This window comes from Providencia manganoxydans (assembly GCF_016618195.1).
Classification (GTDB): domain Bacteria; phylum Pseudomonadota; class Gammaproteobacteria; order Enterobacterales; family Enterobacteriaceae; genus Providencia; species Providencia manganoxydans.
This window is the reverse complement of record NZ_CP067099.1, coordinates 2,652,887-2,710,557: the sequence shown is the minus strand read 5'-3', so window position 1 is coordinate 2,710,557 and position 57,671 is coordinate 2,652,887. Positions and strand designations below refer to the sequence as shown.

Annotated in this window: 59 protein-coding genes, 1 riboswitch and 1 other annotated feature (2 of these 61 running past the window's edge); of the genes, 35 read left to right on the top strand and 24 right to left on the bottom strand. The window is 38.4% G+C overall.

Annotation, left to right across the window (positions count from 1 at the left end):
* The 3 genes from JI723_RS12175 to JI723_RS12165 form a co-directional block, all read left to right on the top strand.
* Nucleotides 1-637, top strand: partial view of an iron-containing alcohol dehydrogenase gene (locus JI723_RS12175; RefSeq protein ID WP_272579682.1) — the 3' portion only. 527 nt of this gene lie to the left of the window's left edge; only the last 637 of its 1,164 coding nucleotides appear in the window; its start codon lies beyond the left edge, outside the window; its stop codon occupies nucleotides 635-637.
* Nucleotides 638-1,017: 380 nt separating this feature from the next.
* Nucleotides 1,018-1,278, top strand: a complete 261-nt coding sequence (locus JI723_RS19935; RefSeq protein WP_476445221.1) for a GNAT family N-acetyltransferase — start codon at nucleotides 1,018-1,020, stop codon at nucleotides 1,276-1,278.
* Nucleotides 1,279-1,458: 180 nt separating this feature from the next.
* A complete protein-coding gene (locus JI723_RS12165; RefSeq protein WP_272579683.1) occupies nucleotides 1,459-2,274 on the top strand; it encodes a bestrophin-like domain in 816 nt (271 codons plus the stop codon).
* Between the two features lie 35 nt (nucleotides 2,275-2,309).
* On the opposite strand, the gene JI723_RS12160 is transcribed toward JI723_RS12165, so the two are convergent.
* The 3 genes from JI723_RS12160 to JI723_RS12150 are packed head-to-tail and all read right to left on the bottom strand — an operon-like array spanning nucleotide 2,310 to nucleotide 4,328.
* A complete protein-coding gene (locus JI723_RS12160) occupies nucleotides 2,310-3,566 on the bottom strand; it encodes a PTS ascorbate transporter subunit IIC (protein ID WP_070925496.1) in 1,257 nt (418 codons plus the stop codon).
* A gap of 11 nt (nucleotides 3,567-3,577) precedes the next feature.
* The gene (locus tag JI723_RS12155; protein ID WP_272579685.1) at nucleotides 3,578-3,865 is read right to left on the bottom strand and encodes a PTS sugar transporter subunit IIB; all 288 of its coding nucleotides are present in this window, start codon (nucleotides 3,863-3,865) and stop codon (nucleotides 3,578-3,580) included.
* 19 nt (nucleotides 3,866-3,884) lie between these two features.
* A complete protein-coding gene (locus tag JI723_RS12150; protein WP_070925494.1) occupies nucleotides 3,885-4,328 on the bottom strand; it encodes a PTS sugar transporter subunit IIA in 444 nt (147 codons plus the stop codon).
* A gap of 243 nt (nucleotides 4,329-4,571) precedes the next feature.
* On the opposite strand from JI723_RS12150, the gene JI723_RS12145 reads away from it, so the two are divergent.
* A complete protein-coding gene (locus tag JI723_RS12145; RefSeq protein WP_272579686.1) occupies nucleotides 4,572-5,606 on the top strand; it encodes a LacI family DNA-binding transcriptional regulator in 1,035 nt (344 codons plus the stop codon).
* Nucleotides 5,607-5,866: 260 nt separating this feature from the next.
* Nucleotides 5,867-6,766, top strand: a complete 900-nt coding sequence (locus tag JI723_RS12140; RefSeq protein WP_070925492.1) for an endonuclease/exonuclease/phosphatase family protein — start codon at nucleotides 5,867-5,869, stop codon at nucleotides 6,764-6,766.
* A 104-nt stretch (nucleotides 6,767-6,870) separates the two neighbouring features.
* Here JI723_RS12140 and JI723_RS12135 read toward each other — a convergent pair whose 3' ends face one another.
* Nucleotides 6,871-7,161 (bottom strand): hypothetical protein, encoded by a 291-nt coding sequence (locus JI723_RS12135; protein ID WP_070925491.1) that lies wholly within the window; start codon nucleotides 7,159-7,161, stop codon nucleotides 6,871-6,873.
* A 1,043-nt stretch (nucleotides 7,162-8,204) separates the two neighbouring features.
* On the opposite strand from JI723_RS12135, the gene JI723_RS12130 reads away from it, so the two are divergent.
* On the top strand, nucleotides 8,205-8,594 hold the full coding sequence (locus tag JI723_RS12130; RefSeq protein WP_070925490.1) for a hypothetical protein: 390 nt from the start codon (nucleotides 8,205-8,207) through the stop codon (nucleotides 8,592-8,594).
* 216 nt (nucleotides 8,595-8,810) lie between these two features.
* Here the strand turns inward: JI723_RS12130 and fetB are convergent, their stop codons facing one another.
* From fetB to JI723_RS12115, 3 genes are all read right to left on the bottom strand, one after another.
* Nucleotides 8,811-9,587, bottom strand: a complete 777-nt coding sequence (gene fetB / locus JI723_RS12125; RefSeq protein ID WP_070925489.1) for an iron efflux ABC transporter permease subunit FetB — start codon at nucleotides 9,585-9,587, stop codon at nucleotides 8,811-8,813.
* 2 nt (nucleotides 9,588-9,589) lie between these two features.
* Nucleotides 9,590-10,249 (bottom strand): iron efflux ABC transporter ATP-binding subunit FetA, encoded by a 660-nt coding sequence (fetA, locus tag JI723_RS12120; protein WP_272579688.1) that lies wholly within the window; start codon nucleotides 10,247-10,249, stop codon nucleotides 9,590-9,592.
* Between the two features lie 222 nt (nucleotides 10,250-10,471).
* Nucleotides 10,472-11,350, bottom strand: coding sequence for a LysR family transcriptional regulator (locus tag JI723_RS12115; RefSeq protein ID WP_070925487.1), 879 nt, complete (start codon nucleotides 11,348-11,350; stop codon nucleotides 10,472-10,474).
* A gap of 116 nt (nucleotides 11,351-11,466) precedes the next feature.
* Between JI723_RS12115 and JI723_RS12110 the strand changes: the two genes are divergently transcribed.
* The 9 genes from JI723_RS12110 to JI723_RS12070 all read left to right on the top strand — a co-directional run bounded on the left by JI723_RS12110 (nucleotide 11,467) and on the right by JI723_RS12070 (nucleotide 24,856).
* Nucleotides 11,467-12,342 carry an HpcH/HpaI aldolase/citrate lyase family protein gene (locus tag JI723_RS12110; RefSeq protein ID WP_272579689.1) on the top strand — a complete coding sequence of 292 codons (876 nt, stop codon included), beginning with the start codon at nucleotides 11,467-11,469 and terminating at the stop codon, nucleotides 12,340-12,342.
* Nucleotides 12,335-13,561 carry a CaiB/BaiF CoA transferase family protein gene (locus tag JI723_RS12105; protein ID WP_272579690.1) on the top strand — a complete coding sequence of 409 codons (1,227 nt, stop codon included), beginning with the start codon at nucleotides 12,335-12,337 and terminating at the stop codon, nucleotides 13,559-13,561. Before JI723_RS12110 ends, JI723_RS12105 begins: the two co-directional genes overlap by 8 nt.
* 62 nt (nucleotides 13,562-13,623) lie before the next feature.
* Complete coding sequence (locus JI723_RS12100; protein WP_140181353.1) at nucleotides 13,624-14,940, top strand: 2-hydroxycarboxylate transporter family protein; 1,317 nt, start codon at nucleotides 13,624-13,626, stop codon at nucleotides 14,938-14,940.
* Nucleotides 14,941-15,038: 98 nt separating this feature from the next.
* Nucleotides 15,039-15,107: riboswitch (Fluoride riboswitch) on the top strand.
* Nucleotides 15,108-15,215: 108 nt separating this feature from the next.
* Complete coding sequence (gene crcB / locus JI723_RS12095; RefSeq protein ID WP_272579885.1) at nucleotides 15,216-15,596, top strand: fluoride efflux transporter CrcB; 381 nt, start codon at nucleotides 15,216-15,218, stop codon at nucleotides 15,594-15,596.
* A 754-nt stretch (nucleotides 15,597-16,350) separates the two neighbouring features.
* Nucleotides 16,351-17,574 (top strand): hypothetical protein, encoded by a 1,224-nt coding sequence (locus tag JI723_RS12090; RefSeq protein ID WP_070925483.1) that lies wholly within the window; start codon nucleotides 16,351-16,353, stop codon nucleotides 17,572-17,574.
* Between the two features lie 4 nt (nucleotides 17,575-17,578).
* Nucleotides 17,579-18,814, top strand: coding sequence for a Zn-dependent hydrolase (locus JI723_RS12085; RefSeq protein ID WP_337979398.1), 1,236 nt, complete (start codon nucleotides 17,579-17,581; stop codon nucleotides 18,812-18,814).
* Between the two features lie 35 nt (nucleotides 18,815-18,849).
* Nucleotides 18,850-20,034 (top strand): M20 family metallopeptidase, encoded by a 1,185-nt coding sequence (locus JI723_RS12080; RefSeq protein WP_272579692.1) that lies wholly within the window; start codon nucleotides 18,850-18,852, stop codon nucleotides 20,032-20,034.
* Nucleotides 20,035-20,969: 935 nt separating this feature from the next.
* A complete protein-coding gene (locus JI723_RS12075) occupies nucleotides 20,970-23,120 on the top strand; it encodes a filamentous hemagglutinin N-terminal domain-containing protein (RefSeq protein ID WP_070925480.1) in 2,151 nt (716 codons plus the stop codon).
* A 59-nt stretch (nucleotides 23,121-23,179) separates the two neighbouring features.
* Complete coding sequence (locus JI723_RS12070; protein ID WP_337979397.1) at nucleotides 23,180-24,856, top strand: ShlB/FhaC/HecB family hemolysin secretion/activation protein; 1,677 nt, start codon at nucleotides 23,180-23,182, stop codon at nucleotides 24,854-24,856.
* Between the two features lie 257 nt (nucleotides 24,857-25,113).
* Here the strand turns inward: JI723_RS12070 and JI723_RS12065 are convergent, their stop codons facing one another.
* The gene (locus JI723_RS12065) at nucleotides 25,114-25,290 is read right to left on the bottom strand and encodes a DUF2526 family protein (RefSeq protein WP_140181341.1); all 177 of its coding nucleotides are present in this window, start codon (nucleotides 25,288-25,290) and stop codon (nucleotides 25,114-25,116) included.
* Between the two features lie 107 nt (nucleotides 25,291-25,397).
* Between JI723_RS12065 and JI723_RS12060 the strand changes: the two genes are divergently transcribed.
* Nucleotides 25,398-25,751 (top strand): hypothetical protein, encoded by a 354-nt coding sequence (locus tag JI723_RS12060; RefSeq protein ID WP_233445700.1) that lies wholly within the window; start codon nucleotides 25,398-25,400, stop codon nucleotides 25,749-25,751.
* A 75-nt stretch (nucleotides 25,752-25,826) separates the two neighbouring features.
* Here JI723_RS12060 and JI723_RS12055 read toward each other — a convergent pair whose 3' ends face one another.
* Nucleotides 25,827-26,387 (bottom strand): helix-turn-helix domain-containing protein, encoded by a 561-nt coding sequence (locus tag JI723_RS12055; protein WP_070925477.1) that lies wholly within the window; start codon nucleotides 26,385-26,387, stop codon nucleotides 25,827-25,829.
* An 80-nt stretch (nucleotides 26,388-26,467) separates the two neighbouring features.
* Here JI723_RS12055 and JI723_RS12050 point away from each other — a divergent pair, with 80 nt between their 5' ends.
* Complete coding sequence (locus JI723_RS12050) at nucleotides 26,468-27,124, top strand: AzlC family ABC transporter permease (protein WP_140181427.1); 657 nt, start codon at nucleotides 26,468-26,470, stop codon at nucleotides 27,122-27,124.
* Nucleotides 27,125-27,126: 2 nt separating this feature from the next.
* Nucleotides 27,127-27,447: an AzlD domain-containing protein gene (locus JI723_RS12045; protein ID WP_175442455.1), complete on the top strand. Its 321-nt coding sequence runs from the start codon at nucleotides 27,127-27,129 to the stop codon at nucleotides 27,445-27,447.
* An 86-nt stretch (nucleotides 27,448-27,533) separates the two neighbouring features.
* Here the strand turns inward: JI723_RS12045 and JI723_RS12040 are convergent, their stop codons facing one another.
* Entirely contained in the window at nucleotides 27,534-27,722 is a 189-nt protein-coding gene (locus JI723_RS12040) for a YegP family protein (protein ID WP_070925476.1), read from the bottom strand.
* Between the two features lie 390 nt (nucleotides 27,723-28,112).
* Nucleotides 28,113-28,439, bottom strand: a complete 327-nt coding sequence (locus JI723_RS12035) for a hypothetical protein (protein ID WP_070925475.1) — start codon at nucleotides 28,437-28,439, stop codon at nucleotides 28,113-28,115.
* 255 nt (nucleotides 28,440-28,694) lie between these two features.
* On the opposite strand from JI723_RS12035, the gene JI723_RS12030 reads away from it, so the two are divergent.
* Complete coding sequence (locus JI723_RS12030) at nucleotides 28,695-29,699, top strand: luciferase-like monooxygenase (RefSeq protein ID WP_070925474.1); 1,005 nt, start codon at nucleotides 28,695-28,697, stop codon at nucleotides 29,697-29,699.
* 606 nt (nucleotides 29,700-30,305) lie between these two features.
* On the opposite strand, the gene JI723_RS12025 is transcribed toward JI723_RS12030, so the two are convergent.
* The 4 genes from JI723_RS12025 to hxpB form a co-directional block, all read right to left on the bottom strand.
* Nucleotides 30,306-30,692, bottom strand: coding sequence for a YkgJ family cysteine cluster protein (locus tag JI723_RS12025; RefSeq protein WP_070925473.1), 387 nt, complete (start codon nucleotides 30,690-30,692; stop codon nucleotides 30,306-30,308).
* A 249-nt stretch (nucleotides 30,693-30,941) separates the two neighbouring features.
* Nucleotides 30,942-32,333 (bottom strand): L-cystine transporter, encoded by a 1,392-nt coding sequence (locus tag JI723_RS12020; protein WP_070925472.1) that lies wholly within the window; start codon nucleotides 32,331-32,333, stop codon nucleotides 30,942-30,944.
* A gap of 178 nt (nucleotides 32,334-32,511) precedes the next feature.
* Nucleotides 32,512-33,087 (bottom strand): metal-dependent hydrolase, encoded by a 576-nt coding sequence (locus JI723_RS12015; RefSeq protein WP_070925471.1) that lies wholly within the window; start codon nucleotides 33,085-33,087, stop codon nucleotides 32,512-32,514.
* Nucleotides 33,088-33,277: 190 nt separating this feature from the next.
* Complete coding sequence (gene hxpB / locus JI723_RS12010; RefSeq protein ID WP_070925470.1) at nucleotides 33,278-33,943, bottom strand: hexitol phosphatase HxpB; 666 nt, start codon at nucleotides 33,941-33,943, stop codon at nucleotides 33,278-33,280.
* 248 nt (nucleotides 33,944-34,191) lie between these two features.
* On the opposite strand from hxpB, the gene JI723_RS12005 reads away from it, so the two are divergent.
* Nucleotides 34,192-34,731, top strand: coding sequence for a YniB family protein (locus tag JI723_RS12005; protein ID WP_070925469.1), 540 nt, complete (start codon nucleotides 34,192-34,194; stop codon nucleotides 34,729-34,731).
* Between the two features lie 46 nt (nucleotides 34,732-34,777).
* On the opposite strand, the gene JI723_RS12000 is transcribed toward JI723_RS12005, so the two are convergent.
* Nucleotides 34,778-35,647 carry a fructosamine kinase family protein gene (locus JI723_RS12000; RefSeq protein ID WP_140179082.1) on the bottom strand — a complete coding sequence of 290 codons (870 nt, stop codon included), beginning with the start codon at nucleotides 35,645-35,647 and terminating at the stop codon, nucleotides 34,778-34,780.
* 482 nt (nucleotides 35,648-36,129) lie between these two features.
* On the opposite strand from JI723_RS12000, the gene JI723_RS11995 reads away from it, so the two are divergent.
* Nucleotides 36,130-38,418, top strand: coding sequence for an FdhF/YdeP family oxidoreductase (locus tag JI723_RS11995; protein WP_140179084.1), 2,289 nt, complete (start codon nucleotides 36,130-36,132; stop codon nucleotides 38,416-38,418).
* A 50-nt stretch (nucleotides 38,419-38,468) separates the two neighbouring features.
* Here the strand turns inward: JI723_RS11995 and JI723_RS11990 are convergent, their stop codons facing one another.
* From JI723_RS11990 to JI723_RS11975, 4 genes are read right to left on the bottom strand one after another with little or no spacing between them, the layout of a single operon-like run.
* Nucleotides 38,469-39,335, bottom strand: coding sequence for a metal ABC transporter permease (locus tag JI723_RS11990; RefSeq protein WP_070925466.1), 867 nt, complete (start codon nucleotides 39,333-39,335; stop codon nucleotides 38,469-38,471).
* A complete protein-coding gene (locus JI723_RS11985) occupies nucleotides 39,328-40,218 on the bottom strand; it encodes a metal ABC transporter permease (RefSeq protein WP_070925465.1) in 891 nt (296 codons plus the stop codon). The genes JI723_RS11990 and JI723_RS11985 overlap by 8 nt, the downstream gene beginning before the upstream one ends.
* Nucleotides 40,215-41,105, bottom strand: coding sequence for a manganese/iron ABC transporter ATP-binding protein (locus JI723_RS11980; protein ID WP_070925464.1), 891 nt, complete (start codon nucleotides 41,103-41,105; stop codon nucleotides 40,215-40,217). The genes JI723_RS11985 and JI723_RS11980 overlap by 4 nt, the downstream gene beginning before the upstream one ends.
* Nucleotides 41,106-42,017 carry a metal ABC transporter substrate-binding protein gene (locus tag JI723_RS11975; RefSeq protein WP_140179088.1) on the bottom strand — a complete coding sequence of 304 codons (912 nt, stop codon included), beginning with the start codon at nucleotides 42,015-42,017 and terminating at the stop codon, nucleotides 41,106-41,108.
* A 310-nt stretch (nucleotides 42,018-42,327) separates the two neighbouring features.
* Here JI723_RS11975 and JI723_RS11970 point away from each other — a divergent pair, with 310 nt between their 5' ends.
* Nucleotides 42,328-42,987 carry a transglycosylase SLT domain-containing protein gene (locus JI723_RS11970; protein WP_070925463.1) on the top strand — a complete coding sequence of 220 codons (660 nt, stop codon included), beginning with the start codon at nucleotides 42,328-42,330 and terminating at the stop codon, nucleotides 42,985-42,987.
* On the opposite strand, the gene JI723_RS11965 is transcribed toward JI723_RS11970, so the two are convergent.
* Nucleotides 42,981-43,685 (bottom strand): MarC family NAAT transporter, encoded by a 705-nt coding sequence (locus JI723_RS11965; RefSeq protein WP_070925533.1) that lies wholly within the window; start codon nucleotides 43,683-43,685, stop codon nucleotides 42,981-42,983. The genes JI723_RS11970 and JI723_RS11965 overlap by 7 nt on opposite strands.
* Nucleotides 43,686-44,154: 469 nt before the next feature.
* Here JI723_RS11965 and fos point away from each other — a divergent pair, with 469 nt between their 5' ends.
* The 4 genes from fos to JI723_RS11945 all read left to right on the top strand — a co-directional run bounded on the left by fos (nucleotide 44,155) and on the right by JI723_RS11945 (nucleotide 46,469).
* Entirely contained in the window at nucleotides 44,155-44,571 is a 417-nt protein-coding gene (gene fos / locus JI723_RS11960; protein WP_070925462.1) for a fosfomycin resistance glutathione transferase, read from the top strand.
* 54 nt (nucleotides 44,572-44,625) lie between these two features.
* Nucleotides 44,626-45,150, top strand: coding sequence for a GNAT family N-acetyltransferase (locus JI723_RS11955; protein ID WP_140179092.1), 525 nt, complete (start codon nucleotides 44,626-44,628; stop codon nucleotides 45,148-45,150).
* A gap of 129 nt (nucleotides 45,151-45,279) precedes the next feature.
* Nucleotides 45,280-45,672 carry a hypothetical protein gene (locus JI723_RS11950; protein WP_070925460.1) on the top strand — a complete coding sequence of 131 codons (393 nt, stop codon included), beginning with the start codon at nucleotides 45,280-45,282 and terminating at the stop codon, nucleotides 45,670-45,672.
* 347 nt (nucleotides 45,673-46,019) lie between these two features.
* Nucleotides 46,020-46,469: a methyltransferase family protein gene (locus JI723_RS11945; protein WP_272579697.1), complete on the top strand. Its 450-nt coding sequence runs from the start codon at nucleotides 46,020-46,022 to the stop codon at nucleotides 46,467-46,469.
* A 101-nt stretch (nucleotides 46,470-46,570) separates the two neighbouring features.
* Here JI723_RS11945 and JI723_RS11940 read toward each other — a convergent pair whose 3' ends face one another.
* From JI723_RS11940 to JI723_RS19930, 3 genes are all read right to left on the bottom strand, one after another.
* On the bottom strand, nucleotides 46,571-46,852 hold the full coding sequence (locus JI723_RS11940; protein WP_140179094.1) for a hypothetical protein: 282 nt from the start codon (nucleotides 46,850-46,852) through the stop codon (nucleotides 46,571-46,573).
* A 238-nt stretch (nucleotides 46,853-47,090) separates the two neighbouring features.
* Nucleotides 47,091-47,411: a DMT family transporter gene (locus JI723_RS11935; protein ID WP_070925457.1), complete on the bottom strand. Its 321-nt coding sequence runs from the start codon at nucleotides 47,409-47,411 to the stop codon at nucleotides 47,091-47,093.
* A gap of 752 nt (nucleotides 47,412-48,163) precedes the next feature.
* Entirely contained in the window at nucleotides 48,164-48,394 is a 231-nt protein-coding gene (locus tag JI723_RS19930; protein ID WP_070925456.1) for a KTSC domain-containing protein, read from the bottom strand.
* 601 nt (nucleotides 48,395-48,995) lie between these two features.
* Here JI723_RS19930 and JI723_RS11930 point away from each other — a divergent pair.
* The 9 genes from JI723_RS11930 to pheT all read left to right on the top strand — a co-directional run.
* Nucleotides 48,996-49,391 carry an MmcQ/YjbR family DNA-binding protein gene (locus JI723_RS11930; protein ID WP_272579698.1) on the top strand — a complete coding sequence of 132 codons (396 nt, stop codon included), beginning with the start codon at nucleotides 48,996-48,998 and terminating at the stop codon, nucleotides 49,389-49,391.
* 545 nt (nucleotides 49,392-49,936) lie between these two features.
* Complete coding sequence (gene thrS / locus JI723_RS11925) at nucleotides 49,937-51,865, top strand: threonine--tRNA ligase (RefSeq protein WP_070925454.1); 1,929 nt, start codon at nucleotides 49,937-49,939, stop codon at nucleotides 51,863-51,865.
* Nucleotides 51,866-51,868: 3 nt separating this feature from the next.
* Complete coding sequence (gene infC, locus JI723_RS11920) at nucleotides 51,869-52,408, top strand: translation initiation factor IF-3 (protein ID WP_081335855.1); 540 nt, start codon at nucleotides 51,869-51,871, stop codon at nucleotides 52,406-52,408.
* Nucleotides 52,409-52,940: 532 nt separating this feature from the next.
* Nucleotides 52,941-53,480, top strand: a complete 540-nt coding sequence (gene infC / locus JI723_RS11915) for a translation initiation factor IF-3 (RefSeq protein WP_070925452.1) — start codon at nucleotides 52,941-52,943, stop codon at nucleotides 53,478-53,480.
* A gap of 94 nt (nucleotides 53,481-53,574) precedes the next feature.
* A complete protein-coding gene (rpmI, locus tag JI723_RS11910; RefSeq protein ID WP_004263702.1) occupies nucleotides 53,575-53,772 on the top strand; it encodes a 50S ribosomal protein L35 in 198 nt (65 codons plus the stop codon).
* 42 nt (nucleotides 53,773-53,814) lie between these two features.
* Entirely contained in the window at nucleotides 53,815-54,171 is a 357-nt protein-coding gene (rplT, locus tag JI723_RS11905; RefSeq protein WP_004263714.1) for a 50S ribosomal protein L20, read from the top strand.
* Nucleotides 54,172-54,259: 88 nt separating this feature from the next.
* Nucleotides 54,260-54,384, top strand: a sequence feature (Phe leader region).
* A complete protein-coding gene (gene pheM, locus JI723_RS19925; protein ID WP_175442457.1) occupies nucleotides 54,266-54,310 on the top strand; it encodes a pheST operon leader peptide PheM in 45 nt (14 codons plus the stop codon). It overlaps the preceding feature by 45 nt.
* Nucleotides 54,385-54,510: 126 nt before the next feature.
* Nucleotides 54,511-55,494, top strand: a complete 984-nt coding sequence (gene pheS, locus JI723_RS11900) for a phenylalanine--tRNA ligase subunit alpha (protein ID WP_140179098.1) — start codon at nucleotides 54,511-54,513, stop codon at nucleotides 55,492-55,494.
* 14 nt (nucleotides 55,495-55,508) lie between these two features.
* On the top strand, nucleotides 55,509-57,671 hold the 5' portion of the coding sequence (gene pheT, locus JI723_RS11895; RefSeq protein ID WP_070925450.1) for a phenylalanine--tRNA ligase subunit beta. Its footprint extends 225 nt past the window's final position; only the first 2,163 of its 2,388 coding nucleotides appear in the window; the start codon lies at nucleotides 55,509-55,511; its stop codon lies beyond the right edge, outside the window.

Below are 57,671 nucleotides of genomic sequence, written 5' to 3'. Positions count from 1 at the left end.
GGTGTTGGATGCGCAATTAACCCTTAAGTTACCCGCAATACATACGGCTGCATCAGGGATTGATGCTATGGTGCATGCAATTGAAGCTTATACCAGTAAACATAAGAAAAACCTATTTTCTGATTTACTTGCCAAAGAAGCGCTGGTGTTACTTAGCCAAAATTTAGTGGCTGCTTGTAATGATGGTAATAACCGAGCGGCCAGAGAAGCGAACTTATTAGGTGCGACACTTGCCGGTATCGCTTTTGCTAATTCACCTGTTGCGGCGGTTCATGCGTTAGCCTATCCACTCGGCGCGCAGCATCATATTTCTCATGGATTATCAAATGCATTAATGTTGCTGCCAGTGCTTCATTTTAATTTACCTAGTGCGCAGATGTTATATGCGGAATTGGCGACGTATGTGGGTGCTTCAGTAAAACACAATGTGCAGCAAGATAGTGACGCCTTTATCAACAAAATGGCGCAAATTATTGCTGAATGCCAAGTGCCTCAACGCTTACGTGAAGTCGGGATCTTACACAGCGATTTATCATCATTGGCTCAGGCGGCAATGGCTCAAACTCGCTTATTAGTGAATAATCCTCGGGAGTTGACAGAGCAAAATGCATTGGAATTATACCAACAGGCATGGTGACTAGGTTCATTGATAGTCGGCAGCGTGTTTTCTCTGCTCCTCGGGATTGGAGAGTGCATCGTTAATTGTGACTTAAATGATGTATACCCGTCATACTTCAAGATGCAGGATTGTTGACTGCGCTACGCTCGCCGAGTCACATAGTTTATCTATGCTCCCCGTCTATCTTTGCTTGTCGCCTACCTGCATCTCGAATTATTTAGAGTATAGATAAAGATAACCTGTTTGATGTCTGTGAATTAACATCAAACGCTAATGGCATAGCGACCGTACTTGAAGATTATATCTGCTGTAATGCTATATCAATTGCAGAATCCCATTATTATCCTGAGTTCAAGCCTAAAGCATTATATTGTGAGCAAGCGTTGATTGGTTTCTTTATGTACCGAGAGCGAGATTTGCTGCCGAATGAAGCCCAAATTTGTCGTTATATGTTAGATCACAAGTTTATTGGGCAAGGTCTCGGAAAAAAAACATTTTCAGCAATAATTGATTACTTTAAAGCCAAAGGACTCCATCGTGTCACATTAGGAGTTGATAATGAGAACAATATTGCTAAAAACCTCTATATATCACATGGTTTTACTTATACAGGTGAAATTGTCGATGGGGAATATATTTATAGTCTAAAATTGATTTAAAAACAGGTGGTTAGATGACTCTTTTTTTTGAGATAAAAGAATGGCTAATATATAAATCTTATCATTTATGGATAAGATTTTAGCGTTAAAGTCTGAAGTTATTCTCAGTCAATAAAAAGCTAGAAAGCCTGATTCTGGATATGGTATATCATCGGAAAATTATCTATCTGGACAGAGTCTATGTTTAGTCTTTCTGAATTAATTAATGATACGCCGATTGACTCTATTTTATTATTTGTAATCACATTTGTGTTATTAGTTATTTCTGCGTATATCGGTAAATTTATATTTAAGCGCCGAAATGCGCACGAAGAAATTGCTGACGATGAAGCTAAAATTATACTAGGTGCCATTTTATCATTATTGGGCTTATTAATTGGTTTTGTACTCTCCATCTCAATTAATGGCTACAATAATCGGCAGCAAACCGAGGAAAATGAAGCGATTGCGATTGGCAATGCTTATCAACGCGTGCAAATATTGAACAGCAGTGATAGGGCTGATGCGATGAATTTATTGGAACAGTACCTAGAGGCACGTATTGAATTTTTCAAATCGGGAGTGAGTGATGAAAATAACCAGTGGCGACGCCTTTCTTTAGAAAAACAAGCCGCATTATGGGAGCTCGCAGTTAAAGAAGCGACTAAAACACCGAACCCTGTGATTGCATCAGTACTGACGGCAATTAGTGATCTTTATCTTTCGCAGCAGAAAACGATGGCAAGCTGGCGACATCAAATACCTAATGCGGCATGGTTTTTATTAATTTTCTTTGCGGTTTGCTCGAATATTTTAATTGGTTACAACATTCGTGGCACTAAAGGGAAGAACTGGTTGATCTTGATCTTACCTTCACTAACTACTTTGGCTTTATTTATGATTGCAGAAATTGATATTCCTGGTGAAGGGGTCATTCATGTCACACCGGACGATTTGATTTCATTGCAAGAATTCTTATTTAAAGAGGGTACATTGGTTGGACAATTAGGCAATTAAATGACCCCCGCAGGTGCATGCCTGCGGGGATATTTTTATCGAACGATAATGCCAAGTAAAATACCAATAACACCGAAGTCTGCATCGCTGAATGTTGTATTAGCGATACCAATATCACCAAGAACAGGGAGTAGGAACACAGGCAAGAAGGTAATTAATAGGCCTTGCGCGAACGCACCTAAAATTGCTCCACGACGACCGCCCGTAGCATTACCAAACACCCCAGCAGCAGCCCCCACGAAAAAGTGAGGTACAACACCCGGTATAATCACAGTCATATTTAACGCATACAGGATAAACATACCGATCACACCAGCGGCAAAGCTACTTAAGAAACCAACTAATACAGCATTAGGCGCATAAGGGAACACAACTGGGCAATCTAGCGCAGGTTTGGCATTAGGAACTAATTTATCGGAGATCCCTTTGAAAGCGGGAACAATTTCTGCAATGACCATACGAACACCTTGCAGAATGATATAAACACCCGCAGCGAAAGTGATAGATTGCATCAATGAGAACATAAACCAGTTTTTACCACCACTCACTTCACGAACGTAATCACTGCCAGCAAATAAACAAGTGATGATAAAAATAATGAACATAGTGAATGAAATAGCAACTGGGGTATCACGTAGGAAAAGTAAACTTTTCGGTACGTTCATGTCTTCAGTTGAATGTGCTTTATTACCAAATTTGCTCCCGATAAAACCAGCAAGCACATAAGAGATCGTTGAAAAGTGTCCGATAGCGACGTCATCTGAACCCGTCACTTTCTTCATGTATGGGTGGGCGATGGCAGGGAAGAACACCATACAAAAACCAACAATGAGTGAGCCAACAACCACCAGTAGCGTACCTTCCATACCTGCTGTTGCAAGGATCACTGCCACCATCATTGACATGAATAAAGTGTGGTGACCCGTTAGGAAAATGAATTTCCATGGGGTTAAGCGGGCAATCAAGATATTAATAAGCATGGCGAAGAACATGATCATTGCCATTTCTCGGCCAAAGCTTTTTTGTGCAATAGAAACAATGGCTTCATTGTTTGGTACAACACCATTAATACCGAAAGCATGTTGGAAAATTGCTGAGAAATCACCTAATGAGCTGACAACGAGGCCTGCACCTGCACCTAAAATGACAAAACCCATAATGGTTTTGATGGTGCCTTTAATACATTCAGTAACGGGTTTCTTTTGAGCAATTAAGCCAATTAAAGCAATCAGACCGACTAGGATCGCCGGTTCAGAAAGGACATCCTGCATCAGAAAACGAAAAAATGACATATAGCCTCCGCTTACAGTGCGCCTAACTTACGCAGTGCAACACTCAAATGTTCTTTCATAGCGACTTTGTCGATCATATTTTCTAGAGCAACGATTTCACCATCGACTTGCTGTGCAACTAATTGTTCAGCAATATCTTTTGTACCAACAAAAATATCACTAGCAGTTCCTTTGGCAGAACCAAGATCCACGTGATCTACATCAGCACTGACTTGCAAATCTTTTAAAATCGTTTTGATACTCATTTCCATCATCAGACTAGTACCTAAACCATTTCCACATACGACGGTAATTTTCATATTCTTTTCCTTCTAAAAATTAATAGTTAGCGATGATTCTAATGATGTCATCAATGTTTTCTGATTGGATGATTTGGTCAATATGATCTTGGTTATCAAATAGTTCAGCGAGTTTAGCAATAGCGCCAATATGGCTATTACTGTCTGTCGCAGCGAGTACGATTAACAACTTAATTGGATCGTTGCCTTCCGAGCCAAACTCAACGCCCTGTTTAATCACCGTTAGACCTAATGATAATTGGTTTACACCATCTTCGGGGCGAGCATGGGGCATTGCAATACCTGGGCCTAATACATAATACGGGCCAATTTTTTCATGAGAGCGAATGATGGCATCGACATAAGACGGCTCAATCGCGTTATTTTTGATGAGTGGTTCACAGGCGATATGTATCGCATCACGCCAGTCAGTGGCGCTATCGACGACCTGAATGACGTTAGGGGTCAATAATGTCGTTAGCATTGAATTTGCTCCTGGTAATGTAAAACTATTTTTAGCTTTTTTTCTAACTATCAAACTAAGAGCATAGTAGTGATCTATGGTAGCGCTATCTAGCTGAATTGTTCATTTTCGTGATAGCGCTATCATTTCATATAAATAAAGTGAATATATTGCAAACAACATTAAAGACCGCTCATTAACAAATCTAACCTGTGGTAAGTTATAGCGTGACAAATTGGGTAATAGAGTAAAAAAGCATCTTTTATGGAAAAAACACGCAAAAGAAAGAATACTGGGCGAGTGACGCTACAAGATGTTGCTAAATATGCAGGCGTTGGTTCAATGACTGTCTCAAGGGCGCTGCGCACTCCAGACTTAGTATCAGATAAACTGCGAGAAAAAATCAATGAAGCAGTCGCAGAGCTTGGGTATATACCAAACTCTGCGGCGGGTATACTCGCCTCCGGTCAAAGCCGAACGATCGCAGTACTTGTGCCATCATTACGAGACTATGCGAGTTCGGCATTTTTGCAATCACTACAGGATGTACTTAACAAAAACAGCTATCAAGTTGTTATTGGCAGCCATGATTATCAACAGAAAAAAGAATCTGAAGTTTTCTTTACTTTATTGCAAAGTAGTCCAGCAGCGATGGTTATTTTTGGCGCGATTAATTCTGAAAGCGTGCTTAGCTATCTTAAAAATATTGATATTCCCGTTATTAGTGTTGCAGGGGAAGCAACACACTCACTTTCGCTTAACATCCGAAGCAATATTGGTGAGGCCGTATATTTTCTAACTAATCATATGCTACAAAAAGGTTATCGAAAAATTGGTTATATTGGTGCACAAATGGATAGTAAGGTACAAAGTCAACAGCTAAGTGGCTGGACAAAGGCAATGTTAAGCCATAATCACAGTGCAGAACAAAGCATAACCACCCCTTATGTGGCCACTATGGATTTTGGACGGCAAGCCATTAGCGAAATGTTAACTCGTCAACCAGAACTCGATGCAGTGATATGCAGTCATGAAATGATTGCATTAGGGGTACTTTTTGAATGCCAAAGGCGGTTGATTAAAGTTCCATCAATGTTAGCTGTAGCCTGTGTTGAAGGGTCATCAAATTGCGATTATATCCATCCATCGCTCACATCCGTTAGGATCGATTACAGTAAAATGGCAAAGGAAGCAGCCAAGAAATTACAAAAATGGCTTTCTGATCCCGATAGCGATTTTTCAAACCAGCAAGAAGAAATTATTTTCCCCTACAAATTCGAAGCCAGGCAAAGTGCATGAAATGCAAATGCCGAGAAGGGCATATTTTCTGCCTTTTTAATCCCTTATTTATACGCTAACACATTCAAAAATGTGTTAGCGGTCACTGTTTAATTATCGATTAGATAGTTATTTTAACCCTCGAAATAAGATTGTCGATGATGTCACGGAATCATTAATTGATTGTGGTAATTTGATTAAGCAGTTAATTATTTTTTATTTTGCAAAGTCAATATGTTGTCTCACAAGGCATGATTTGTAGATAAATTACAGGGGAATTTATGAACACAACACAACTAAAAATAGCGTTATCTGCTGCGCTACTCGCGTCATGCTCAGTGGCAGCAAGCACAACAGGCTCTGAAATACTCGCGGTACAAAACGGCGGGACACCTGATAAAGTGTACCAAACAAATAAACCTACGATTAAAGTCGCGACTTATAATATAGGTAAAAACGAATTATCCGAGAATGTTGCTGATTTTAATCAGCTTAATCAGGCGATTGCTAAAATCGATGCGGATGTCATTGTGGTGACTGAAGTTGATAATAAAACGGCACGCAGTAAAAAAGTTGATCAACTCGAAACGTTGGCGAAAGCGAATAAAATGTATCATGCATTTGGTAAAGCTTTAGACTTCGATGGTGGAGAGTATGGAGTTGGGATCTTATCAAAATATCCAATTGAAAAATCGAAAGTTATTCCACTACCGTCGGGAGATGCCGAACAGCGAGTTGTTTTATTATCACAAATCAGTAAACCGGGTTTTGATTCACCGATTATTATTATGGGAACTCATTTAGATTGGCAAAAGGATCCCACAATTCGTATTGGCCAAGTGAGACATATACTTGATGCGGCTATTGGCGATACTGATACGGGATTCGATAATATTGCAGCGTCAATCAAAATATTGGCGGGAGATTTTAACTCTACAGCAGAAGAGCAGCCGATTAAAGAGCTTCGCTATTTTTGGGTGCCAGTAGAAAAATCAGGCGTGAACTATCGAAGCTGGCCCGCGGTAAATCCTGCGATTGATATTGACCATATTTTCACCTTTAAAGGTCAAGTTTGGGATGTGAAAGATATGGTGATCCCGAAAGACAGCAAAGAGTTTCAATGGTCACAAGCTAGCGACCATCTGCCTATTATTGCGGAATTAGAGTTGCAGGAACAATAACCCGATAAATATAAAATAACTTGGGATGGAAAAATGATGTTTCTATTCCAAGTCATTGATAATGTAAGCCCCTTAACCATCTAGATAAGGGGCTTAATCATTTATTAGTCTTGGTTGAGAATTTTTTTTCTTTCAATAAAGCGTGTTTCTGCTTGTTCTAAATAACTTTTGATTAATTGATAAATTTGCTCGCGTTGAGCGTACAACTCATGGTTATTTTTCAATATCGGGTCGATTTGCACTTTATAGTTGCTTAAAAAAGAATCAATGCTTAAATGTTGAAGAGCGATTTGCGCATAATAAAACTGATAAATATATGATCCTTGCGTGTGTGAAAGTGCAATGTCTTCTTTGAAGTTATTAGTTGCAAGTAGTAGTAGCTGAATATTTGTCATGATACACCTTATCGTCGGGACATGTAGATGCTACCTGACTAAAATAAAATCCATTGTCAAAATTGGTCGTATAATTTTAGTTTTTAGGCTCTAACCCCATTTATAGGAATATTCTGTATTTAGAGCGGGGGATAAGGTGGCTATAGGATAAAATACGTATTGGTGATGTGATTGTTTAATTATTTTTTATAGTGGATAAATTAACTTTATTTATCTATTTTGTTTTTAACGGGGTTTTTTTACTTTTAACTTGCGTTAAATTCCATTTTAAGATAAATGAATTGATAAGAATAGCTTAAGATATAATCGTTCGAATGATTATATCTAATTGTAGTCTATTGTATTAAGAACATTGTGAACATCAAGTATGAGATAGCTGAAGGGAAACATCAAATTTACAGTATAAATATGCTGCTAGAATATCCTTGAGATATCAATAGCCCGCCTATGTTGGCTTCCTGCCAACTGAGTAGTTAAATTATAAAACATGTGCAAAAACAAAATTTATGAGTTTGATTGCTCAGAATAATAGATTAATGAATATATGGTTAGATTATTTTTATTGCTTTTTTACTCACAAAAGGGATTTTATATATATTGAAATATATATTATCCATTTGTATAACTTATTCATGTTTATACATGGATGAAAATGAAATATGATTGACACTTAAGTTAAATGATACGTTTAGTCATTTTAGATTGATTATTTTTATAGTAAAAAGGATACAACCTGTAACAGTTCAATCTACTACTGATACTTATTTTAAAAGAACATTGCTGATAAAATTACTCCATAATTGAGTTTTATTAAGAGAAGTTATAATGGCTGTATGTTTTTAACTATCTTTAGCCATAATTCTGTAGGTGTTGTAATTATTTTTAGTGATAGAAATATAAGAACAATTTAAGTTGTGATCGCGAAAACTGACATATATCAGAAGTGAGAGGATGAGATTATTTTAATCCAAAAGGTATCGTATATTTTTTCTGTAAAAATTGATTATGAATAAAATGATTAATTATTTTGAAGAGTACAAGATATGAATATCGTTAAGCTGCTTACGATGGCATTACTTATTGGGTGCTCATTTTTATTAGGCGTAACTATCTATTATAAGCCACAACCAGATGTGATCAAACTGGCTGAATACAATGTTGAAGATTATTTATCTTACCCTGAGTCGGCATCATTTAAGCATGTAAAATATAATCTTATCAGAGTAACCGCAGATAAAGGCGAAGTCGGTTATGTTTGTGGTAAGGTGTTAAGAATAAAAAATGCAAAAATAGAAGGCTATAAAAGATTTATAGTAAAAGCATATCATAGTAAAGATGGACGAGCTGTTCTGTCATTTCCTTTGGTTGAAGGCGATGATGATTTATTACCACTTTCGGTTATAGAAAATCTCTGGGTAAAGTATTGCTCTTAATAATAGCTTGGTATGGAAGTGTTTTAACAAAAAACAAACAAAATTGACGTTATTATTTTACATTAATACAAAAGGTCGCGTTTTTTATTAAAAATAAGTTTGCCGATTAAAGAAGCTTTATCAGGTTTTTTGTTAGTCGAATGAGCGATTTTTCATAGAATTAAAAGAGATTAGGAACGCTTGATAACAAGTAATGTTATCAAGCGTCTGATAATATTACTTATTCAATGTATTAATAAGCAGTTGGTGGCGCTCATTGTAAAATTTAATATATGTCATATAGCCAGCTAAAATAGTTGATAAACTTGCTGTTGCCAATAACATAAAAGTGACCATAATCTGATATTTTACCGCTTCTAGCGGATCAACACCTGCAAATATTAATCCTGACATCATACCCGGTAAGCTAACAATACCGACTGTTTTTGCAGAATCGACAGTTGGGATCAGCGATGCACGAATACTTTCACGAATAATTGATGCTGAAGCAATTTTAGGCGTTGCACCTAGACTTAGCATTTCTTGTATTTGTTGTTGCTGACTGTTAAAACGTTGCCCTAAGTTATTAAAACAAAGACCTACAGCGATCATTGCATTACCCGCAATCATACCTGTAATTGGGATCACTTGCATTGGTGTGAAAGCAATGGCTTTACTGGTGATTAATATGATTAAGGTTAGGAATGTCCCTGAAGTAATTGCGATAAAGGCAGTGCCGAAAATTTTATCTATGTATTTACTGCGTTTTTTCGCATTCCATGCCGCATTAAAACAGATAAACATAACCATTGCGATGGTGAGTATTTCATGGTCGACCTGAAAAATATACTTAAGGATATAACCGACAATTAATAGTTGGATGATGGCACGCAACGTACTCCAAATAATGTCTTTTTCTAGAGCGAGTTTTTCTTTATGGCTGATAAATATTGCAACCAGAACAAGCATAATAGAAAAACCCAAGGACTCATTGGTGATAGTGGGTTGGTGCATGTTTAATTCCTATGTTCTTGATTATGGATGGGAAGAGTGATGACGTCATCTGCATGCATAATTTCATCTTGATCGTGAGTTACCCATAAAACAGCAATACCCTGCTGAGTTGTATATTGATGGATCAGCTCATTAACTTTGACTTTATTTGCTTCATCTAATGCACTGGTGATTTCATCCAGTAGTAATACCTTCGGTAAGAATTGGAGATTACGAATTAGTGAAACACGCTGTTTTTCACCCCCCGATAACTCATTTATTCCTTTTTCTAAGATAGATTCAGGTAGTGAAAAGTAATTTAGGTCATGCAATATTTTAGCTTTGTCAAAATTTAGTTTTCGAATTTTATAGGGGAAAAATAAATTATCATAGACAGTATTGCCAAACAAAGATGGCGTTTGGGTGCAATAGGAAACTTGTTGTCGATACTCTTCAGGTGATATAGATGCATAATCACGGCCATCAAATAGAATTGTTCCTGAAGTAGGAGGCAACAATGATGCAACTATCTTTAATAGTGTACTTTTCCCACAGCCTGAAGGGCCTGTAATTAGCTTAAACTCGCCTAATTTTAATTCAAATTGGACATGCTCCAATATGGTCTTACCATCAATAGAATACCCAATATCATCAATTTTCAAGAAAGTGCGGTTTTTATCCATTTTTACGCTTAACCTATACAATTAACATGGTTTCATGCTGAGCTTATTATTGTTGATTTCTGACTTTACGCATGAAAAAAGCAGGTAACATGGTTTTGTTCTGCGATGAAAATATTATGCGCTATTTAAACTCAAATTTATATATTTCACTGAGTTAAAGGAAGAAATCGATACTGAGCTATCTGTCACTTTAAAAACATCACAATAAATTAACAGTTCAAACTATTTTTCTTCATTTTTATCAAGAAACAATTGCTCAATAACGGGGGCAATAAGGTTTTTTTTAGCTGAATTATATTTGTATAAAATACCAATGTCGCGGCTAGGAGCAGGTTCAGGTAATGGAAATTTAATGATATTTTTCCTATCACTAAATAGCGGCTGCCAGTCTGGTATTAATGAAATACCACAGCCACTACTGACAAGTGACACAATCGCATCAAGTGTATTTAAATCAAAACGTTTATTTACCTGAATATTTTGTGATTGCAAATAGCGGTCAGCAACAATCCCCCCCCATGATTGTTGGTGATAGCGAATAAATGGCTCTGTTTTTAGCAAGTCATGAGCCGTACGGCCTTTTAATGTTGCGGGGGCGACGACGACAAATTTTTCTTGATGATGGTGTAACCAACAATATTCTTTACTAAGAGGAAATAGTGGTGTTACTAGCAAAGCAAGATCGATTTCATCATTTGCCAATTGTCGGTACAAACCACTGGAAAACCCTAATTCAATTGATAAAACTAACTGCGGAAACTGTTCGTTTAAATGTGTTAAGACATCAGGAACTAACATTGACAATAAGGTTGGTAAGACGCCAATCCGAAGCTCTCCTGCAACATCTTGCATTGAGGCTAGCTGTTTTAAGGCCTTACTTCCTGCAATTAATTCCCTGACTTTAGGAAGAATTGCTTTCCCTTCAGGCGTGACTTGCATTGTACGACCTGTTCGATAAAGCAGTGCTACGCCAATCTCATCCTCTAATGCTTTGATTCTCTGTGCCATGGCCGTTGCTGTTAAATGCAATTTACGTGCGGCAGAAGCAACGGAGCCTTCTTCAACAATACAGAGAAAAGTTTCTAAGAATCGAATATTCATAATTAACTTTTTGTTGAGTTTGAAAGTAGAAAAACAATGTTTTGTTTACTTTAATGGCTGAGTACAGTGGTTGTAAATACATTTCTTTTTTACAAATACATAACATCGGGTGAATTATGCGTAGCAAATTATTTGTGCCTGCATCAAGGCCTGAACTTTATCGTAAGGCGCTAAATAGTGCATCTGATTCGGTTAGCTTCGATCTTGAAGATGCAGTAAAGCCTGAAGATAGGCCTGAAGCAAGAAAGTTTTTATCTCAGTTTCTCGATCAAATGCCATTAAATTCTCAATCACAAACAAAAGATTTAATTGTTCGTATCAACTCATTAGAAAGTGATGATATTCGCGCCGACTTACAAGTTGCAGTTCATCCTAATATTCAAATTATTAATCTCCCAAAAGTTGAGTCAAAAGAACAAATTATTGAATTAGCTGAGCGTATTAATGTTATTGCTGCCAAAAAGGGATTAAAAAATAAGCTAGCGATACTTGCCACAATAGAAACTCCAAAAGGATTACGCAATGCCCATGAAATAGCGGGTTCCTCTGAACAATTAGTGGCTTTACAGCTGGGGTTTGGCGACTTATTAGCCCCTTTTAATATCACGGCTACGGATATGTCAATACGCCAATATATCCGATTACAGCTAAAAATGGCGGCAGCCGAACATCAGTTAGCGGTTTGGGATTCGGCTTGGCCTGATATCCACGACAGTGAAGGTTTTATCGCGGATGCGCAAGCAGCAAAAAATCTTGGATACACAGGCAAGTCTTGCATTCATCCAACTCAAATTGTATTGGCAAATCGTATTTTTATGCCAACTAAGCAAGAAGTAGAACAGGCATTAGCCATTATTGAGACCGCAAAAAATAGTCAGCACGGTGCTAGTCAATATCAGGGAAAAATGATTGATGCGCCTTATCTCGCTCAAGCATACGCGGTTGTTGAGCAAATAAAAAATATCAGCAAAAGGAAGTTGAATAATGAATAAAAATAATACAAGAATTCAGGAATTTAATCCACAAACGAAAGGAGCACTACAAGGGATCCGCGTTATCGATATATCACGTTTAGTCGCGGGTAATATGTTGTCATTGCAGCTGGGAGATGCGGGAGCGGATGTTATAAAAATCGAGCCAATTAAAGGAGATCCTCTTCGGGCATGGAAAGAAGAGGGCGATTCATATTTTTGGAAAGTCTATGCTAGAAACAAGCGTTCTATTGCCTTAAACGTACGTGATGATGAAGGCAAGGCGATACTATTAGAATTATTGAAGCAAGCTGATGTCTTTATTGAAAACTATCGCCCTGGGACACTTGAAAAAATGGGGCTTTCACCCGAGGTTTTGCATCAGCACAATCCCCAATTAATCATTGTGCGTATCTCTGGTTTTGGGCAAACCGGTCCCTACGCACAACAGCCAGGATTTGGCACATTAGTGGAAGCTATGAGTGGTTTTGCTCATCGAACCGGTTTTGCGGATCGAGAGCCTGTATTACCACCGCTTGCATTGGCTGATATGATCACAGGAGTGTATGGTGCAAATGCGGTTACGACAGCACTATTTGCTCGATTTAGGCAACTTTCTCAAGGGCAAGTAATTGATTTATCACTGTTAGAATCTATCTACTCGGTTTTGGGGCCAGAGGCGGCTATTTATGAAAAAACCGGTTTGATTAAGCAGCGCATTGGTAGCGCGTCTAATACTAGCGCTCCAAGAAATGTTTATTGTTGCCGTGACGGAAAATATGTCGCACTTTCAGGCTCAACGCAAACCATGGCATTACGTTTTTTTGACTTAATTGGACACAGTGAGTTTGCGGATGACCCTCGATTTTGTGATAACAGTGCACGAGTTAAAAATCGTGAACAACTGGATATCATTATCGCTGATTGGTTTGCACAAAGAAACCGAGCAGAAGCACTTGAGCTAGTTCGAGAAGCAGGCGTCACTGTTGGCCCTGTTTATAGTATTGATGATATTGTTAATGACCCACATTTTATTCATCGCCAAGTTCATCTATCTGTAGCAGACGATGATTTTGGATCGTTGAGTATGCCAAATATTTTACCTCGATATTCCTCAACACCCGGTGTTTGGCGTTTCCCCGCTCCTAAATTGGGGGAGCACAGTCATGAAATTTTGAGCGAACTTGGATTTGACGAGCAAAAAATATCCATGTTGCGACAAAAAGGTGCGATCGCATAAAAGATCTCGCATCACCCTACAAAAATCGGTAACACTCATACAAATAATATAAAGAGGTCACCATGACACAACATAATATTGCTGCATCACCACCACAGACTTTGGTCAAAGTATTTAACTATAAAGTGGGATTTATTCCGTTACCTGTCTATCTATTATTATTGTTGCTAGTGGCTGGCATTATGTCTGTGAAGAAAATAGGTACTGATTTACCTACTATGATAGCAATATTGGGATTAGGTGGAGCAACTTGTGCGGAAATCGGTAAACGCATTCCTTATTTAGGTAAAATGGGCGGATCCGCAATCATTGCTGCATTTCTTCCATCATATTTAGTGAGTATTAATGTTATTCCACAAACATTAGTCGAGCCGATTACATCATTTACCAAGTCCAGCAATTTTATTTACTTGTTTGTTTCTTCAGTAGTCGTTGGTAGTATTTTTACTATGGATAGAAATCTTATATTAAAAGGGTTTGCTAAGATTTTCTTACCATTATTTATTGGTTCAATACTTGCCTTTATTATTGGTGGGTTAGTTGGGCTCGCTTGTGGTTTAGATTTAAAACAAATCGTATTCTTTATTAGTACGCCAGTAATGGGTGGGGGATTAGGGGAAGGTGCCATTCCATTATCGGTTGGATATTCTGAAATCATGGGGATTGATTCTGGAAAAGTACTTGCACAATTATTGCCTGTGATATTAGTTGCTAACTTGTTCGCAATTATTATTTGTGGTTTTTTAAACATGATCGGTCGCCGTTATCCACATCTAACAGGAAATGGGCAGTTACAGGTGACTGGTGATAATTTACTGGCAGGAAATAAACAAGAGGTAAAAGGTACTATTGATGTTAATTGGGTTATTAGCGCAGGTATGTGTGCGATTACACTTTATTTAGCTGGTGTTCTGTTACATGCATTATTTGGCCTACCTGGTCCAGTATGCATGCTCTTTCTTGCAGTAATATTAAAGCTGAGTAATTTAATTCCTGCTCCGCTTGAACAGGGGGCAAAGACGTTATTTCAGTTTTTCTTAGCGAGTGTGACATACCCATTATTATTTGCGAACTCAGTTGCGGTGACACACTGGAGCGAATTAGTTGCTGCATTCCATCCAACAATATTAATTACTATTTTTGTGACTGTAGCGACGTTAGCCTTAGTTGGTTTTCTCATGGCTAAGAAAATGGGTATGTATCCTGTCGAAGCGGGGATTGTTACGGCGTGCCATAGTGGTTTAGGTGGAACTGGTGATATTGCTATTTTAACCGCAGCTGAACGTATGACGTTATTGCCGTTTGCTCAAATATCTACACGAATTGGCGGTGCTATTACTGTGATGATTGCCTTATTAATATTTGCTCAACTAAGTTGATGTCACAATCAGCACTTATATAGTGTATAGGTGCTGTTCAACGAGTGAATAAATTATACAATAATCCACTATTTACCTTGTAATTAATTAGCTGTAATCTAATTGCAGGAGATGGCATTCCTCCCGTGAAAAACCGCCCTTAATGGGTTGATGATGCCTACGTTAACCTTTTCAATTGATGGGGTACGTAGGTATTATGTGCCCTAATTATTGGGGCATAAATGTTAATATATCCGCGCATTTATTTCCCCATGATAACACTAGGGGATCCCGCTATGTATGCAGCTCTTTTTTCTATCGCGCTAGGTTCTGTTTTAGGTGGTTGGTTAAGATGGTTTATCAGTCTAAAACTCAATCATCTCTATCCAAATATTCCAATGGGAACTGTATTTGTCAATCTTGTCGGGGGATTTATCATTGGCTTTGCGATTTCTTATTTTGCCAATGCCAATCTCAGTCCTGCCTATAAACTGTTTATTGTGACCGGTTTTTGTGGCGCGTTTACTACATTTTCAACGTTTTCATTGGAAGTCTTAGTGCAAATACAAGAAGGAAAATTACTGGTGGCACTGAGCACGATTGCTATTCATGTTATCGGGGCACTAATTTTTACTTTTTTAGGCATGTTATGCCATAACTGGCTTGCTCAGCAGTGATTAAGCAATGAATTTTTGATTGAGTGTTTGGTAACGATACCCGTTAAATAAACGATGAGGTATGCGCTTATATTGCATATTTAGCGGGTATGCTTCAGGTTGCAGCGCCTTTCATTAAGATATGTTGATTGTATTTGATCGTAGCTATTACCTATTTTTTAGGTGCCTAGAGACTCGTTCAGTTGTTACCTAGCGGCCTCTAAAATTATTTAAGGGAGAGGGCGCTGTTATTAGTGGAAAACCTATTTTAGGTATTGATTACACTCAATACTGAATAAAGTAGATTGTTTGGGATAAATTAATTAATTCTTTTATAAAATAATTCGTTTTCCAAAATAGCGAGTATACCTTTTTAATATATAGCACTTTTCGACAGAATATAATTTCACTGTTTAAAAAACAAACCAAAAAAATTATCATTTGATTTTTTTTATAAATTAGCGATATCACATCGATATGTTAACTAATTGTTAGTCAATTCTAATGTCATATGCCGATCGGCTATGATTTATCACTGTTAAGCTTAGTAGCTTTCTATTTTGTAATTTGTGACCTCTTCAGTGGGTTATCTATACATATTGATTTTCGATGATATTATGAATTTTGGTATGCTTTTAATCGCTTTTAGATAAATCATCTTTATTGTGACCAAATACCATACTAAATGGTGTCGTATGTCACCTCTAATCATAAATAATAAAATTTATAATCTATAAAAAATTGAATTTTAAACAGATATAGACGGGGAAAAGTTATGTCGCAGATGTTAGCGCTGTTTATTATAGTTTTGATTTTGTATATCGGGGATGCGATTGCAGTGAGAACTAAAGCATGGATCCCTTCAGTGTTTGTATGTGCTGTCTTATTTTTATTAGGTTATTGGACATTTTTCCCTAAAAATATTGTCAGTATTGCGGGAATACCACAGGTCGTTGCTGTGACATTGATGTATTTACTTATCACCAACATGGGAACGCTATTATCATTAAAAGAATTGTTACGTCAGTGGAAAACCATTTTAATTTCTTTGTCGGGTATTTTAGGCATTATTGTTTTTATCTATGCCATTGGAATGGTGTTATTTGATCTTAATACCGTATTAGTAGCTATTCCGCCATTAGTTGGTGGGATCGTTTCTTCGTTAATTATGTCAAAAGGTGCTGCAGATGCAGGGCTAATTGACTTATCTGTTTTTGCTATTCTTATTTACGTGATGCAAGGATTTGCGGGTTATCCATTAACTGCTGTTATGTTAAAACGTGAAGGCCGGCGGGTTTTGACCCAATATCGCAGTGGACAATGGAAAGAATCGCTGTCGGTTGATGGGGCTGATGATGTAGAAGTCAAAACAGTCACTTCTGATGAGGAAATGCCTCGTTTATTCAAAAAAATCCCATCACACTATAATACTAGCTATTTCAAATTCTTACGTCTTGCAGCGGTAGGCTACCTTGCTTATTTAGTTTCAACATGGGCCGCACCAATTGTTAGTATCAGTCCATTTGTATTGTGCTTATTATTTGGCGTTATTGCATCATCGCTAGGATTTTTAGAAAGACAGCCGCTACAAAAGGCTAATGGTTTCGGTTTTGCAATTATGGCGCTGATGTTATTTATATTTGATACCTTAAACCATGCTACACCAGACATGTTATTACGCCTTGTTTATCCAATGGTTGTTTTAATCGTTGCAGCTGTCATCGGTATGTATTTGGCATCATGGATAGTCGGTAAAATTCTTGGTGTTTCCAAAGAAATGGCATTTGCTGTCTCCTTGACTGCGTTATACGGTTTTCCTGCTGATTATATTATTACCAACGAAGCGATTAATGCGCTCACTAAAGATGAAAAAGAACGTCAGATCCTAACGGCACATATGTTAGGTCCAATGTTAGTGGGGGGATTTATTTCAGTTACGATGGTTTCGGTAGTATTAGCTGGAATTATGGTCGGTTTTATTACACCAATTGCGGGATAACACAATGGAAATGAGCAAATTAAGAATTCAACGTCATTTAGAGCAATTAGCTGAATATACCGCGACACCGGGCCAAGGTACGACGCGTATGAGTTATAGCGAGCAGGATAAACAGGCGAGAAATTATTTAAAACAGCAAATGTGCCAGCTGGGTTTACAGGTCAGGGAAGACGCTATAGGTAATATCTATGGACGATTAGAAGGCTCTGAACCTAATTTGCCTGCGGTGATCATTGGTTCGCACTTTGACTCAGTTCCCCATGGAGGCGCCTTCGACGGGCCAGCGGGTATTGTTTGTGGGTTAGACATTATTGCTCGCATCCGTGAACAGCAACTACAGCCGCGTTACCCTATTGAGGTGATTGCACTAGTTGAGGAGGAAGGCACAAGCTTTGGAAGAGGTTTGATGGCTTCAAGCGTGATCACAGGTTTAATTGGCACTAAAGAGTTATATCAACTCAAAGATAGACAGGGAGTGTCAGCGGCAAAACGTATGGCTGAGGCCGGTTTTAATGCGGATAAAGCGGATGAGGCGATCCTTAATCCTTCCCAAGTAAAAGCTTTTTTGGAATTACACATTGAACAAGGGCCAATATTAGAGCAAGTACAAGAAGATGTTGGCATTGTCGATACAATCGTGGGTATTGCACAACTTGAAGTGAAACTAAATGGTAAAGCGGGGCATGCTGGAACTACGCCGATGAATATGCGTTCTGATGCATTAGTTTGCGCGAGCCATATAATTGGTCAGATCCCCGCAATAGCAATAGCGGCTGGTGATGGTACGGTTGCAACGGTAGGGCGGCTCAATGTGCTACCTAATGGTGCGAATGTGATCCCGAGTGAAGTGATTTTTAGCGTTGATATTCGGTCAAAAAATGATAAAGCACTACGACAAACCATTGAGCGAATTATTGATTTAGTTGAGCAAGCAAGCCGTCAATCAGCGATACAAAGTGATGTCATTCAACCACTGTATGTTCCGCCAACGGTATTAAATGAAAATATTCATCAGTTGATGGTACAGCATGCAGCTCAACAAGGGTTGCAATACCGCACAATGGTGAGTGGTGCTGGGCACGATACAATGATATTTGCGGGCATTACCCAAACAGGATTAATTTTTGTGCCAAGCCGTAATGGGTTAAGTCATCACCCTGATGAATGGACTGATTATGAACAAATTGTACGGGGTGTTGATGTCATGTTCGCGACAGCTCGGTCGCTAGCAGAGTGTTGAATTAAAAATAAGTATTCTTAGGTAAAGGTAGAAACATGGTAAATACAACGATTACTCAGGCAATTAAAAAATACACCTCAGCAATGATCGCTTTTCGTCGTGAATTACATTCACATCCTGAATTGCCTTGGGAAGAGGTACGTACCACTAAACGTATCGCAGAAGAACTGACTAAAATTGGGATTGAGTATCGCCTCACCGAGCCTACAGGGATCATTGCTGAAATAAAAGGCGGCAAACCAGGTAAAACGGTTGCTCTAAGAGCCGATATTGATGCACTACCGGTGTTGGAGCTGAATGATTCATTAGATTATAAATCACAAAATCAAGGAAAAATGCATGCATGTGGTCATGATGCACATACTTCCATGCTATTAACTGCGGCGAAAGCCCTCTACGATATACGCGAACAACTGAGTGGTAATGTCAGGCTTATTTTCCAGCCCGCTGAAGAGATAGCTCAAGGCGCGAAAGAAATGGTAAGGCAAGGCGCAGTTGAAAATGTCGATAACGTATTCGGTATGCATATCTGGTCAACCACACCTTCAGGAAAAATCTCTTGTAATGTAGGGGGCACATTTGCTTCCGCTGATTTACTTGTTGTCAAATTTAAAGGTCGGGGGGGCCACGGCTCTATGCCTGAAGCGACCATTGATGCTGCGGTTGTTGCATCTTCTTTTGTGATGAATTTACAAGCCGTGATTTCACGAGAAACCTCACCGCTTGAGTCTGCGGTGGTGAGTATTGGTAAAATGGATGTTGGTACACGTTTTAATGTTATTGCGGAAAACGCGGTCTTAGATGGTACGGTACGCTGCTTTAATATTGAAACGCGTAGTCGCATTGAGTCGGCAATCCGTCGCTATGCAGAACATACTGCCGCAATGTATGGAGCAACAGCTGAGGTGATTTATACCTACGGCACATTACCTGTCATTAATGAAGAGCGAAGTGCATTGTTGGCACAGTCTGTGATTACTGAAGCGTTTGGTGAAGATACATTAATATTTGAAAAACCAACTACGGGCGGTGAGGACTTTAGTTTCTATATTGAAAATATTCCTGGCTGTTTCGCCCTATTAGGATCCGGTAATCCTGATAAAGACACTCAGTGGGCACATCATCACGGACGTTTTAATATCGATGAAGATGCAATGGTCGCAGGCGCTGAACTCTATGCTCAGTATGCGTGGTCCTATTTACAACAAGATAAATTCTAAGAGTCTTACGCTTTACTACAGGTATTATCGTGAGATGTTAGGTTGCTGGCGAAGTGAGAAAATAGCATTGTTTTTCACACTTCGCTGACAGGTTCTAATTAACTGAATTGATTTCGTTGGTGCCTGTATGCCTATCCGCTTGGTTATTTTAACTATGTACTTGTCATACTATGGAGATACCGTGATTTTCCTTAAGGTAAGATGGCTACATTGAGGTTTATCGAGTCACATAGTTTATTTATGCTCCCACCTATCTTCGTTTGTCGCCTACCTACATCTCGAGTTATTTAAAGTATAAGGCTGTTACTTGTTAATTCCAGGACTATTAATATAAGTAGCCGAAAATAATTTACTTATGTAAATAAAAATCACCTAAAATTAAATTTTAATTAAACATGTAAATGGCGTTATTTAAATAAAATACTTTTATTGTAATTGTTTCATTATTTTATTCTCTATAATTTTCTATTTTTCTCTTGAGATTAATCTTAATTTTATTTTTCGTTGTTTTTATGTACTTATTATTCTCTGTTTTTTTTTATTATAAAGGTACCTATGGTTTATTTAATTAAAAACGGCGTAAATAAGCAATAATATAACACTAATAAATATTCATAAAAATAATTTTATATATGATCTATTTTAATGTTTTTTGGGGGTTTTCTTTACGCTATTAAAAAACACTTTAACATCACTTCCCTTAAAATTTAAAAATTTCAACTGATTGATTTCAAAGTTGTATATCTTATTTTGATGGTTTCTCTATTGAAATAGTTAGCTTTTGAAAAGTTTATCTATCTGTGATTTTTATATAATTTAACTTTAGGTTATTTAATTGTTCTTTAAATTTTGTTTATTCCATAATTCATTTGCCTTAGGGCGATTTTATTTCTTTTTTCTTTTGTTTTTATCTATAAATAATCTAGGGTTTAATTATGAAAAAGAATACAAATAAAGTTTTCAGCACGCCCATGCTGAAAATTAAGCCTATTTACTTATGTGTGTCTGTTATTTTAGGTTTTGCTTCTGTTGCTCATGGAGCAATTATTAATACTAATGGTGCAGGTGTACAAGTACAGCCTAATGGACCAACTATTGTTAATATTAATAAAGCGAGTGATAAAGGTGTCTCGCACAATATTTATCACAGTTTTGACGTCGATCCGACGGGTGTGATTTTGAATAACAGCAAAGATTCTTCCACGACCCAATTAGGTGGAACAATCAATGGTAACGCTAATTTAGCTGGTGGCAGTGCAAAAGTCATTTTGAATGAAGTTAATTCTAATAGAGCCAGTACATTAAATGGATTAATTGAAGTAGCGGGGGATAAGGCTCAAGTTATCGTCGCAAACCCATCAGGTATCACTTGTAATAGCTGTGGTTTTATTAATACCAGTCGTGCAACATTAACAACGGGTAATGCAGTTAAAGCAACAGATGGCACAATTGTTGGTTATAACGTTGAAAAAGGCCAAATCATTGTTAATGGTGCACTACGTTCAGATTCACCGACGGATTTATTGGCTCGTTCAGTGGCTATTCGTGGTGATATTCGTGCAAAAGAGATAAATATCACGACAGGCAGTAACTTTGTGGATGCAGACAATCGTTTTACTACTGCGATCAGAGGCATCGGTTCTACTTCTCGAGTCGGTATTGATACTTCCTCTATTGGTGGAATGTATGCTGATAAGATCACCTTAGTTACCACTGAGAATGGCGTTGGTGTGACAAATAATGGCGTTATTTCAGCAGGTACCGGTGGTTTAGTGATTAATTCCGCAGGCCAAGTAACTAATACTGGGCTTAAAATTGAATCGCAAGGTAAGATTAATATCAAAGCAGCAAGTACTATTACAAACCGCAGTAGTATTGCAGGAAACAGTGATATTGATATTACTACCAGCGGATATGGTTATATTGACAATCAGAAAGGCCAAATTGTATCTAATGGTGGTAACGTTAAGTTAGCGACACTCAACTCGATTAATAATAATAACGGTATCGTCAGTGCATTCAATACGATTGATACTCAATCAGGCTCTGTAGCTAACACAAATGGTACGATCCAAACTCGAACTGGTGATATTAATATTAATACTACGGGTGCAATAGTTAATAGCTTCGATTTAAGAAATAACCTACATGAACAGAATAGGCGTGGAATTATTTCTGGTCGTGATATCAATATTTCATCGAATCAGTTAACTAATAACTATGGTAACATTTCAGCTGAACGTAATATGGACATTCGTAATCGTTTAGAAGTGAGGAATAACGGTAAGGCAACACTTCAGTCTAAAGGTTCAATGAACATTGATAGTTCAACCATCAATAACTTATCTTCAACGATCAAAGCGGGTGGAGATATGAATATTACGGCAACAACGCTCAATAACGATAATGTTGCAACAATCAATGGAGAGAAAAACTTAAACGTCAAATCATCACGATTGACTAATACAGGTTCTATCGTTTTTGAAAATGGTAAAGCGAATATCTCAGCGACAGCGTTATCTAACCAGTATGGTTATATTAAAGCAAATGAGATAGAAATGACTTCTGATTCATTAAATAACCAGTCTGGTTATATTCATGCTAATAAATCACTAACCGTTGATTCTGGTACAATATATAACCGTTATAGTGACAACTTTAAGCAAGTCAGTTCACGTTTTGGTTTAATTAACCAATCCGGTGGTTTAGAAAGCAGTGATGGTGGTATTTCGATTAAGGCGAATAGCTTTGATAACCAATATGGGTTGGTATTTGCCAATATCACTCAAAAAGCAAAAGTGACAGGTGATATTAATGTCACGGTTAGAAATGATTTTCAAAACAACCGAGGAACAGTTAGAGCCTCAAATAATATGAATATCACTGTTGGTAATATGACGAATACTTATGGTCTTATCGATGCAGGTAATAGCGCAATGATAAAATCGTTTAAATCAGTTAATAACCAATATGGAACTATTCGTTCAGTAAATACAACACAAATTGATAGTCCAACAATCTACTCACAAAGAAATGGTCAAATTCTTGGTGGAACAGTAGTACTCAACACCTTAGGTTATTACTAATACCTAATTTTAGGGGAGCAGTTTGCTCCCCTATATTTTCAGAATAATTAAGGGTATGTATGTTTTTACGTTTAACGATTATATCGCTATCTGTATTTGCGTTTATGGTTTATGCTGATCCAATACAGCCAATAGACCAACAAATTAATAATCAAATATCTCAAGATAAATCACGATATCAACAAACACAGTTAACGACTAAAGATGTTTTGGATGATAAAGCCGAGATAAAAGAAGATAAATTATATTTTCAACCAGAACAAAATTGTTATGAAATAAAATCAATACACCTTGATACGGAAAGAAAAATTGCTAATATGCGTTTGTTACAGCAGTATGTTGATCAAGCTGTAGGGCAGTGCCTTGGTATTTATGGTATGGAAACGTTAGCAAAAGGTTTACAAGACAAAATTATTAAAATAGGTTATGTTACGACACGTATTAATATACCTGAACAAAATATTAGTAAAGGTTTGCTAAAATTAAAAATTATTCCCGGTACTGTGGATAATATTAAATTAACAGACAACAGTAGTGAATATATTTCGTTGTTTAATACCATGCCCACAGAGAAAGGCAAAGTTTTAAATTTAAGAGATTTAGAACAAGGGCTTGAGAATTTAGAGCGGATACCCGGAGTAAAAACCAATATTGAATTAATGCCCGGTAAAGAATTTTCAACAACAGATATTGAAATTGAAAGGGTACAGTCATCATATTTTAATGTTGGTGGTTGGCTTAATAATGCGGGAAGTCGACAAACAGGAAAAAATCAAATTGGCGTTACTGTATATGGTAATAATTTAACTTCATTAAATGATACAATTTATGTTTCAATGGGTAAAAACCTAGAAAATAGAGCGCGATATTCGACTAAGAACCAAGCAATTTATTATGCAGTTCCTTATAACTATTGGTTGTATTCCGTATATGCAAGTAAAAGTAATTATAAGCAAACAATCAATGATAGTATTATGAGCTATAAATATTATGGTGAAAACCGATATTTAAATTTTAGTGCAAGTCATGTTTTTTTGCGAGGGCAATCCTATAAAGACTCATTAACATTCCAGTTAATGAAAAGAAAATCTAGATATCACCTTGAAGATATTTCATTGTTATCCCAAGAAAGAGATTTAACTAATATTAATATAGGATTAAATCATCGCCAGAATATTAATAACTCTACAGTTGATGCATCAATTAATTATCAACGAAATGTCCAATGGCTGGGAGCAAAACCCAGTTGGGATATGGAGTATGGTGATGTGAGTAAAATGGGAAGGATCATCACTATTGATGTCAATGCAGTCATCCCTTTTTCTTTCGATAACTTTGTTATGAGTTATAACCCTCAAGTGTTTATTCAGTACACCCCTGATAACTTGACGATTCAAGATCAATTTTCGTTAGGAAATCGTTGGACAGTGAGAGGTTTTGATGAAGAGTACTCATTAATTGGTGATAAAGGATTTTATTTTAGAAATGAGTTTAATTTTTACTTTCCTAATGTCTCTATTTATCCTTATTACGCATTAGACTATGGTCGCATAATTGGTGATATTTATCCTATCGGTCTTTACTCAAATGATCAGTTGTTGGGGAGTGCACTAGGTGTTAGAGGAAATTTTAATATATTTAATTATGATCTGTTTATTGCTGTTCCTCTTTATAAGCCCGCGGAATATGAAACAAGTGATTTAAATATAGGTTTAAATGTTCAATGGTTTTGGTAGTAATATCTTTCTTAAAGTGCTGGGTATTCAGTCTAAAAGTGTATGTATTGGTCGCTACAGTAGTTGAATATAGCGCCTAATAGATAAAAGATAACTAAATGGTTAACGATATCTTTAGGCAATATCGTTAACCAAATATAAACAAGTGATTATATGTTTCACTTAATCAAGTCTATTTATTGACACAATCAATCACGCCAATATAATTCATCTCAAACAATATTAATCACATAAAGAGTAATATGTTTGCCCTTATACTAAAGCTCATGGTGTTTAAAAATAGCATTTCTCAATCGTTGCTGTAACTCAAAACGTTGTTCTTGGGTTAATAATTCGTCATGAGAAAGCTGAGCTAATAATATATTCATATTTACAATTGAGTTCTCAGTGAGTAGGGAATCAACTTGTTTTACGATATCTTCATAATGCTGCATGCATACCTCCTAATCGTGGTGATCAACAGATTATAACACAGGGATATGAAGGTTATTATTGATACTGGAAGTGGTTTATTTTTTATATTATACATAGGAATAAGATCTTGAAATTGATTGTCATCGTGATGAGTTTATTACTTTTTGCTTGTTCATCGACAAAATGGGAGCCTATAGGATCACCTGAATGGACTTACCAAGAGGCTGATTCACAGTGTGAATTTGATGCTTTTAAGCGATTTCCAGTACGTAACGAAGTCGCACAACGCACTGTGTATGAAACGATTACAAAAAGATGTAAGAAAAGTGATGAATGTGGCAAAGCGGAAACTTACGAAGAAAAAGTTCCGGCGACAGAAAGCTACGTATTGGATGTGAATAAAGATAGCCGCTACCAAGAATATAGCAAGTGTATGAAACGTAAGGGATGGCAAGAAAAAAGGTACTATTTTTGGGAATAATTGAAAATACTGACCTAAATTATGTTTAGTTACACTTCGAAGCCAATCATAAATATATTTATGCTTGGCTTCGTTTTAATTCTGTCTATCAATAATCATCACTGCCATTGTGTTTGGCTCAAGGGCTCTCATAATATGGGGTATATCTCCCGGATAATGAATATAGTCACCGGGGGACAGCTCAGTTGGATTATCTAAAGGCCCTACCATAGCACGACCACTCATTAAGATAATATGCTCACTCACACCATTCATATGAGGATCAGAGATCCGATCTCGTCCGGGCTGTGCAAGAACAGTATAGATATCACGTTGTGAATTTGACGGTGCAGATGAAAGTAAAAAGGCTAAATAGTTTGCATGTTCAGCACTGATTTTAGTGCCTTCACCATGACGAATTACGGTTACAGGTTCCTGCTGCTCTTCAATCAAACGAGAAAAAGGGACATTAAGAGCGACACAAATAGCCCATAGCGTTTCAATACTTGGGTTGCCAGTACCTGATTCCAGTTGTGATAGGGTTGACTTGGCAATACCCGCTTGGCGAGACAGTTCTGAAAGCGATAGTCCGCTTTTTTGGCGCTCTTTGGCTAATGCTTTGGCAATTAACTCGATAGGTGGGGTCAATGTGCTCAATTTTATTTCCTATTTTGATTGCGCTTTTTATTCTCGTTCTACATAATGAACAAATGTATTATATATCGAACGGTTTTGATATGCTACTTTCAACGCTAAATCATAGCACGGTAAAAAATATTGTACTGGTTTGTCTTGCTGATTTAATTGTCGGCATTTCTTATGGAGCTTTAGCTCACTCTCAAGGATTTGATTTTTGGGTTCCTTTAACACTTTCTATACTAGTATTGGCTGGGGCGTCTGAATTTTTATTTATTGGTGTGGTGTTCTCTGGTGGTAGCCCAATTTCAGCAGCATTAGCTGGTTTATTAGTCAATTCTCGACATATTCCATTTAGCTTTGCCGTGAGCGAATTAGCCGGCAAAGGCCCAAAAGCCCTACTGGGTTACCACATTATGAATGATGAAAGTGTGGTATTTGGGTTAGCTCAGGAAACAGACAAAGAAAAAAGAGCTGCTTTTTGGTTATGCGGTCTGGGTATTCTTATGTGTTGGCCTATAGGGGTATTGATTGGCGAAGGAGTAGGCAGTTTTATTCAAGATACAAAGGCTTTGGGTATGGATGCAATGTTTCCTGCAATTATTTTAGCGCTTTCATTACCTGCATTAAAAGATAAAAGTTTACGCTTAACGGCGATTATTGGTGCCGTAATTGCAGTTGCATCAACTCCATTTTTACCTGCGGGGATACCAGTATTAATGGCTCTTATCAGTTTGGTTATTTATATTAGGAGCTGAATATGATGGATAATCCATGGCTTATATTGGCAGGTATTATCATACTTGCGGTGGGCACTTATTTAATGCGTGCTTCAGGCGCCTATTTTAAAGGTAAAGTAGTACTTTCAGATAGCAAGAAAGCCCTGTTTTCAGCTGCGGCGATTGTTATTTTATTTTCAGTTGCTATGACATCTACAGTATTTGATGGGGAATATTTTTCCGACCCCGCTAAAATAATAGGCGTATTGGTGGCTGGTATTCTAACTTGGTACCAAAAACCCTTTATTATTATTGTATTGTCAGCGTCAGTGGTTACAGCATTATTGCGGTTCATTTTTTAGTTATACTAAAACGCCTTTGCTTAATTAAACAAAGGCGCCAGAGGTTACAACTTTTTATATGTGATTAAGCCGCTAACTACGCAGTATTATGATGTAAGATCTTTAATCTCATCCGTTGTAGCATTTTTTTGCACGGATGCTATACCTTTCATCGCAGCTTGTTTAGACGAATACATTTCACTACTTGCGATAATTTCATGGTTCGCTGCTTTAAGAACAAAGTAATAAGGTTGAGACGTGTCCTTTGTTGATTTTTTCAGTTCGAAATAACCCATGATAAACTCCAATAGTTGTTTAAAGTCGAAAAGCAAGCAGTGGTTATTACCTCTGCTATTTCTTAAGACTAGAAACAAATATGCAAAATTACTAGTTTTTGGTTTCAATTTCAGACAAAAAAAAGCCTCTATGGAGATAGAGGCAATCGTAGGATTAATGTACTCGTCACACTTCAAGTTACAGTGCTTTTTGTTAAAATAGAGTGAATTACATAAGGTAGTCACATAATTTCTACTTATCGCGCAACTGCATCTCAAAATGTTGAGAGTGTAGATCTGATTGTTATTAGTTCAAAATAGCGAATAATGACAATCAATGCTATTTGGTTCTATGTATTAGTCTAAAAGGTAATATCTATAAAAGGTAATACCTAAAGCGAAGATCTAAAACTATTGCGCTACCGCTGGTGCTGGCGGAGTAACAGCATTGGTGGATTGCTGAGTAGAACCACGCTTTATTTGGTTAAAATCAGGAACTTCTACAATAGTCATTTTTACCATGTAACGTTTTCCATCTGCTGCTTTGGGGGCATCGTTAGCCAGTTTTTGTAGCGTTTCATTAGGATTGGTGGTTTGTTGAGTGACGCTATAAATGACATTATGAGGAGCTCTCATATGATGGCGTGGTGATTTGTTATCCGAACCATTGGCCGCGCTAGCTGCAAAGCCAACTGACATTAACATGATAGCAAGTAAACCCGTATTTAATTTATTCATTGATATATCCTCTTATTTGCAATGATTTAGATAATCAATCAATTAGTTTCTAGCCGCAATCGCTTTTACCTGCTTTGACTAAAGCTTCACAATTGCTGCACTTTTTCCATATTTCCTACTTAATTAGCTTTTTTAGCACATTAAATACAGAAACAACATCGGTTGTGCGGTCTAACTGGTAGTGTCTGGAAGGTGAGCAGAGAATCGATTAGGATGGTACTTATTGAATACTGGAGCACGACAAAGTGAGTCATTATGTCTGATAAGCAAATCCCTCTTTCTGTGTTAGATCTCGCGCCAATCATTGAAGGTTCTTGCGCTAAAGAAGCTTTTTCTCATTCATTAGATTTAGCTCATTTAGCTGAGAAACAAGGTTTTCATCGCTACTGGCTTGCTGAACATCATAATATGACAGGTATTGCGAGTGCGGCAACTTCGGTTTTAATTGGTTATTTAGCCGCTAATACGAAAACGTTGCATTTAGGCTCTGGTGGGGTGATGCTACCAAACCATTCTCCTCTGGTTATTGCTGAACAATTTGGCACATTAAATACCTTGTACCCTAATCGGATAGATTTAGGTATTGGTCGAGCTCCGGGCAGTGATCAACAAACGATGCGCGCATTACGTCGTCATATGAGCAATGATATTGACAATTTCCCCCGTGATGTTGCTGAGCTGGTAAATTGGTTTGATGCCATAGATCCTAAACCGGCTGTTCGACCCGTTCCCGGCTATGGTGAAAAAATCCCAGTTTGGTTATTGGGCTCCAGTTTATATAGTGCACAACTTGCGGCTCAAATGGGCTTACCATTTGCATTCGCTTCACATTTTGCACCTGATTTATTATTACAGGCACTTCATGTGTACCGTGAAAATTTTAAGCCATCACAAAGGCTAGAAAAACCTTATGCAATGGTATGTATTAATATTATTGCCGCAGATACTATCCGTGATGCTGAATTTTTATTTACCTCAATGCAGCAAGCCTTTGTGATGTTACGCAGAGGTAATCCATCACAATTGCCACCTCCTGTACAAGATATGGCGAAAATTTGGTCTCCAGCAGAAGAGTATGGCGTACATCAAGCACTAGGTATGTCTCTAGTGGGTGATAAAGCAAAAATTCGTCATGGACTAGCTTCTGTGTTACGCCAAACCCAAGCTGATGAAATTATGGTTAATGGCCAAATTTTTGATCATCAGGCGCGTTTGTACTCCTTCGAACTCGCAATGCAAGCAATGAAGGAGTTAGCATAATTATTTGGCATCGCGCGTCGTGATTTTACCAACAGATTACTGAGAGAAATTGCGGGAGGACGTCCTCCGCGAGGCTTGGTCTGCTTGGTAATAAAGCATAAGTTTAACCGCTGTGCTACCACTGCTTAAGCTAATATATTCGTCATCTTTCAAGTTACAGGGCTTTTGTTTAAGTATAAGTGACTGCGCTCATAGAGTTTATAGGGGCACTCTATACTGAGTGGGGCAGTCACCATATAGTACAGAGCCTATCTCGATAAAAGTAATGAAAAGCTCAATGTTGTCATACAAATGACAACAGGTGCGATTAATGTATTTTGGGTCATTTCTCCTTGGTCTCTTCTGGCTAAGAGGAGAAATCCAAGGAGTTTGGTTTTGGGCGATGCCTTGTTGGTTAAACACAATAACTAATGGGGCTTTTTTATTTTAGTTCACATAATGTTTGAACCGAAAAGGAGCAAACACTCACACAAATATCATCAAAAAATGGCTCAATAAATTTAAAATTGTTCCGACTCTCTTACCTATCAATGAATGCTTTTATAAAGATCTATGGTGTCAGAAATAATAAGAAGATAACCCAGATATATCTGGGTCATAGACGGCTTAACAAGCGATTTGTGGGCGTTGAGGCTCTAGAGGGGGAAGGCCGTGAGCAGCACGAGCGCGGTCACAGGCTTCGTTATGTATGCCATCAAGCCATGATTGTTCAAATTCACGGCATGGTGTTGGCCTTTGTGTATAGATAGAACAGGAAACGCATTCGCCTATGTTGCCTGACAAGGCAGTACATCGGGTATTGTGTTTCTGGTTAGTCCCTTTCATTGCGCTCATAAACGGGGTTATTTGTTCGGTGAGTTCTTGAGGAACAACACCGCCCCCACTTTCACTTTCGGCCCAATAAAAAGAGACTCGGAAATAAGCGCAGCATGCACCGCAGCTTATACAAGGGTTATTGACAGGATCAGTTTTTAGTATATGAATATTTGTCATATATAAAACCACTAACAATTTTGATAATAGAGACCCGCAGAAGACGGGCTGACGTAACATAGGCAGGAGGCCCAGAATCGTTACTCAGGCGATATTATCTTACGTACTATTAACTATTGGCAAGGTTTTTTAGACGTTAATCCTGTTATTTATAATTATCCGTACGATAAATAAATTTAATTAAATTATTTTGACAACAAAAAAGCCTGCTTTAAACAGCAGGCTTTAAAAGTTGAATAACACTGAGGGTTAGACGTGTTTCAAATCACCATCATCCTCTTGGTTAAAGATAGCTTTATCCGTTTCACCCATGAGTTGGCTGGTAACCGTACCAGCAGTCATAGAACCACTCACGTTCAATGCTGTACGACCCATATCAATTAATGGCTCAACTGAGATTAGTAAGGCAACGAGTGTTACAGGCAGCCCCATAGCTGGTAGAACAATCAGTGCAGCAAAAGTCGCACCGCCACCCACACCAGCAACGCCAGCAGAACTTACAGTTACAATACCAACTAAGGTAGCAATCCAGAGCGGATCAAAAGGATTGATCCCAACAGTCGGTGCGACCATCACAGCGAGCATCGCAGGATAGATACCGGCACAACCATTTTGACCGATTGTTGCACCAAATGAAGCTGAAAAACTTGCAATAGATTCAGGTATACCAAAGCGACGCGTTTGTGTCTCAATGTTCAGTGGGATACTTGCTGCACTTGAGCGGCTAGTAAATGCAAAAGTTAACACTGGACCCGCTTTTTTGAAAAACTTAATTGGGCTTAAACCGGTTACCGCGATAAAGATGCCATGGATAATAAACATTAATGCAATAGCGACATATGAAGCGATAACAAAAGTACCTAAATTAATGATGTCTGACAGGTTAGAGCTTGCGACGACTTTGATCATTAACGCCATCACCCCATAAGGTGTTAAACGCATCACCAAACGTACTAATTTCATTGCCCACGCTTGTAATACATCAATCGCAGCTAATGCTTTTTCGCCACGTTCTTTATCATCTTTGAATAGTTGTAAGGCTGCAATACCTAAGAAAGCAGCAAAAATAACCACGCTGATAATTGAAGTTGGACTTGCACCAGTCAAATCAGCAAATGGATTTTTAGGAATAAATGATAAAATCAGCTGTGGAACAGTTAGGTCTGAAACTTTTCCAACATAATTACTTTGAATAGCATCTAAACGAGCGGTTTCTTGTTGGCCTTGTACCAAACCTTCAGCGGTTAAGCCAAATAGGTTAGCCATTAAGATACCAATCAGTGCCGCAATAGCTGTGGTTAATAGTAGCGTAGCGATGGTTAAGAAACTGATCCTGCCTAAAGAAGAGGCTTTGTGTAGGCGTGCGACAGCACTCAATATAGAAGCAAAAACCAATGGCATGATCACCATTTGTAATAGCTGTACGTAACCATTACCAACAATATTAAACCAAAGAATGGAGTCTTTAACTGTTTGATGACCATTGCCATAAACTAGGTGTAGCACGACACCGTAGGCAACACCGAAAACTAAACCAACCAATACTTTTTTCGACAGGCTCCAGCCCTTTGCCCCGAGTTTTGCTAATAGTATCAGTAGTGCTATAAAGACAAGCACATTAATTATTAAAGGAATATTCATTCCGAACTCCAATCGCAGTTTTTGAATTATGTTATTAGCGTTGCAACCTTAAAGGTTATAAGGGATTAGCTCATCCTAACAACTGGTTATATGTTATCAGTAGATAAATGACAATTCTTATACCGAAAAGTAATAACTTATGATGATTGATGCTTACAGTATATTACAAAACTGACACTTATGCAGAGTTATGCATATCTATTTGATTGTGAATATATTTTATAATGCCTTCAAATTGGCCATATAAATCAAAACTATAACTAGCGGGTAGCGAAAAAGCACAAACTGTCAATGCGATAGCAATAAAGCGTTCTGCACGTTTATTTGATTTACTGCGCAAGATAGGAAAACAGAAACGTATAGGCAGCGGCCATAAGAAAGGTACCCCCGAAGGGGTTAGCATATCGGCGATTAAATGGCTGATATAGCCAAGTAAGAAGGCTTGAAGTAAATCACTGGGAATTGGCCATTGTACCGCAAGCCATTGATAACATGTTATAGAAAGCAACAGCCAAGCAATTAGACTATGAGTAAATCCACGATGCCCACACAATTTGGAAATAGGTAATGACAAAATACGCAGCAACCGACCCGGTATAGAAGAAGGGTGATCGATATCTGGTAATAGTGCGCCGAGTAACGCGCCAGGCACCATATGCAGCCAATCACCTTGAGCAAGCTCAGGCGTTAATTCTAACTTATGTGCCATTACTAATGAGGCGACAGAAAATAGCAGGTGCCCTTCAGCGGTCATGGTGGATAAATTACCATCTGTTTATCTATACAGTTATACGGGCAGTATAAAGTGTTTAAAAAGAATATGATAGGGCTAAAAATGAAAAAAACTCTTAGTTATTAGTCGATAACGTTAGAGTTTTATACTTTTGTGCTCTATCCCTATCGATATGTGATAGGGATGAGTAAGAAAGCAGCGAATAGGGCGATTAGCGTAGGTATTTTTCAGTCAATTGCTCAAGTGAAGATAGCTTCACATCAGCAAGCCCCCAGCGAGGGTCGTTAAAGTGTTGTTTATCAGGAACAACAATCGAACGCATTCGAGCGGCTTTAGCTGCTATCATTCCATTAAATGAATCTTCTAACGATACACAATGAATTGGTTTGGTTTCCAATAAAGCAGCCGCATTAAGATAAACTTCAGGGTGCGGTTTGCTGTGAGGCAGCTCGGCCGCAGAAACAACCGCAGAAAAATAATCTCGAATTTCAAATAAGTTTAGGACTTTTTCTAGCATGTATTGTGGCGATGCAGAGGCTAATGCGATACGCAAATCCATTGAGCGGCAGAGATCAAGTGCATGGTGCACGCCTGAAAGAAGGGGACGCTGCTCTTCAACAAGCCCAATAACACGGTCAATGATCATCTGCTCGACTTGTTGAAGAGTATGGCCTTGCCATGGTGAAGCGTGGTACCAAAGTTCAACCACATGGTCGATACGCAAGCCTAATGTATCAGGCAGTTTGTCGGCAACGGAAAGGTCTAAACCTAGTTGACTAAAAACTTCGTGTTCAGCTTGTGCCCAAAAAGGCTCCGAATCAATCAGTAAGCCATCCATATCAAAAATAACGGATTGGATGGATAAGTTATGGTACATATCAAAACTCCATTCATAGCGTTTTTTAAGCCAACTTGAAACTGCTAGCCTTTTAGTGAGACACCGCATTGTAGCAAGTCAGCAACTGATTATATATATTTGAACATTTTTCTTTGTTAATAGCTTAGGAATTAATGAGTTAAATAATCTGAAAATCATTATCTGAGGAATATTAGCCAATGTAAATTTGGTGGCTTCTCAAAAATTCAGTTATGATTAGTTATAAAAAAAATTTTTGAGGGTTAATAATGAATTACCAGACTGCAAGTTATGTCGCAATCGGCAAGCGTATACTCGGTTGGATTGTTTTTCTTGTAGCATTAATTTCAACTTTAGCTTCATTGGTAAAATTGGCGGGTATGAAAGGATTAGAAGGTGAGGGGATTAATGCAGTAGCCAATGATTTTATTAAACTAATGGCAGAAATGACACGGCAAAGTACACCATTTTTGAATATGTTTTGGAATAATTCTCCTGTACCTCATGTCAATGAAGGGTTTTCAGGTGCAAATATTGGTTTTATGGTGATCTTTATTTTTATTTTTGTTGGCTTAGCGTTGAGTGCCTCAGGCCTACGTATGTACCGACAAATTAAATTTATTCGTGAAAGCCTTGAAGATCACGTTATTTTAGAAAAAGCCAAAGGTAATGATATTTCAAAAGAAGAGCTTGAGGCAAAAGTGACTATTCCTCGTCATACTATTTTCACCCAGTTCTTTATTCTTTATTTTTGGCCAATTGTATTCGGGATTGCGATTTACTTTGCTTTGAAATTATTGAATTGGTAAATCATCAGTTTATTGGCCCAGCAATTGTGTTGGGCCAACGTATCAATTATTTCCCATCAAGTAATTCATCAATAATAGAGCGTGCATGCACGTAACTCTTTTCAAGGCCAAAGATATTTGATTGGCAAAGTAAGTAATAGAGTTGGTAAATAGGCTGTCTTTTAATAAATCCGGCAGGTAGCGGCCATACGCTTTGGTAACCATCAATAATTTGGATAGGAAGCTCGGGGTATAGCGGGAGCATGGCGATATCACACTCTCTGTCTCCCCAGTAGCATGCTGGATCATATAACAGCCCATTATTCTCAGCAGTCATAGCACAGTTAGCGGGCCATAAATCACCATGCAATAGTGATGGTTGCGGTTGATGACCGGATAGCTTTTCTTTAACAACATCAACGATCCGTTGGATATCACCAAATACCATGCCTTTTTCTGCTGCCAATTGTAATTGTAAGCCAATACGCTTCTCTGCAAAAAAAGAGCTCCAGCGTTTTTCCCAGCTATTTGGCTGTACGATAGTGCCTAGCATGGTATCAAAATCGAACCCATAACTCGGTTGTTCCTCCCATTGATGGAGGTGAGCGAGTTGTTGACCAAAACGCCATGCATTAGTTGAATCGAAGTTTTTGAGGGGAAAGTATTCGAGAAGCAGGAAACTATGATGTTTATTACTACCCACACCATAAACTTTTGGGACAGTGATCGTGTTACTTTTAGCAAGCATTTCAAGTTGTTCGGCTTCTTGCTTAAACAAAGGTAAAAACTCACGCAGGTTTTGTTTTACAAAGATGGTATGTTGACCATAATCGATTTTCATCGTGTGATGAATATCACCGCCAGAGAGAATTTCTTTGTTATGAAATTCTGCTTCACCTAAGTGTTCGCTTAATAAACGATACATTGCTTGCCACATGACTCACCTCGCTTTGCTTTGGTCTTCACTATACTCGTCATACTTCAAGCTACAGGGGGAACTACGCTCAGCTAGTTGTTTTCTATACTCCTCCATCTATCTTCGCTTCTTGCCTACCTGCAACTCGAATTATTTAGTATATAACTCGATTCTATAGTGACAGTTTGGGAATTAACAGTAATAATTATTTAAAAAGAAGAGCCTATCACGAAATCAGTCACTTAGTTGAAAGCTAGTCTGGAAGTAATCATGAAGACATTACTTTTAAATTCTATTGATAAGTAATCATAATTAAATATTTAAATACGACTATCATTTGAATTTAATATTGAAGTCGCATTTAATCAAATAATTACTTATTGTAATTAATATTATTTGCTATATTTTCAATTGAATATAATTAAATTATTTTAAATCATAATTAGAATGTAATTATTTGATATTTATTCTTTGCCATATTTAAATTTGAAAGAGTAATGAAAATGAAACAAAAAATTGAAAATTATACAGGTCCAGCAGCAGGCTGGGGAGCCGTGAAAGCCGTCGCAGAAGCTATTCGTGGTCAAATGAATGTGAGTCACGATGTTATTGCTATGTTTGAAATGAACAAACCAGAAGGCTTTGATTGCCCTGGCTGCGCATGGCCTGATCCGAAACATTATGCTTCATTTGATGTATGCGAAAATGGTGCTAAAGCGATGTCATGGGAAGCCACATCAAAAAAAACAACCCCTGAATTTTTTGCTAAACATTCTGTAACTGAATTATTAAAATGGGATGATTACGATTTAGAAAATGAAGGTCGTTTAACTCATCCGGTTAAATATAATGCTGAAACTGATCATTATGAAGCGATTGAGTGGGATGAGGCATTCAGACAAATAGGTAAATGCCTAGCGAATTATTCAAATCCTAATACTGTTGAGTTTTATACCTCTGGCAGAACATCAAATGAAGCTGCATTTCTATATCAATTATTTGCCAGAGAATATGGTACGAATAATTTTCCAGATTGTTCAAATATGTGCCATGAACCAACCAGCGTCGGGCTAGCAGCCTCGATCGGCGTTGGAAAAGGAACCGTCCTATTAGAAGATTTTGATAAAGCCGATTTGGTTATTTGTATTGGGCATAACCCCGGAACTAATCACCCAAGAATGTTAAGTTCATTGCGTGAAGTTTCAAAACGCGGTGCAAAAATCATTGCCATAAATCCGCTTAAAGAACGTGGCCTTGAGCGATTTGAATATCCACAGGATCCCGCGGAAATGCTGACTTTTGATTCCACACCTCTGGCGGAGCATTATTACAAAGTGCGTATTGGTGGCGATACTGCGCTAATAAAGGGTGTCATACGCTGTATTCTGGAGCAAGATGATGAGGCAATTGCTCAAGGCAAGCCATCTATATTAGATAATGATTTTATCCAAACACATACTGTTGGGTTCGATGCCGTTAAACATGATGTCATGACGACGAGCTGGGAAAATATATTACGTGTTAGTGGGTTATCAAAAGAGCAAATAGAACAAATTGCTCAGTTATATATTGACGCTGATAACACGATTATTTGTTATGGAATGGGGATCACCCAGCACCAACATGGCACTCAGAATATCCAACAACTGGTTAATCTACTTCTGCTCAAAGGGAATATTGGGCGTGAAGGCGCGGGTATTTGCCCATTGCGTGGTCACTCAAATGTCCAAGGCGATCGTACAGTGGGGATCACTGAAAAACCAAGCAAATCTTTTTTAGATAAGATAGAGCAGCGTTTTGGTTTTAAACCACCAGCGGAATTCGGTCACGCAGCGGTGGCAAGTATGCAAGCGATATCCGAGGGAACAGCGAATGCTTTAATATGCATGGGAGGTAACTTAGCGGTTGCAATGCCTGATAAGGATGCCTGCTATCAGGGAATGAAAAAATTAGATTTAGCGGTACATATTGGTACTAAATTAAATCGTTCTCATCTATTAACGGCAAAAAATACCTTTTTATTCCCTGTATTAGGTCGTACTGAGCGAGATGAGCAAAAAACAGGACCTCAGAGCATTACAGTAGAAGATTCCATGTCGATGGTTCATGCATCGCATGGCAAGTTAAAACCTGCTAGCCCTTATTTAAAATCTGAATGTGCAATTGTTGCTGGTATGGCAAAAGCAACATTACCAAATACAAAGGTTGAGTGGGATGAATTTATCGATGATTACGATAAAATTCGTGATGCAATGGAAGCGGTATTACCTGGCTTTGATGATTATAATGCACGCATTCGTGTGCCGGGTGGTTTTCATTTAACCAATGCGGCTGCAGAGCGTCGTTGGCTTACTCAATCAGGTAAAGCTAATTTCCTGACCACGGAAGGCGTTATTGAAGATCCAAAATCCGCAGTAAACAGTGAGTTAGTATTAGCAACGGTACGTAGTCATGACCAATATAACACCACTATTTATGGATTAAATGATCGCTATCGCGGTGTGTTCGGTCAGCGAGATGTCATGTTTATTAGCGAAGCACAGGCTAAGAAGCAGAACTTAGCTGCGGGTGATAGGGTGAATATTATCGCATTAGATAGTGAACAAAAACGCACGCATCGTCGTTTAGATAACCTAAAAGTGGTGATTTATGATATGGCTGATCGTTGTGTAGTGACTTATTTCCCTGAAGCCAACAACTTAATTGCACTGGATAACTTTGATCCACAAAGTGGTATTCCTGCTTATAAAAATATTCCGATTGTGCTAGAAAAAGTTGATGTTGCATCTTAATTAATCATAAAAAGCCACCGCGATGGTGGCTTTTTTGTCTCTATTGAGTACTAAGCGGTCTGTAGCTTCTCTTTAGGTAATTTTGCTTTTCTACGTGCTAATACTAATTTGTTGTAGAGTAGCGCAATAATAAAGTAAACAGCTTGGGTGATCACAATACAAGGGCCTGTAGCGCCATCAATATGGAAGCTGACAATGGTACCTATCACACTAGAGGTTACGGAGGCGATAACCGCGACAACGAGCATCCATCCAAAGCTACGGCAGAGCACAAAGGCAATAATACCCGGCGAAATTAGCATTGCAATAACTAAGATGATCCCCACAGCTTGGAGGGAAGCAACAATTGTTAATGCCAATAATGAGAGCAGCCCATAGTGGATCAGTTTAACAGGAAGACCAATGACTCGCGCTTGATTTGGGTCGAAGCAATATAGCATAAAATCTTTACGTTTTAGTAAGATAACAGCAATAGTAATGCCTGCAAACCACAAGTTTTGTGTAAATTCAGCGTCAGTGATCCCTAAAATATCACCAAATAAGATATGGGTGAGGTGTTGTTCGGTATCGATTTTAGCGAACATGACTAAACCAAGGGCAAACATCCCTGAGAACACAATCCCCATCACGGTATCTTCTTTGATACGGCTATTTTCTTTTAAATACCCTGTTGCAAAGGCACAAAATAACCCAGATAAAAACGCCCCTATAGCTAGAGGGATCCCTGCAACTGAAGCGATAACGATACCCGGCAGTACGGCATGGGAAATGGCATCCCCCATTAGAGACCAACCCTTTAATACTAAAAAGCAGGATAAAATAGCGCATACCGCACCAGTAACAATCGCCGTGATAATTGCTTTTTGCATAAAAGGAAAGATAAAAGGCGCGGTTAGTAAATCAATAAAATCACTCATTTGCGGCCTCCTGCTGCTTTATTTTATGCAGGTTTTCAACTTCGCGTTTTGCTTTACGGCGTGATGCAAAAACACCATGTTTTGGTGCAAAGAAGAATGCCAGTAAGAAAATAACTGTTTGTAACGTAACGATTAGCCCACCAGTTGCACCATTTAGGAAATAACTGGCGTAAGCACCAATTGCACTCGTCGCGGTACCAATAGCAACCGCAATAATTAATAAGCGCTTAAACTGATCTGTTAATAAATAAGCGGTTGCCCCTGGAGTCACAACCATCGCAATCACTAAGATAGCGCCAACGGTTTGCAATGCCGCAACAGTACAAGCACTTAATAAGGTGAAGAAAATAATCTTCAAACGTAGAGGATTTAAACCGATTGAACGTGCATGGCTTTCATCAAAAAACACAGCGAGTAAATCTTTCCACAGAGCGACTAGCACAATAAATGAAATTGCGATAATGATTTCAACTTGCAATACATCAGCATCAGCAATACCTAGGATATTACCAAAGATGATGGTTTGCACATTCACTGAGGTAGGATTCAATGAGACAATTAATAGACCCGCAGCAAAAAATGTGGAAAAGATAAAACCAATCACAGCATCTTCCCGCAGTCGAGTTATATGTTTAATAAAAGTCATGGCGAGCGCGGCGAGGATCCCTGTAAAAAATGCGCCAGCGGCATAAGGGAGTCCGAGTGCGTAAGCACCAGCAACACCGGGTACAACAGAGTGGGAGAGGGCATCTCCCATCAGTGACCAGCCTTTGAGCATCAAATAAGCGGAAAGGAAGGCACAAACGGCGCCAACAATCGCACTTACCCAAATGGCTTTAACCATATAGTTGTACTCAAAGGGCTGAAGTAACAACTCGATCATTGTGGATCCTTAGGCTGATTTGTTCTAACGGGGGCATCATGGTCATGACCATAAAAGACAGCGGCTCTTTCGTCATCGGTGATAACTGTAATGGAACGAGGGTCATCATCATCATGCAGTTCTTGGCCAGACAGATTGATGTGGCGTAATACACCCCCAAAGGCCATTTGTAAGTTCTTCTGTGTAAATGTGGTTTCTGTTGGTCCACTGGCAAGAACAGTACGGTTGATTAAAATAACCTGATCACAAAACTCGGGTACACTGCCTAAGTTGTGCGTGGAAACTAAAATAAGATGCCCTTCGTCACGCAAACTGCGTAATAAATCAATAATGGCGTTCTCAGTTTTAACATCCACCCCTGTAAATGGTTCATCCAGTAATAATACTTTACCTTGTTGCGCGAGTGCTCGAGCTAAAAATACGCGTTTTTTCTGTCCACCGGAGAGCTCACCGATTTGGCGATGTTCAAGCCCAGCGAGGTCAACACGCTCAAGCGCTCGTTTGACGGCTTCTTTGTCTTCACTTTTCGGGATGCGAAAGAAGCCCATTTTCCCATAACGGCCCATCATCACGACGTCAGAAACCAGTACAGGGAAATTCCAATCCACTTCCTCGGTTTGCGGAACATAGGCAATAATATTTTCTTTTAGAGCGGCTTTAATGGGTTCATTGTTTAATGTCACGCTACCAGACGATGGGGTAACTAGCCCCATAATGGTTTTAAACAGGGTTGATTTACCACTGCCATTTACGCCAACCAACGCACAGATTGATCCGCCAGTGATATTAAAGCTTGCATCATAGATTGCCGTGTGGCCGTTGTTATAGGTGACTGTAGCGTCATCAACGACTAAGTTAGGGCGTTCAAAGCGGTTTGTATGACTCATTTATTGACCAAATCCTTTCGCTATTGTTTCTACAGTGGTGTTTAACAGGTCGATATAAGTAGGTACTGGGCCATCAGCGGTTGATAATGAATCAACATAAAGCATGCCACCATATTTTGCGCCCGTTTCTTTACTGACTTGGCGCGCAGGTTTATCTGAAATAGTACTTTCACTGAATACGACTGGGATGCTGTATTTACGTACGGTATCGATCACTTTTTTCACTTGCTGTGGTGAACCTTGTTCTTCCGCATTAATTGGCCACAGGTACACTTCTTTAAAGCCATAGTCTTTGGTGAGATAGCTAAAAGCACCTTCACTGGAGACTAACCAACGTTTGTCTTCAGGAATGCGACTTAAACGTTCGCGTAATGGCGCATCAAGCTGAGCGATTTGCTCTGCATATTTTTTTGCATTCTGATTGTAGATTTCTGCATTTTCTGGGTCATACTTCACTAGTGCTTTGCGAATATTTTCAATATAAATTTTTGCGTTTGCAGGTGACATCCATGCATGCGGATTTGGGTTGCCTTTATATTCACCTTCACGGATTGGCATTGGTTCAATACCTTCTGTGACTACAACCGCAGGTACATTTTGGAAATTTTCAAAGAAGCGTTGGAACCAAACTTCAAGATTCATACCATTCCATAAGATAAGATCAGCATCATAGGCTTTCATAATATCTTTTGGTGTAGGCTGATAACCGTGGATCTCTGCGCCAGGTTTTGTTATTGATTCGACTATTGCGGCATCACCGGCAACATTCTGTGCAATGTCTTGAATGATGGTAAAAGTTGTGACGACCTTAAACTTTTTTGCCAATGCAGGTTGACTTATCAACAAAATCGCAGATAAAGCAAAGAGAGCGGAAAGTAGGGGTTTAGAAAGTAGTGATATTTTTTTCTTCATTATTCAGATCCTGACATCATTGGCTTAGTGGATTCTTTAATATTCAAAGGTGCTTGGAAGCTCCCTTAGAATTAATTACTCAACTGATAATGATTATCAATATCATCTGAGTAAAGTCAAGACAAAAAGTGTGTGTTATTTATATTATTATGATAGTTATTTTTGATGACAATAGTCGTCATACTCCAAGCTATGGCTCTAATTATTTAGAGTATAAAACATGTATTGAAGTAAAAGTTAAGTAAAAATTATTTTATTTTTCCTGCAAGTCGTTATTCTTTCGTCAGTTTTATTAGCAGAGGATATCTCGGTGAAAACAAAAATCGGTGGTGCATTGGTATTTCTGTTGCTAGCAGGCTGCTCCAGCGGGCCAGAAAAACCAGCCACAACGCAACGAATGTTAAATCAAAGTAACAATTTATCAACCGCACAGCAAAATATTTCATTTCCTCGTACGCCATTTGATGAATTTATTCGAGAATCTGCTAATCGATATAATGTTGATGAGACGTTAATTCGGGCAATTATTGAGGTTGAGTCAAACTTCCGTCCAGAAGTTGTGAGTAAGTCGAATGCGATTGGCTTGATGCAAATAAAGGCATCAACAGCAGGACGAGATGCATATCGTTATCAAGGCAAAACGGGTGAGCCATCAAGCCGTGATTTGAAAGACCCTCGAACCAATATTGATATTGGTACAGCCTATATTCGGATTTTAAAAGAGCAGCATCTTGCAGGTATTAACCATCCTCAAACAATGTATTACGCAACCGTTGTGGCTTATGTCAACGGTGCTGGTGCTCTGTTAAGGACATTTGATAATAACAAAGGTAGAGCTATTGCAATGATCAATAGCATGACACCTGAAGAGTTTTATCAACATGTGCAAAGTAAGCACCCAGCACCGCAAGCCCCACGTTATTTATGGAAAGTGAAAAATGCGTATAATTCGCTAGCGATGAATTATTGATGTGCTGAGATTAAGTGTGGGAGTTGCGCAACAATTTCAACAATACCGTTGATAACAAATTGTACTCCCATACAAATCAGTAAAAATCCCATCACGCGCGATATTGCGTCGATCCCCCCATTCCCTAACCATTTCATAATGGATGTCGCTCCTCTTAGAGCTAACCAAACAATTAAACTGACAATGAAAAACGTTAATACAGGGGCGATTTTTAATACCCATGGTGCAAACCCTGTATCACCTTGTAAGGATGCTGTTGAACTAATAATTATCGCGATAGTACCCGGCCCTGCTGTACTAGGCATCGCTAAAGGAACGAAAGCAATGTTGGGGGATTTCTGACGTTTTTTAGAAATAGTGGAATCATCAGGGGTTAAGACATTAGCATCATCGTTAGTCTCATTGCTTGGAAATAGCATACCAAAGCCGATAAATGCCACAATTAAACCACCCGCAATACGTAAACCAGGTATTGAAATTCCAAAGGTACTCATGACCAGTTGCCCCGCGTAGAAAGCAATCGTCATGATTGAAAACACGTAAATTGAAGCCAGCAGCGATTGGTGATTTCGTTGCTCTTTGGTCATATTACCTGAGAGGCTTAGCATCACTGCTATTGTGGTCAGTGGGTTTGCTAGTGGGAGTAATAAAACCAATCCAATACCGATGGCTTGAAACAGTTGCAAAAAATCATTCATCATAGGCAAGTTAAGCTCTCAGTGGATATTAAAATTCAGGGTGAATAGTAACGCTACAACATAGAGTATAACAAAATGATTATAAATCTGTATCTTAGACTGGTTAGGTAGCATTGTTTTAAATAACATATGTGATTATCTATGCTGCAATAGATTAAAATTGATTAATCAATGAGGGGGCTAGTTGTTCACATTAACTGTGGATAACATTCGCATTCCATTGTGAATAACTTAATTTAATTCTTATATAACATGCAGATAAAAAGATTGCGCTAAAAGTGTTCAATTATATAGGCAAAAAAAAACCCTTTTTATGGGGGTCATAAAAAGGGAAAGGGCATCTATTAGTAGGTTGTCAAAATTTCGATGTATTTAGTTATACCCTGAATTATGTTATTTACTTATTTGTTATGTAAATTCATTAAAAGAACGCTGAGATTATTGTTTTATTTTTATTGGTGGATTAACAATGTTATTAGGAATCAATCACTTAACAATTGCAGTGACGAATGTAGAAAAAAGTATTTATTTCTATCATCATATCTTAGGGATGCATTTACATGCTAGTTGGAAAAATGGCGCTTATTTAACATGTGGTGAATTATGGGTATGCCTTTCATTTGATCCGCAAAGGCATCATGTTGATCCTGATACTACAGACTATACCCATTACGCATTTAGTGTGACAGAGAACGACTTTTCATTGGTCGTTGAAAAATTGCAGCAATTCGATGTAAAAGTATGGAAAGACAACCGTAGTGAAGGGGCATCATTTTATTTCTTAGACCCAGATGGTCATAAATTAGAAATTCATGTTGGCTCTTTACTTGATCGGTTAAAAAGCTGTCTAGTTCACCCGTATGAGGAAATGAAATTCTATGAATAGACTATTTCTTTCATAAAAAAAGCATCAATACCGATATTAATAAGAGATCCTCGAATGAATATTGAACTTATCTCAACAATTCAAGGCCATGAGCAGCAATTGACTGCGTTACTGATTGATTGTGTGAATAGCGGAGCGTCAGTGGGTTTTCATGCTCCTCTAACGCAATCTGACGCTGGATGCTATTGGTATAAGGTAGATAAAGGTTTACAAGCAGGTGAACGGCTGCTGGTGGTGACATTTATTGGCGATAAGTTAGTGGGGGCTATACAGCTTTCTTTGTGCTTAAAAGCGAATGGGTTACATCGCGCTGAAGTTGAAAAACTGATGGTACATACGCAATATAGACAACATGGCATAGCGAAACAGCTACTTGCGGCTGTAGAGGATATTGCACTAGGTCACCAACGTACATTATTAGTGTTAGATACTCGTACAGGAGATGCTGCTTCAGGCCTGTATCGTAAACAAGGCTATATAGAAGTTGGAAAAATTCCACAGTTTGTGACTAATTCAAATGGAAAATTTGAGAGTACAACTATTTTTTATAAACAATTGGGCATTCCTGTATCATCTTAATTTGTTAGGTATTATTGGTGGAATAATATTGCTAAAGTTTTCTTTACAAACAATTTTTTAATATAAAAATTGTTTTACGCCCCATGAGGTAATCTATCTTTAGTTAAATAGGCATGTTTGGGGTTGTAAATGAAAAAGCTAACGACTGCACTAACAGCCCTCATGATGTTAATGGGGGTCGCGATCGCTGCTCTGTTTATTGTATTTCCACAACAATGGAAACAAAATGTTTATCCCAGTATTTCAAACCTTTTGCCTGAGTCAATTAATTCTCTTATCCCAAGCTGGGATATAAACAACAATGTATGCGACCGTCTAGAAAGTAATCTGCAAACATTTACGGATTATTTGCAGGCTAATGAAGATGTAGTAAGCATCAAAGGCATGAATGGTTTGGATGACCAAATTGGTGAAATTCGTTCTCGAGTAAACAGTATTCCATCTCAAGTGAGAAAATTTGCGTGTCAGCAGGAGTATGCGCGTTTAGAAGGGTTAAAAAGTGTTTTCTTTTTAACCAAATAACGTTTGATTTACCTGTATTCACCGTAACTATTATTAAATCGTCTCGCCTTAGCGACTGAGCTGGGCGAGTAATAGTGCTTTTATTCGTATAAATTGAAATTTACTTTCCGCTATTAAACCTATCTCATCACTCTTCACGGTAAAACAAAACTGCTCTGACTATCTAATGACTTGCCTTGTCTAACGAGGAGGGTATATTAAAACTTATTGGCTGGGGAATGTATTTTGTAACAGATTGATGTCTGTCAAATAGTTTCACGATATAAATAGATTGTAAGGATGATACTCGGCATTGCTTTACTTATACTCATCAATAAGATTGACCTTGCCCAATATAGGACATTGAAATGAATATATTTAGGCTTCCTTTGTTAACTTGGATCGTTTTAAACTCAATAGCTTTGTATGTGTTACATGTAAAAAACAATTTTTTGTGGAGTTTCTCTGGCTGGATGGGGATATTGGCAATTTTAGTTGCGCTTGAGAGTTTTGGATGGATTGCAGTAAGTTTATATTATTTTCACTGTTATAACACATCCCCCAATCCGACGAATAAAGCTAAGGCTTTGATTACTAAAGGGCCATTCCGTTTATCGCGAAATCCGCTTTATCTTGCATTTACATCAATGTGTATTAGCTTAGCATTGTTCACTCATTCACCTTATTTCTTAGTTTCTGGCTTAGTTTTTTGGTTGATTACAGATTTGTATACCATTCCTCTTGAGGAACGATATCTCGCTGAACATTTTAAGGAAGAATGGCGGCAATATAGCCAGCAAACCCGCCGCTGGTTATAGCGGGCTAGATCCCTATGTTACAAAAATGAAGATTGGCACGACTACCATTGGGTCAATTGTCGTGCCTCCACTCTTTGCGGCAAATATGCAATGAAATAAATTTATTTAATTTTATCAACAGTCTTATTGATATTAGAGACTTTGTTTTCGACATTATTTTTTTTATCAGTGATATCTTTTTGGATTTTTTTCGAATCAACACCTAAGTTATCATCCACTTTCTTAGTTGCCTGGGTTTTGACTGCCTTCTCTGTGTCACAGTTACCCGATAAACCTATTTTTTGATCTAGCATTTTATTTCTAGCTGCCTTTTTAAAATTACAATCCGCTAGCGCTAGGTTTGAAGCTAAAAAAAATGAAAGAAATAGCACAGTTTTTTTCATAAACACCCCCGTAAAAATGCAAATCATATAGCTTAGCTAAATTAGCGCAAGTTCTTAAGTGTGACAGGATTTATTGGTGATTTTAGATGATCGTTATTTGAATTTTTTTGATTAAGGAAATGAGAACTATGCTGTGGTTACTGCCGCTATAACCGATTAAGTTATAGCGACAATAACCATCATGACGTTAAAAATACTGTTTTATATTTTGTTGGTTGAACTATGACTAATGACTATTTTATGATTTGGTTGCTAATTTCATCATAATCACACCAGCAACAATCAATGCCGCAGCGATGATCCTCATAATATTCATGCTTTCATGGAAAAATACGATGCCTAGAATGAATGCGCCAACCGCACCGATCCCAACCCATATCGTATAGGATGTTCCTAATGGAAGTGTTTTCATTGAAATAGATAGTAACCCAAAGCTAACAACCATAAACAAGATGGTTAGCAAGCTAGGAACTAATTTAGTAAAACCGTTTGATTCCTTCATAAAAAAGGCCCAAACAACCTCAAAGACGCCCGCAAGGAATAGATATAACCATGCCATACTTTTAAATCCTACAGGGTCGTCCCTTGAGTAACCAGATACCTAACAGGGTCGTCCCTATAAGGTAAGTATTCAGATGAACACGGAATGTAAACGCTAAATAGAACGCATATAATTTAACGCTTAGAGGCTCCCATATTAGCACTCATTTTCAGTAAAAAAAACATATTTGGATTTTTATTACTTTCTCTTTTCGTCATCGTTCAGCGAAATGAGGCCTATTTTTTATCGAAAGAAGTGAGCGGAAAGTATAACTCTACCTACCTATCTATAGGACAAGGACAGCTGGCGCAATGAGATTGCTAGCTGATAGTTTGAATGAATCCATTTAATTTGGACAAGAAAGCAAGATAGGATATAGAAGAAAAAGTAGCCTAATAAAAAAGACCCCAGCTATTCACTGGGGCAAACTTGAAAACTTATTACAAGAAATACAGTAATAAATACATAACTCTCGTAGGGGGAGTAATGCGAAATGGATACTACAATGATATTAACTGTTCCTAAAGTTAAATTATGTAACAAAATACGGAAAAGATAATTGAAAGAAAATATGCTGATTAGTAAAGAATTAACTTTATTATAATTCTATAATTGCTATTTAGCGATTAAATATTAACAATGATTTATATAAGTAATGGTAACTCATTGTTATATTTTCAATGAGGATTACACGAAAACATTGAATAAAACTCTAAATAGCCATCAGTTAATCGCTGATGGCTTTTCATTTTCGTAGAAATTTATGTTTGCTACGCTAGAGAAGTAATGTTAGGTTTTTTAATTGCCATATAGCTATTATCTATATTTTTCTCGACATACAACTCTTTATTTTTGGCTACAGATAATCGTTGGTAGACGATAAGAGGGACGTTTCTATACTGATAAGACCCTTTTTTGTGATAATTTATTTCAAGTACTTTAGCTTGATTGTCATAACCTATAGAACAGATGCTGGGTGAGTTAACATGATATCTAAACATTAGTATTACCTTCATCTAAATTATAAGAGTGCTAATAAAATAGAATTAATACGCTAAGAGGAACTTACATGTCGCTTTCATATCTCTTAAATAATGCCACTGATTAAAACATATATCTAAGAAAGTGTAGTCTGAGATTGATTCATTTCAAATTATTTCTAATTAATAATAAATGTAATTGACATGTTAGGAATAAATTTTCATCTCCATTATTGAAAAATGCGCCTTTTAGATAGTTTCAATGAGTTAATTGTTTAGGTAGTAAGAGTCTATTAATAAGTAAGGGGAGTATAATGTCATCGATATTAGCTTTTAAAAGCAATGAAGTCATCTCATTTGATAAGTGCAGATGAGTAAATTTGGTGTACCAATAAATAATGTTCAGAGCGCCTTGAATGCAGGGTAGTTTCTCAATCATACGTATTTTTAATCGCAATAAAGCTGAGTTGACTGATGATATATCTCTACCTATAAATTGAAATTTTATAAAGCAGAATGATGAAAAAAGTCTTACCAACTGACCCCGTCAGGTTTTTTTGTTTTCTTCAATTTGTGCTCCCTATAAACTAACCGTGCTAAAACTAATCGATAGGATAGTGAGATGAAAAGAAGTGAGCTTATAGATTATATTCAAAGCAATTATGGTGTTGTTGCTGAATCACCGTGGAAAAATCTTCCTAACTACAGGGTTTTTAGACATGAAAATAATTCAAAGTGGTTTGCTGTTCTTATGAATGTCACATCTAAGACATTATCCGAAAACGGGGGGAATGACATGGTTGATATTGTCAATATAAAAGCCTCTCCTGAACTCGTTGGCTCTTTGCGATTAAAAGAGCATGTTTACCCTGCATATCATATGAATAAAGAGCACTGGATAACGATAATACTAGGGCGTGGCTTTCCTGAAAATGAGCTTAAAGCATTGATTGATGATAGCTATAAACTCACCACAAAGAGACAAATCAGGGCAGACTTAGCTAATCTATTAGTTTAGTCTTTAGAATATGAATTCAATCAGGGTTTATAGCCCAGTTATTCTAATTTCAGCGAGTACAAGTCATTCTTCGTGGAAACTACGGGTTCAATTATCTGTAATAAGCTAAGCAATCACGAAAATACTCGGAAAGTGTTCTGTTTGTGACTTTTATATCTCGATATCAATAATTGGGATGCCAGTTATTGGCTTGTCGCATTTTTCGCGATAGGTAGCTTCACCTGTAATTCATAGACATTCACTTGTGTCATTATCTTTCTTAGATAGCGCTAAAGGATTGTGCATGATGGTTTTTTTATTGGCATCGAGTGAGAGGAATGTGAAGCAGAATAGGGGAGCTGTATCCTCTTTACTATCGCTAATAATATAGTCTGTGTTATTATTTTGTATGAGTTACTTTTAATGTGCATCGCAATTTTATTGTTTATGTACATACCTCGCATTGTGCAGCGAGAAATTAATTGTAACGTATTGTTTTATAAACTTTGGAATAATCAAGCAAGTGATCTTGCGTGTGGGTCACCACTGCTGATAAGGATTTATTAATGCCTGTTATTACTCTTCCTGATGGAAGTCAGCGTCAATTTGACCATGCCGTTTCGGTGATGGATGTAGCTCGTGATATTGGTGCGGGTCTTGCAAAAGCCTGTATTGCTGGCCGTGTGAATGGTGAGCTGGTCGATGCTTGTGAATTGATTGAAAACGACGCTAAATTAGCCATTATCACCAGCAAAGATGACGAAGGTTTAGAAATCATTCGCCATTCTTGTGCTCACTTGCTAGGTCATGCCATTAAACAACTATGGCCAAATACCAAAATGGCAATCGGTCCAGTGATTGATAATGGTTTTTACTATGATATCGACTTGGACTATGCGCTGACACAGGAAGATTTGGAAAAGCTCGAAAAGCGTATGCTAGAGCTGGCCAAAACAGATTATGACGTGATTAAAAAACGTGTTTCTTGGGCTGAAGCTCGTGAAACATTTGTTGCCCGTGGTGAAGACTATAAAGTTGAGATCCTTGATCAAAACATTAGTCAAGATGACCGCCCTGGCTTATATCACCACCAAGAATATATTGATATGTGTCGTGGTCCACACGTTCCTAATATGCGTTTTTGTCACCATTTTAAACTACAAAAAGTGGCAGGAGCATACTGGCGCGGTAATAGCGACAATAAAATGTTGCAACGTATTTATGGTACCGCTTGGGCTGATAAAAAACAGCTTAGTGCATACTTATTGCGCCTTGAAGAGGCGGCAAAACGTGACCACCGTAAAATTGGTAAGCAACTAGATTTATATCATATGCAAGAAGAAGCGCCGGGCATGGCATTCTGGCATAATGATGGTTGGACCATTTTCCGTGAATTAGAAACTTTTGTGCGCACAAAATTGAAAGCCTATCACTATCAAGAAGTGAAAGGCCCATTCATGATGGATCGCGTATTATGGGAAAGAACAGGTCACTGGGACAACTATAAAGATGCGATGTTCACAACTTCATCAGAAAACCGTGAATATTGTGTTAAGCCAATGAACTGTCCAGGCCATGTTCAGATTTTTAATCAAGGTTTGAAATCTTACCGTGATTTGCCATTACGTATGGCAGAGTTCGGTAGTTGCCACCGTAACGAGCCATCAGGTGCACTGCATGGTTTGATGCGAGTGCGCGGCTTTACTCAAGATGATGCGCATATTTTCTGTACTGAAGATCAAATTTTGAGTGAAGTAACAAGTTGTATCAAAATGATCTATGACGTTTATGCAACATTTGGTTTTGAAAAAATTGTTGTTAAGTTGTCAACTCGTCCTGAAAAACGTATCGGTACCGATGATATGTGGGATACTGCGGAAGCAGATCTGGCTCAGGCGTTAAAAGATCAAGGTATTGAATTTGAATACCAACCAGGTGAGGGGGCATTTTATGGTCCTAAGATTGAGTTTACACTGTATGACTGTCTTGATCGTGCATGGCAGTGCGGTACAGTACAGTTAGACTTCTTCTTACCGGGTCGTTTGAATGCATCTTATGTAGGTGAAAATAACGAGCGTATCGTGCCTGTCATGATCCACCGTGCGGTATTAGGCTCTTTAGAGCGTTTTATCGGTATTTTGACCGAGGAATATGCGGGTTTCTTCCCAACATGGTTGGCACCACAGCAAGTTGTTGTGATGAACATTACAGACGCTCAAGCGGATTATGTTCAAGAATTAGTAAGCAAGCTACAAAGTGTTGGCATTCGTGCGAAAGCGGACTTACGCAATGAGAAAATTGGCTTTAAGATCCGCGAACACACCCTGCGTCGTGTTCCTTACATGTTAGTTTGTGGCGATAAAGAAGTTGAATCAGGTAAAGTGTCTGTTCGTACTCGTCGTGGTAAGGATTTAGGTAGCCTAGATGTCAATGAATTTACAAGCAAACTGCTAGAAGAAATTCGCAGTCGTCAGCTCAATCAGATGGAGGAATAAGGTATTAAAGGCGGAAAAAAACTCCCAACAGCACGTCCTAATCGTATTAACGAAGAAATTCGTGCAACTGAAATCCGTGTCACCGGTTTAGATGGTGAGCAACTTGGTGTCATGAGTGTCCGTGAAGGACTGGCAAAAGCAGAAGAGGCTGGTGTTGACTTAGTTGAAATTAGCCCAAATGCTGAGCCACCAGTTTGCCGGATCATGGATTACGGTAAGTATCTTTATGAGAAGAGTAAGTCTCAAAAAGAACAAAAGAAAAAGCAAAAAGTTGTTCAAGTGAAGGAAATCAAATTCCGTCCGGGAACAGATGAAGGCGATTACCAAGTGAAATTGCGTAGTCTGATTCGCTTTTTGGAAGATGGTGACAAAGCCAAAGTGACATTGCGTTTCCGCGGTCGTGAAATGGCTCACCAACAGATTGGTATGGAAGTGCTTAATCGCATTAAAACTGATCTGGATGAACTGGCAGTAGTAGAGTCATTCCCTTCAAAAATTGAAGGGCGCCAGATGATCATGGTATTGGCACCGAAGAAAAAATAATTAAGCCATAATGGGATAGCACCCGCTGTAAATGTGGGTGCTATCTTCGTTGTTGAAGTGTATGTTAACGAATGGCACTAAATAAAGTGGTTTAACCTTAAGCATTGATTGTTATGTTTAGGCTGTTTTATACTCTAAATAATTCGAGATGCAGGTAGGCGACAAGCGAATATAGACGGGGAGCATAGATGAACTACGTGACTCGAGAGCATAGCGCAGTCCACAACCCTGCATTTTGAAGTATGACGAGTATATGACCCTTTTATTCAGCGGCATCCTATACCTTTGTTAACTATTAACAAGAAAAGTCGGTAGTTAATGCGAAAAAATTGATTATCTACTTGAGTAATCGAGCAATAAGCATTAAAATCCGCGGTCGAATCGCTTTGTCAGTCCATCATAGTGAACTTGATATAGGCAAATGAATATTGCGTTTCAGTATTAATGCTTGAATGCGTTGGTTTTAATCGTTACTGAAATGTGTGCTTTAGAGAAAATAGCAACTCTCTTTATCCAGTTGGAGGAATGAAGTATTAAAGGCGGAAAAAGAATCCCAACAGCACGTCCTAATCGTATCAACGATGAAATTCGTGTGAATGAAGTGCGTTTAACCGGTTTAGACGGTGAACAACTTGGCGTTATGAGTGTGCGTGATGCACTGGAAAAAGCAGAAGAAGCAGGGGTAGACCTTGTAGAAATCAGCCCTAATGCCGAACCGCCAGTTTGTCGTATTATGGATTACGGCAAATTCCTTTATGAGAAGAGCAAGTCTCAAAAAGAACAGAAGAAAAAGCAAAAAGTTGTTCAGGTGAAGGAAATTAAATTCCGCCCTGGTACAGATGAAGGTGATTATCAGGTCAAACTACGCAACCTGATTCGCTTTCTTGAAGATGGTGACAAAGCCAAAGTTACACTGCGTTTTCGTGGTCGTGAAATGGCTCACCAACAAATCGGTATGGAAGTACTTAACCGTATTAAAGCCGATTTAGATGAACTGGCGGTAGTTGAGTCATTCCCTTCAAAAATTGAAGGCCGTCAGATGATCATGGTGCTGGCACCGAAGAAGAAATAATTAGGCCATCAAGTAGTAACAGTGGCAGTAATGTCACTGATATTCGCCTAATTAATTCGTAGTTTATCACAATGCGAAGTTGGAAATTAAAGAAATGCCAAAGATCAAAACTGTACGTGGCGCAGCAAAGCGCTTTAAAAAAACTGCAGGCGGTGGCTTTAAGCGTAAGCATGCAAACCTTCGTCATATCCTGACTAAAAAGTCTACTAAGCGTAAACGCCATTTACGTCCGAAAGGAATGGTATCTAAGGGCGATCTGGGTCTGGTAGTTGCCTGCCTGCCTTACGCATAAGTAAACATTGGTTAATAAGATTAAAGACGATAGGAGATAGCTATGGCTCGCGCAAAACGTGGTGTAATCGCCCGTGCACGTCACAAAAAAATTCTGAAGCAGGCGAAAGGTTACTATGGTGCACGTTCTCGTGTTTACCGCGTAGCATTTCAAGCGGTAATCAAAGCTGGTCAATACGCTTACCGTGACCGCCGTCAACGCAAACGTCAGTTCCGTCAACTGTGGATCGCACGTATCAACGCTGCGGCTCGTCAGAACGGTCTGTCTTACAGCCGTTTCATCAATGGCTTGAAAAAAGCTTCAATTGAAATCGACCGTAAGATCTTAGCAGACATCGCCGTATTCGACAAAGCAGCATTCACTGCACTTGTTGAAAAAGCGAAAGGCGCTTTAGCTTAATGTTTGCTTGAAAAGAGGAAGGTAACTTCCTCTTTTCATTTATGCTTATTTGTGTTACTACTTAAAAATACAAATTATTTAGTGAATTAATTAAATGCAAACCGTTACTTTTCGTTTCTTCTTTTACTTTAGCACCTGAATATCGGGGGCTTATGCGTGTAGAAAAGAAACGAAAAATTACGCCAAAGCCTCCTTTAGGGAGGCTTTTTTGTTTTTGATTTAAGAAAAATACAGTAAAATCAGTTAAGTGCTTATCCATTATTAATGAATGGTAAATGAGAACTTAATCAATCGGTGAATAACTAGCAAAACGACCTGAAGGGTCATAGAGGGGAAACAATGCCACATCTCGCTGAGTTGGTTGCACAGGCAAAAGCAGCCATTGAACAGGCCCAAGATGTTGCTACGTTAGAATCAGTTCGTGTTGAATATTTAGGCAAAAGTGGCCATTTCACACTACAGATGAAAACGTTGCGTGATCTGCCAGCGGACGAACGTCCAGCTGCTGGGGCTGTGATAAATGAAGCCAAAGTACAGGTACAAGATGCACTGAACACACGTAAAGACGCTATGCAGGCAGAGATCCTAAATGCACGTTTGGCATCAGAAACCATTGATGTTTCATTACCAGGGCGTCGTATGGAAAACGGTGGTTTACACCCAGTGACCCGTACTATTCAGCGAATTGAAGAGTTTTTTGGTGAATTAGGCTTTAGTGTTGAAACTGGGCCCGAAATCGAAGATGATTACCATAACTTTGATGCATTGAATATTCCTGCTCATCACCCTGCGCGTGCAGATCATGATACTTTCTGGTTTGATGCGAAACGTTTATTGCGTACGCAGACTTCAGGTGTACAAATTCGTACCATGAATGGGCAGCAGCCTCCTATCCGCATAATTGCACCGGGCCGTGTTTATCGTAACGATTACGACCAGACACATACTCCCATGTTCCATCAAACTGAAGGGTTGATTGTTGATAAAGACATCAGCTTTACCAACCTTAAAGGCACGTTGCATGATTTCTTGAATAACTTCTTTGAAGAGGAAGTTCAAGTTCGTTTCCGTCCATCTTATTTCCCATTCACAGAGCCTTCTGCGGAAGTAGATGTTATGGGCAAAAACGGCAAATGGTTAGAAGTCTTGGGTTGCGGTATGGTACACCCGAATGTGCTACGCAATGTGGGAATTGATCCTGAAGTGTATTCAGGTTTTGCATTCGGTATGGGAATGGAGCGCCTCACGATGCTGCGTTATGGTGTTTCTGATTTACGCGCATTCTTCGAAAATGACCTTCGTTTCCTCAAACAGTTTAAATAAGGCGGGACTTTCTCATGAAATTCAGTGAACTCTGGTTACGCGAATGGGTAAATCCAGCCATTAGCAGTGAAGCATTATCAGAACAAATCACAATGGCCGGTTTGGAAGTAGATGGTGTTGAACCGGTGGCAGGGCAGTTTAATGGTGTAGTAGTCGGTGAAGTGGTTGAATGTGGCCAACACCCAAATGCAGATAAATTGCGTGTAACTAAGGTTAATGTAGGTGGTGAACGCCTACTCGATATCGTTTGTGGTGCGCCAAATTGCCGTCAAGGCTTAAAAGTTGCTGTAGCGACTGTTGGTGCTGTTTTACCGGGCGATTTTAAAATCAAAGCGGCAAAACTGCGTGGTGAGCCGTCAGAAGGTATGTTGTGCTCTTACTCTGAGCTGGGTATTTCTGACGATCATAGCGGCATTATTGAGCTACCTTTAGATGCTCCGATTGGTACTGACTTACGCGATTATTTAAAATTTGATGACAGTATTATCGAAATTAGTATTACCCCTAACCGTGCAGACTGTTTAAGTATTTTAGGTGTTGCGCGTGATGTGGCGGTGATTAATAAACAGCAGTTGCAAGAGCCTAAAATTGAGGCTGTCAAAGCTACAATCGCAGATTCATTCCCTATTCGCGTTGAAGCGCCAGAAGCATGTCCGCGTTTTCTAGGTCGTGTGATCAAAAATATTGATGTATCAGCACCAACTCCATTATGGATGAAAGAGAAGCTGCGCCGTGGTGGCGTCCGTTCAATTGATGCTGTTGTTGATATCACTAACTATGTATTACTTGAGTTAGGGCAGCCTCAACATGCTTACGATCTTGATCGCCTAAATGGAGCCATTGTTGTTCGTATGGCAAAACAGGACGAGAAATTAGTTCTGTTAGATGGTAGCGAAGCAACATTAAAATCTGATACGTTAGTGATTGCTGATGAACAAAAAGCACTTGGTATTGCGGGTATTTTTGGTGGTGAGTACTCAGGTGTTAATAGCGATACGAAAAATGTTCTATTAGAATGTGCATTTTTTAATCCATTATCAATCACAGGTCGTGCGCGTCATCATGGGTTACATACTGATGCTTCACACCGTTTTGAGCGCGGTGTTGACCCTGAATTACAATTCAAGGCTATGGAGCGTGCCACACAACTGATCCTTGATATTTGTGGTGGTGAAGCAGGCGAAGTCATTGACGTTTCCAGTGCGGCACATTTACCTAAAGCGGCCAATATTACCCTGACTCGTCAGAAGTTAGACCGTCTGATTGGTCATGTGATTGCGGATGATGTAGTCACTGATATTTTATCTCGCTTAGGTTGCCAAGTGAAGGTTTCAGAAGGCCGCTGGGATGTGGTAGCACCGAGTTGGCGCTTTGATATGCAAATCGAAGAAGATTTGGTTGAAGAAGTTGCGCGTGTTTATGGTTATAACAGCATTCCAGATGTTCCTCTGCGTGCTGATTTAATTATGACTAAGCACCAAGAAGCTGATTTGCCTTTGAAGCGTGTTAAAGCGATGTTAGTTGACCGTGGATATCAAGAAGCGATTACTTACAGCTTTGTTGACCCGAAAGTACAGTCTCTGCTGCACCCTGAGCAAGAAGCATTAGTGTTACCAAATCCTATCTCAGCTGATATGTCAGCAATGCGTTTGTCACTTTTAACCGGTCTTTTAACCACTGTAGTCTATAATCAGAATCGTCAACAAAGTAGAATTCGTTTATTTGAGACAGGTCTGCGTTTTATCCCTGATAATCAAGCAGAATATCAAATTCGCCAAGAAGCTATGTTGGCAGGTGTGATCGCAGGTAACAAATTTGAAGAGCATTGGTCATTAGATAAACAAATTGTGGATTTCTTTGATTTAAAAGGTGATCTTGAAGCTGTTTTGGAATTGACTGGCAAACTGAATCAAATTACATTTAAAGCTGAAGCACATCCAGCGTTACATCCTGGGCAAAGTGCTGGGATTTATCTGGAAAATGAACATATTGGTATTATTGGTGTTGTTCATCCAGAACTAGAACGTAAACTCGATTTGAATGGTCGAACCGTCGTATTTGAGGTTCGCTGTGATGCGATAGCACAACGTGTGATCCCTGATGCAAAGGCGATTTCACGCTATCCATCGAACCGTCGTGACATCGCAGTTGTTGTGCCAGAAAGTGTAGCTGCAGCA

What these genes read in the sequence shown, in the direction of transcription:
- JI723_RS19935 (WP_476445221.1), top strand. Translation starts at nt 1,018, where the DNA reads ATGTACCGAGAGCGAGATTTGCTGCCGAATGAAGCCCAAATTTGTCGT.
- JI723_RS12165 (WP_272579683.1), top strand. Translation starts at nt 1,459, where the DNA reads ATGTTTAGTCTTTCTGAATTAATTAATGATACGCCGATTGACTCTATT.
- JI723_RS12160 (WP_070925496.1), bottom strand. Translation starts at nt 3,566, where the DNA reads ATGTCATTTTTTCGTTTTCTGATGCAGGATGTCCTTTCTGAACCGGCG.
- JI723_RS12155 (WP_272579685.1), bottom strand. Translation starts at nt 3,865, where the DNA reads ATGAAAATTACCGTCGTATGTGGAAATGGTTTAGGTACTAGTCTGATG.
- JI723_RS12150 (WP_070925494.1), bottom strand. Translation starts at nt 4,328, where the DNA reads ATGCTAACGACATTATTGACCCCTAACGTCATTCAGGTCGTCGATAGC.
- JI723_RS12145 (WP_272579686.1), top strand. Translation starts at nt 4,572, where the DNA reads ATGGAAAAAACACGCAAAAGAAAGAATACTGGGCGAGTGACGCTACAA.
- JI723_RS12140 (WP_070925492.1), top strand. Translation starts at nt 5,867, where the DNA reads ATGAACACAACACAACTAAAAATAGCGTTATCTGCTGCGCTACTCGCG.
- JI723_RS12135 (WP_070925491.1), bottom strand. Translation starts at nt 7,161, where the DNA reads ATGACAAATATTCAGCTACTACTACTTGCAACTAATAACTTCAAAGAA.
- JI723_RS12130 (WP_070925490.1), top strand. Translation starts at nt 8,205, where the DNA reads ATGAATATCGTTAAGCTGCTTACGATGGCATTACTTATTGGGTGCTCA.
- fetB (WP_070925489.1), bottom strand. Translation starts at nt 9,587, where the DNA reads ATGCACCAACCCACTATCACCAATGAGTCCTTGGGTTTTTCTATTATG.
- fetA (WP_272579688.1), bottom strand. Translation starts at nt 10,249, where the DNA reads ATGGATAAAAACCGCACTTTCTTGAAAATTGATGATATTGGGTATTCT.
- JI723_RS12115 (WP_070925487.1), bottom strand. Translation starts at nt 11,350, where the DNA reads ATGAATATTCGATTCTTAGAAACTTTTCTCTGTATTGTTGAAGAAGGC.
- JI723_RS12110 (WP_272579689.1), top strand. Translation starts at nt 11,467, where the DNA reads ATGCGTAGCAAATTATTTGTGCCTGCATCAAGGCCTGAACTTTATCGT.
- JI723_RS12105 (WP_272579690.1), top strand. Translation starts at nt 12,335, where the DNA reads ATGAATAAAAATAATACAAGAATTCAGGAATTTAATCCACAAACGAAA.
- JI723_RS12100 (WP_140181353.1), top strand. Translation starts at nt 13,624, where the DNA reads ATGACACAACATAATATTGCTGCATCACCACCACAGACTTTGGTCAAA.
- crcB (WP_272579885.1), top strand. Translation starts at nt 15,216, where the DNA reads ATGTATGCAGCTCTTTTTTCTATCGCGCTAGGTTCTGTTTTAGGTGGT.
- JI723_RS12090 (WP_070925483.1), top strand. Translation starts at nt 16,351, where the DNA reads ATGTCGCAGATGTTAGCGCTGTTTATTATAGTTTTGATTTTGTATATC.
- JI723_RS12085 (WP_337979398.1), top strand. Translation starts at nt 17,579, where the DNA reads ATGGAAATGAGCAAATTAAGAATTCAACGTCATTTAGAGCAATTAGCT.
- JI723_RS12080 (WP_272579692.1), top strand. Translation starts at nt 18,850, where the DNA reads ATGGTAAATACAACGATTACTCAGGCAATTAAAAAATACACCTCAGCA.
- JI723_RS12075 (WP_070925480.1), top strand. Translation starts at nt 20,970, where the DNA reads ATGAAAAAGAATACAAATAAAGTTTTCAGCACGCCCATGCTGAAAATT.
- JI723_RS12070 (WP_337979397.1), top strand. Translation starts at nt 23,180, where the DNA reads ATGTTTTTACGTTTAACGATTATATCGCTATCTGTATTTGCGTTTATG.
- JI723_RS12065 (WP_140181341.1), bottom strand. Translation starts at nt 25,290, where the DNA reads ATGCAGCATTATGAAGATATCGTAAAACAAGTTGATTCCCTACTCACT.
- JI723_RS12050 (WP_140181427.1), top strand. Translation starts at nt 26,468, where the DNA reads ATGCTACTTTCAACGCTAAATCATAGCACGGTAAAAAATATTGTACTG.
- JI723_RS12045 (WP_175442455.1), top strand. Translation starts at nt 27,127, where the DNA reads ATGATGGATAATCCATGGCTTATATTGGCAGGTATTATCATACTTGCG.
- JI723_RS12040 (WP_070925476.1), bottom strand. Translation starts at nt 27,722, where the DNA reads ATGGGTTATTTCGAACTGAAAAAATCAACAAAGGACACGTCTCAACCT.
- JI723_RS12035 (WP_070925475.1), bottom strand. Translation starts at nt 28,439, where the DNA reads ATGAATAAATTAAATACGGGTTTACTTGCTATCATGTTAATGTCAGTT.
- JI723_RS12030 (WP_070925474.1), top strand. Translation starts at nt 28,695, where the DNA reads ATGTCTGATAAGCAAATCCCTCTTTCTGTGTTAGATCTCGCGCCAATC.
- JI723_RS12025 (WP_070925473.1), bottom strand. Translation starts at nt 30,692, where the DNA reads ATGACAAATATTCATATACTAAAAACTGATCCTGTCAATAACCCTTGT.
- JI723_RS12020 (WP_070925472.1), bottom strand. Translation starts at nt 32,333, where the DNA reads ATGAATATTCCTTTAATAATTAATGTGCTTGTCTTTATAGCACTACTG.
- JI723_RS12015 (WP_070925471.1), bottom strand. Translation starts at nt 33,087, where the DNA reads ATGACCGCTGAAGGGCACCTGCTATTTTCTGTCGCCTCATTAGTAATG.
- hxpB (WP_070925470.1), bottom strand. Translation starts at nt 33,943, where the DNA reads ATGTACCATAACTTATCCATCCAATCCGTTATTTTTGATATGGATGGC.
- JI723_RS12005 (WP_070925469.1), top strand. Translation starts at nt 34,192, where the DNA reads ATGAATTACCAGACTGCAAGTTATGTCGCAATCGGCAAGCGTATACTC.
- JI723_RS12000 (WP_140179082.1), bottom strand. Translation starts at nt 35,647, where the DNA reads ATGTGGCAAGCAATGTATCGTTTATTAAGCGAACACTTAGGTGAAGCA.
- JI723_RS11995 (WP_140179084.1), top strand. Translation starts at nt 36,130, where the DNA reads ATGAAACAAAAAATTGAAAATTATACAGGTCCAGCAGCAGGCTGGGGA.
- JI723_RS11990 (WP_070925466.1), bottom strand. Translation starts at nt 39,335, where the DNA reads ATGAGTGATTTTATTGATTTACTAACCGCGCCTTTTATCTTTCCTTTT.
- JI723_RS11985 (WP_070925465.1), bottom strand. Translation starts at nt 40,218, where the DNA reads ATGATCGAGTTGTTACTTCAGCCCTTTGAGTACAACTATATGGTTAAA.
- JI723_RS11980 (WP_070925464.1), bottom strand. Translation starts at nt 41,105, where the DNA reads ATGAGTCATACAAACCGCTTTGAACGCCCTAACTTAGTCGTTGATGAC.
- JI723_RS11975 (WP_140179088.1), bottom strand. Translation starts at nt 42,017, where the DNA reads ATGAAGAAAAAAATATCACTACTTTCTAAACCCCTACTTTCCGCTCTC.
- JI723_RS11965 (WP_070925533.1), bottom strand. Translation starts at nt 43,685, where the DNA reads ATGAATGATTTTTTGCAACTGTTTCAAGCCATCGGTATTGGATTGGTT.
- fos (WP_070925462.1), top strand. Translation starts at nt 44,155, where the DNA reads ATGTTATTAGGAATCAATCACTTAACAATTGCAGTGACGAATGTAGAA.
- JI723_RS11955 (WP_140179092.1), top strand. Translation starts at nt 44,626, where the DNA reads ATGAATATTGAACTTATCTCAACAATTCAAGGCCATGAGCAGCAATTG.
- JI723_RS11950 (WP_070925460.1), top strand. Translation starts at nt 45,280, where the DNA reads ATGAAAAAGCTAACGACTGCACTAACAGCCCTCATGATGTTAATGGGG.
- JI723_RS11945 (WP_272579697.1), top strand. Translation starts at nt 46,020, where the DNA reads ATGAATATATTTAGGCTTCCTTTGTTAACTTGGATCGTTTTAAACTCA.
- JI723_RS11940 (WP_140179094.1), bottom strand. Translation starts at nt 46,852, where the DNA reads ATGAAAAAAACTGTGCTATTTCTTTCATTTTTTTTAGCTTCAAACCTA.
- JI723_RS11935 (WP_070925457.1), bottom strand. Translation starts at nt 47,411, where the DNA reads ATGGCATGGTTATATCTATTCCTTGCGGGCGTCTTTGAGGTTGTTTGG.
- JI723_RS19930 (WP_070925456.1), bottom strand. Translation starts at nt 48,394, where the DNA reads ATGTTTAGATATCATGTTAACTCACCCAGCATCTGTTCTATAGGTTAT.
- JI723_RS11930 (WP_272579698.1), top strand. Translation starts at nt 48,996, where the DNA reads ATGAAAAGAAGTGAGCTTATAGATTATATTCAAAGCAATTATGGTGTT.
- thrS (WP_070925454.1), top strand. Translation starts at nt 49,937, where the DNA reads ATGCCTGTTATTACTCTTCCTGATGGAAGTCAGCGTCAATTTGACCAT.
- rpmI (WP_004263702.1), top strand. Translation starts at nt 53,575, where the DNA reads ATGCCAAAGATCAAAACTGTACGTGGCGCAGCAAAGCGCTTTAAAAAA.
- rplT (WP_004263714.1), top strand. Translation starts at nt 53,815, where the DNA reads ATGGCTCGCGCAAAACGTGGTGTAATCGCCCGTGCACGTCACAAAAAA.
- pheS (WP_140179098.1), top strand. Translation starts at nt 54,511, where the DNA reads ATGCCACATCTCGCTGAGTTGGTTGCACAGGCAAAAGCAGCCATTGAA.